This is a genomic window from Pseudomonas sp. PDM15, from assembly GCF_014851565.1.
Taxonomy (GTDB): domain Bacteria; phylum Pseudomonadota; class Gammaproteobacteria; order Pseudomonadales; family Pseudomonadaceae; genus Aquipseudomonas.
The window spans coordinates 617,418-674,622 of record NZ_JACVAA010000004.1 but is presented as its reverse complement, the minus strand read 5'-3'; the positions used below and the strand labels follow the sequence as shown (position 1 = coordinate 674,622).

52 protein-coding genes (2 of these 52 only partly in view) are annotated in these 57,205 nt (G+C 64.6%); 33 read left to right on the top strand and 19 right to left on the bottom strand.

Features of this window, described 5'->3' with window-relative positions:
* From IB232_RS14565 to IB232_RS14470, 20 genes are all read left to right on the top strand, one after another.
* Window positions 1–67, top strand: partial view of an acyl carrier protein gene (locus IB232_RS14565; protein ID WP_192399331.1) — the 3' portion only. The gene continues 197 nt to the left of window position 1, outside the view; only the last 67 of its 264 coding nucleotides appear in the window; the start codon falls outside the window, past its left edge; the stop codon is at window positions 65–67.
* A 3-nt stretch (window positions 68–70) separates the two neighbouring features.
* Window positions 71–616 (top strand): hypothetical protein, encoded by a 546-nt coding sequence (locus tag IB232_RS14560; RefSeq protein ID WP_192399330.1) that lies wholly within the window; start codon window positions 71–73, stop codon window positions 614–616.
* On the top strand, window positions 613–2,274 hold the full coding sequence (locus tag IB232_RS14555) for an acyl-CoA synthetase family protein (RefSeq protein WP_192399329.1): 1,662 nt from the start codon (window positions 613–615) through the stop codon (window positions 2,272–2,274). Before IB232_RS14560 ends, IB232_RS14555 begins: the two co-directional genes overlap by 4 nt.
* A gap of 111 nt (window positions 2,275–2,385) precedes the next feature.
* Window positions 2,386–3,120: a glycosyltransferase family 2 protein gene (locus IB232_RS14550; protein ID WP_192399328.1), complete on the top strand. Its 735-nt coding sequence runs from the start codon at window positions 2,386–2,388 to the stop codon at window positions 3,118–3,120.
* Window positions 3,117–4,061, top strand: a complete 945-nt coding sequence (locus IB232_RS14545) for a glycosyl transferase (RefSeq protein WP_192399327.1) — start codon at window positions 3,117–3,119, stop codon at window positions 4,059–4,061. The genes IB232_RS14550 and IB232_RS14545 overlap by 4 nt, the downstream gene beginning before the upstream one ends.
* Window positions 4,062–4,172: 111 nt before the next feature.
* A complete protein-coding gene (locus IB232_RS14540) occupies window positions 4,173–5,726 on the top strand; it encodes an HAL/PAL/TAL family ammonia-lyase (protein ID WP_192399326.1) in 1,554 nt (517 codons plus the stop codon).
* Window positions 5,719–6,144 carry an acyl-CoA thioesterase gene (locus IB232_RS14535; protein ID WP_192399325.1) on the top strand — a complete coding sequence of 142 codons (426 nt, stop codon included), beginning with the start codon at window positions 5,719–5,721 and terminating at the stop codon, window positions 6,142–6,144. The genes IB232_RS14540 and IB232_RS14535 overlap by 8 nt, the downstream gene beginning before the upstream one ends.
* Window positions 6,145–6,890: 746 nt before the next feature.
* Window positions 6,891–7,463 carry an outer membrane lipoprotein carrier protein LolA gene (locus IB232_RS14530; RefSeq protein WP_192399324.1) on the top strand — a complete coding sequence of 191 codons (573 nt, stop codon included), beginning with the start codon at window positions 6,891–6,893 and terminating at the stop codon, window positions 7,461–7,463.
* A complete protein-coding gene (locus IB232_RS14525) occupies window positions 7,453–9,780 on the top strand; it encodes an MMPL family transporter (protein WP_192399323.1) in 2,328 nt (775 codons plus the stop codon). Before IB232_RS14530 ends, IB232_RS14525 begins: the two co-directional genes overlap by 11 nt.
* On the top strand, window positions 9,777–10,925 hold the full coding sequence (locus tag IB232_RS14520; protein WP_192399322.1) for a sodium:proton antiporter: 1,149 nt from the start codon (window positions 9,777–9,779) through the stop codon (window positions 10,923–10,925). Before IB232_RS14525 ends, IB232_RS14520 begins: the two co-directional genes overlap by 4 nt.
* Entirely contained in the window at window positions 10,912–12,159 is a 1,248-nt protein-coding gene (locus IB232_RS14515) for an NAD(P)/FAD-dependent oxidoreductase (RefSeq protein WP_192399321.1), read from the top strand. The genes IB232_RS14520 and IB232_RS14515 overlap by 14 nt, the downstream gene beginning before the upstream one ends.
* A gap of 16 nt (window positions 12,160–12,175) precedes the next feature.
* The gene (locus IB232_RS14510) at window positions 12,176–12,889 is read left to right on the top strand and encodes a class I SAM-dependent methyltransferase (RefSeq protein ID WP_192399320.1); all 714 of its coding nucleotides are present in this window, start codon (window positions 12,176–12,178) and stop codon (window positions 12,887–12,889) included.
* Window positions 12,886–13,380 carry a hypothetical protein gene (locus IB232_RS14505; protein ID WP_192399363.1) on the top strand — a complete coding sequence of 165 codons (495 nt, stop codon included), beginning with the start codon at window positions 12,886–12,888 and terminating at the stop codon, window positions 13,378–13,380. The genes IB232_RS14510 and IB232_RS14505 overlap by 4 nt, the downstream gene beginning before the upstream one ends.
* Before the next feature lie 29 nt (window positions 13,381–13,409).
* Window positions 13,410–14,597, top strand: coding sequence for a beta-ketoacyl-[acyl-carrier-protein] synthase family protein (locus IB232_RS14500; protein WP_192399362.1), 1,188 nt, complete (start codon window positions 13,410–13,412; stop codon window positions 14,595–14,597).
* Window positions 14,594–15,046 (top strand): hotdog family protein, encoded by a 453-nt coding sequence (locus IB232_RS14495; RefSeq protein ID WP_192399319.1) that lies wholly within the window; start codon window positions 14,594–14,596, stop codon window positions 15,044–15,046. The genes IB232_RS14500 and IB232_RS14495 overlap by 4 nt, the downstream gene beginning before the upstream one ends.
* Entirely contained in the window at window positions 15,043–15,771 is a 729-nt protein-coding gene (gene fabG / locus IB232_RS14490; RefSeq protein WP_192399318.1) for a 3-oxoacyl-ACP reductase FabG, read from the top strand. The genes IB232_RS14495 and fabG overlap by 4 nt, the downstream gene beginning before the upstream one ends.
* Complete coding sequence (locus tag IB232_RS14485; protein ID WP_192399317.1) at window positions 15,771–16,997, top strand: beta-ketoacyl-ACP synthase; 1,227 nt, start codon at window positions 15,771–15,773, stop codon at window positions 16,995–16,997. The genes fabG and IB232_RS14485 overlap by 1 nt, the downstream gene beginning before the upstream one ends.
* Window positions 16,998–17,020: 23 nt before the next feature.
* Window positions 17,021–17,419 (top strand): hypothetical protein, encoded by a 399-nt coding sequence (locus IB232_RS14480; protein WP_192399316.1) that lies wholly within the window; start codon window positions 17,021–17,023, stop codon window positions 17,417–17,419.
* Window positions 17,420–17,440: 21 nt separating this feature from the next.
* Entirely contained in the window at window positions 17,441–17,878 is a 438-nt protein-coding gene (locus IB232_RS14475) for an excinuclease (protein ID WP_192399315.1), read from the top strand.
* 198 nt (window positions 17,879–18,076) lie between these two features.
* Entirely contained in the window at window positions 18,077–18,517 is a 441-nt protein-coding gene (locus IB232_RS14470; RefSeq protein WP_192399314.1) for an Sbal_3080 family lipoprotein, read from the top strand.
* Window positions 18,518–18,590: 73 nt separating this feature from the next.
* Here the strand turns inward: IB232_RS14470 and hemE are convergent, their stop codons facing one another.
* From hemE to IB232_RS14410, 12 genes are all read right to left on the bottom strand, one after another.
* The gene (hemE, locus tag IB232_RS14465) at window positions 18,591–19,661 is read right to left on the bottom strand and encodes a uroporphyrinogen decarboxylase (RefSeq protein ID WP_192399313.1); all 1,071 of its coding nucleotides are present in this window, start codon (window positions 19,659–19,661) and stop codon (window positions 18,591–18,593) included.
* 215 nt (window positions 19,662–19,876) lie between these two features.
* Window positions 19,877–20,317, bottom strand: a complete 441-nt coding sequence (gene cynS, locus IB232_RS14460) for a cyanase (protein WP_192399312.1) — start codon at window positions 20,315–20,317, stop codon at window positions 19,877–19,879.
* A gap of 225 nt (window positions 20,318–20,542) precedes the next feature.
* The gene (locus IB232_RS14455; protein ID WP_192399311.1) at window positions 20,543–21,961 is read right to left on the bottom strand and encodes an FAD-dependent oxidoreductase; all 1,419 of its coding nucleotides are present in this window, start codon (window positions 21,959–21,961) and stop codon (window positions 20,543–20,545) included.
* 32 nt (window positions 21,962–21,993) lie between these two features.
* A complete protein-coding gene (gene gltB, locus IB232_RS14450; RefSeq protein WP_192399310.1) occupies window positions 21,994–26,439 on the bottom strand; it encodes a glutamate synthase large subunit in 4,446 nt (1,481 codons plus the stop codon).
* A gap of 245 nt (window positions 26,440–26,684) precedes the next feature.
* A complete protein-coding gene (locus IB232_RS14445; protein WP_192399309.1) occupies window positions 26,685–28,352 on the bottom strand; it encodes an AAA family ATPase in 1,668 nt (555 codons plus the stop codon).
* A 9-nt stretch (window positions 28,353–28,361) separates the two neighbouring features.
* Window positions 28,362–29,465, bottom strand: coding sequence for a 3-dehydroquinate synthase (aroB, locus tag IB232_RS14440; protein ID WP_192399361.1), 1,104 nt, complete (start codon window positions 29,463–29,465; stop codon window positions 28,362–28,364).
* Between the two features lie 49 nt (window positions 29,466–29,514).
* Entirely contained in the window at window positions 29,515–30,033 is a 519-nt protein-coding gene (gene aroK / locus IB232_RS14435; RefSeq protein WP_192399308.1) for a shikimate kinase AroK, read from the bottom strand.
* 2 nt (window positions 30,034–30,035) lie between these two features.
* A complete protein-coding gene (gene pilQ / locus IB232_RS14430) occupies window positions 30,036–32,141 on the bottom strand; it encodes a type IV pilus secretin PilQ (RefSeq protein ID WP_192399360.1) in 2,106 nt (701 codons plus the stop codon).
* Window positions 32,142–32,194: 53 nt separating this feature from the next.
* On the bottom strand, window positions 32,195–32,722 hold the full coding sequence (gene pilP, locus IB232_RS14425; RefSeq protein ID WP_192399307.1) for a type 4a pilus biogenesis lipoprotein PilP: 528 nt from the start codon (window positions 32,720–32,722) through the stop codon (window positions 32,195–32,197).
* Complete coding sequence (gene pilO, locus IB232_RS14420) at window positions 32,719–33,342, bottom strand: type 4a pilus biogenesis protein PilO (protein ID WP_192399306.1); 624 nt, start codon at window positions 33,340–33,342, stop codon at window positions 32,719–32,721. Before pilO ends, pilP begins: the two co-directional genes overlap by 4 nt.
* Window positions 33,339–33,968: a PilN domain-containing protein gene (locus IB232_RS14415; protein ID WP_192399305.1), complete on the bottom strand. Its 630-nt coding sequence runs from the start codon at window positions 33,966–33,968 to the stop codon at window positions 33,339–33,341. The genes pilO and IB232_RS14415 overlap by 4 nt, the downstream gene beginning before the upstream one ends.
* Window positions 33,968–35,032, bottom strand: coding sequence for a pilus assembly protein PilM (locus tag IB232_RS14410; protein WP_192399304.1), 1,065 nt, complete (start codon window positions 35,030–35,032; stop codon window positions 33,968–33,970). The genes IB232_RS14415 and IB232_RS14410 overlap by 1 nt, the downstream gene beginning before the upstream one ends.
* Window positions 35,033–35,216: 184 nt before the next feature.
* Between IB232_RS14410 and IB232_RS14405 the strand changes: the two genes are divergently transcribed.
* Complete coding sequence (locus IB232_RS14405) at window positions 35,217–37,631, top strand: penicillin-binding protein 1A (RefSeq protein ID WP_412547734.1); 2,415 nt, start codon at window positions 35,217–35,219, stop codon at window positions 37,629–37,631.
* 60 nt (window positions 37,632–37,691) lie between these two features.
* Here the strand turns inward: IB232_RS14405 and IB232_RS14400 are convergent, their stop codons facing one another.
* The 4 genes from IB232_RS14400 to rpmE all read right to left on the bottom strand — a co-directional run bounded on the left by IB232_RS14400 (window position 37,692) and on the right by rpmE (window position 41,504).
* Window positions 37,692–38,960, bottom strand: a complete 1,269-nt coding sequence (locus tag IB232_RS14400; protein WP_137973478.1) for a malic enzyme-like NAD(P)-binding protein — start codon at window positions 38,958–38,960, stop codon at window positions 37,692–37,694.
* Between the two features lie 86 nt (window positions 38,961–39,046).
* Window positions 39,047–40,486: a M48 family metalloprotease gene (locus IB232_RS14395; RefSeq protein ID WP_192399302.1), complete on the bottom strand. Its 1,440-nt coding sequence runs from the start codon at window positions 40,484–40,486 to the stop codon at window positions 39,047–39,049.
* A complete protein-coding gene (locus IB232_RS14390) occupies window positions 40,483–41,247 on the bottom strand; it encodes a thermonuclease family protein (RefSeq protein ID WP_412547733.1) in 765 nt (254 codons plus the stop codon). Before IB232_RS14390 ends, IB232_RS14395 begins: the two co-directional genes overlap by 4 nt.
* Window positions 41,248–41,285: 38 nt before the next feature.
* Entirely contained in the window at window positions 41,286–41,504 is a 219-nt protein-coding gene (gene rpmE / locus IB232_RS14385) for a 50S ribosomal protein L31 (RefSeq protein ID WP_137973481.1), read from the bottom strand.
* 162 nt (window positions 41,505–41,666) lie between these two features.
* Here rpmE and IB232_RS14380 point away from each other — a divergent pair, with 162 nt between their 5' ends.
* The 10 genes from IB232_RS14380 (at window position 41,667) to IB232_RS14335 (ending at window position 54,357) form a co-directional block, all read left to right on the top strand.
* Window positions 41,667–43,886 (top strand): primosomal protein N', encoded by a 2,220-nt coding sequence (locus tag IB232_RS14380; protein ID WP_192399300.1) that lies wholly within the window; start codon window positions 41,667–41,669, stop codon window positions 43,884–43,886.
* A gap of 79 nt (window positions 43,887–43,965) precedes the next feature.
* Window positions 43,966–45,705 (top strand): arginine--tRNA ligase, encoded by a 1,740-nt coding sequence (gene argS, locus IB232_RS14375; protein WP_192399299.1) that lies wholly within the window; start codon window positions 43,966–43,968, stop codon window positions 45,703–45,705.
* A complete protein-coding gene (locus IB232_RS14370; RefSeq protein WP_192399298.1) occupies window positions 45,706–46,395 on the top strand; it encodes an SPOR domain-containing protein in 690 nt (229 codons plus the stop codon). It begins immediately after the preceding gene.
* Between the two features lie 95 nt (window positions 46,396–46,490).
* The gene (gene hslV / locus IB232_RS14365; RefSeq protein ID WP_192312344.1) at window positions 46,491–47,021 is read left to right on the top strand and encodes an ATP-dependent protease subunit HslV; all 531 of its coding nucleotides are present in this window, start codon (window positions 46,491–46,493) and stop codon (window positions 47,019–47,021) included.
* 27 nt (window positions 47,022–47,048) lie between these two features.
* Window positions 47,049–48,389: an ATP-dependent protease ATPase subunit HslU gene (hslU, locus tag IB232_RS14360; protein WP_192399297.1), complete on the top strand. Its 1,341-nt coding sequence runs from the start codon at window positions 47,049–47,051 to the stop codon at window positions 48,387–48,389.
* Between the two features lie 53 nt (window positions 48,390–48,442).
* The gene (locus tag IB232_RS14355) at window positions 48,443–48,814 is read left to right on the top strand and encodes a gamma-butyrobetaine hydroxylase-like domain-containing protein (protein ID WP_192399296.1); all 372 of its coding nucleotides are present in this window, start codon (window positions 48,443–48,445) and stop codon (window positions 48,812–48,814) included.
* Between the two features lie 313 nt (window positions 48,815–49,127).
* Window positions 49,128–50,807, top strand: a complete 1,680-nt coding sequence (gene phaC / locus IB232_RS14350) for a class II poly(R)-hydroxyalkanoic acid synthase (RefSeq protein ID WP_192399295.1) — start codon at window positions 49,128–49,130, stop codon at window positions 50,805–50,807.
* 160 nt (window positions 50,808–50,967) lie between these two features.
* A complete protein-coding gene (gene phaZ / locus IB232_RS14345; protein ID WP_192399294.1) occupies window positions 50,968–51,825 on the top strand; it encodes a poly(3-hydroxyalkanoate) depolymerase in 858 nt (285 codons plus the stop codon).
* Between the two features lie 157 nt (window positions 51,826–51,982).
* Window positions 51,983–53,665: a class II poly(R)-hydroxyalkanoic acid synthase gene (phaC, locus tag IB232_RS14340; protein ID WP_192399293.1), complete on the top strand. Its 1,683-nt coding sequence runs from the start codon at window positions 51,983–51,985 to the stop codon at window positions 53,663–53,665.
* Window positions 53,666–53,742: 77 nt separating this feature from the next.
* Window positions 53,743–54,357, top strand: coding sequence for a TetR/AcrR family transcriptional regulator (locus IB232_RS14335; protein ID WP_192399292.1), 615 nt, complete (start codon window positions 53,743–53,745; stop codon window positions 54,355–54,357).
* A 76-nt stretch (window positions 54,358–54,433) separates the two neighbouring features.
* Here the strand turns inward: IB232_RS14335 and IB232_RS14330 are convergent, their stop codons facing one another.
* The 3 genes from IB232_RS14330 to IB232_RS14320 all read right to left on the bottom strand — a co-directional run bounded on the left by IB232_RS14330 (window position 54,434) and on the right by IB232_RS14320 (window position 56,117).
* The gene (locus IB232_RS14330; RefSeq protein WP_192399291.1) at window positions 54,434–55,279 is read right to left on the bottom strand and encodes a phasin family protein; all 846 of its coding nucleotides are present in this window, start codon (window positions 55,277–55,279) and stop codon (window positions 54,434–54,436) included.
* A 10-nt stretch (window positions 55,280–55,289) separates the two neighbouring features.
* On the bottom strand, window positions 55,290–55,742 hold the full coding sequence (locus IB232_RS14325) for a phasin family protein (RefSeq protein WP_192399290.1): 453 nt from the start codon (window positions 55,740–55,742) through the stop codon (window positions 55,290–55,292).
* Window positions 55,743–55,838: 96 nt separating this feature from the next.
* Window positions 55,839–56,117: a polyhydroxyalkanoic acid system family protein gene (locus tag IB232_RS14320; RefSeq protein ID WP_192399289.1), complete on the bottom strand. Its 279-nt coding sequence runs from the start codon at window positions 56,115–56,117 to the stop codon at window positions 55,839–55,841.
* A gap of 115 nt (window positions 56,118–56,232) precedes the next feature.
* Between IB232_RS14320 and ubiE the strand changes: the two genes are divergently transcribed.
* Both ubiE and IB232_RS14310 read left to right on the top strand, forming a co-directional pair.
* Entirely contained in the window at window positions 56,233–57,003 is a 771-nt protein-coding gene (gene ubiE / locus IB232_RS14315) for a bifunctional demethylmenaquinone methyltransferase/2-methoxy-6-polyprenyl-1,4-benzoquinol methylase UbiE (protein WP_192399288.1), read from the top strand.
* Window positions 57,003–57,205, top strand: the 5' end (the start) of a protein-coding gene (locus IB232_RS14310) for an SCP2 domain-containing protein (RefSeq protein ID WP_192399287.1). It continues 412 nt past the right edge of the window; the window shows 203 of its 615 coding nt (coding positions 1–203); its start codon is at window positions 57,003–57,005; its stop codon lies beyond the right edge, outside the window. The genes ubiE and IB232_RS14310 overlap by 1 nt, the downstream gene beginning before the upstream one ends.

Here is a 57,205-nt window from a genome sequence, read left to right as displayed (position 1 = left end):
ACGCACCGTCGGTGACGTGGTCGAGGCCGTGTATCAGGTGGTCAACGCCGAAGCGGCCGCCGGCTAAGCCATGGGGCGTTTGTTCGGCCTACTGCTGGTGTTGGCCGGCCTGCTCTATCCCTTCGCCGTGTACTACGGCATGGAGCACCTGTCGCCACGCCTGTTCGCCGCTCTGCTCGGCGGCCTGTGGCTGGCGCGCGTCCTGACGCAGCGCAACAAGCCTGGTGGCCTGTGGATGGCCGGCGCCGCCCTGGCCTTCTGCGCCCTGCTCGGCCTGGCCGGCGAGCCGGCGCTGCTGCGCTGGTACCCGGTGCTGCTCAACCTGATGCTGCTGGTGCTGTTCGGCCTGTCGCTGAAGTTCGGCCCGCCCGTAGTGGAGCGCCTGGCGCGCCTGCGCGAACCGGAGCTGCCGGAACACGCGGTGCGCTACACGCGCAAGGTCACGCTGGTCTGGGCCGGCTTCTTCCTGGCCAACGCCCTGCTGATCAGCGCCCTGACCCTGTGGTCACCGCTGAACTGGTGGATGCTCTACACCGGGCTGATCGCCTATGCCCTGATGGGCCTGTTGTTTGCCGCTGAGTGGTTGATCCGCCAGCGGGTAAGGAGAGATGGATGAGCTGGCTGGGACTCGCCGAGCAGCTGCTGCAACCCCTGGCCGGCCGCGCCGTGGCGCTGGAACCGGCGCTCGACCATGCCCAGTTGCATGAGCGCTCTCTGCGCCTGGCCGGAGCACTGCAAGCGCGAGGCGTGCAGCGCGTGGCGCTGTACCTGGAAGATGCCGGCGAGCTGGCCATCGCCCTGCTCGGCGCCTGGCGTGCCGGTGTCGCCGTGCTGCTGCCGGCCGATGCCCAGGCACAGAGCCGCCAGCGCCTCGCCGAGCAGACCGATCTATGGCTAGATTCGCTCGGCGATCTGGATGGCGAGGCACTACCGGCCGCGGCGCTCGACCTCGATACCTGCCGCCTGACCCTGTGCACCTCCGGCTCCAGCGGCGAGCCCAAGCTGATCGACAAGTCCCTGCGCCAGTTGGCCAACGAGGTCGATGCCCTGGAACAGCTGTGGGGCCGCGATCTGGCCGGTGCGACCATCTTCGGCAGCGTCGCCGCCCAGCATATCTACGGCCTGCTGTTCCGCGTGCTGTGGCCGCTGTGTGCCGGCCGGCCTTTCTGGCGCCGCGCCCTGCCCTTCCCCGAAGACCTGCAGCGCGAGAGCCTGAGCCAACCGGCCTTTGCCTGGGTGGCCAGCCCGGCGCTGCTCAAACGCATGGGCGACAACCTAGACTGGAAAGCCCTGGGCGCAGTGCGCCGGGTGTTCTCTTCCGGCGGCGCGCTGCCGGCGGAAGTCTGCGCCGAGCTGGGCAAACAGCTGGGCCAGAAGCCCACCGAGATCTACGGCAGCTCCGAAACCGGTGGCATCGCCTGGCGCCAGGGCGGCGAACTGTGGCAGCCATTCCCCGGCGTGGAACTGGCCCTGAACGAAGAAGGTGCCCTGCGCATCGCCTCGCCCTATCTGCCGGCCGGGCATGTCGAGCAGAGCGCGGACGCCGCCGACCTGCAGGCCGATGGTCGCTTCGTCCTGCGCGGACGCCTGGACCGCATCGTCAAGCTGGAAGAAAAGCGCATCTCCCTGCCCATGCTGGAGCAGGCGCTACAGCATCATGAGTGGGTCGCCGATGCCCGCCTCGGCGTGATCCAGGAAGGCCGCGCCTTCCTCGGCGCCCTGCTGGCGCTGAGCCCGGCCGGCCTGCACGCCCTGCGCAACCAGGGCCGCAAGACCGTCACCGAAACCCTGCGCAAGCACCTGGCCGGCCACTGCGAGGCCATCGCCCTGCCGCGTCGCTGGCGTTTGCTGCTGGAGCTGCACTACAGCAGCCAGGGCAAGCTGGCGCAGAGCAAGGTCGACGAACTGGTCGCCGCGCCGCGCCCGACTTGCGTCGAGCCGCGCAAGGCCGAGCTGGTCGACGGCGAGTGGCAGCTGGAACTGGACGTGCCGCCCGACCTGGCCCATTTCACCGGCCACTTCCCGCAGACCCCGGTGCTGCCCGGCGTGGTGCAGATCGACTGGGCCCAGCGCCTGGCCCGCCAGCTGATCGCCGAGCTGCCGCCGCGTTTCTGCGGCATGGAAGTGCTCAAGTTCCAGCAGTTGGTCCGCCCCGGCGACCGCATCCAGCTGAGCCTGCGTTTCGACGCCGAGCGTGGCAAGCTGTACTTCGCCTACCGCAATGGCGAGGCGCCGTGCTCGTCCGGGCGGATTCTGCTGGGAGCAGTTCAATGAAAGTGGGGACATCAGGCATCCCCTGCGTAGGGTGGATGGCCGTAGCCATCCATCAGGGTGGGCAAGCCTCCGGCGTTGCCCACCCTACGCTGCGTTGCTGGGAATCCTCCTATGCATAAGCCCTGCGCCGTGATCCCGGTCTACAACCACGAGCACGCCCTGCCCGTGGTGGTCGCCGCGCTGCACGAAGCCGGCCTGCCCTGCGTGCTGGTCGACGATGCCTCCAGCGCAGCGTGCGCGGCAGTGATGAATCAGTTGGCTCAACAGGAAAACACCTACCTGGTTCGCCTGCCGGTGAACCAGGGCAAGGGCGGCGCGGTCATGGCCGGCCTGCGCGAGGCACAGCGCCTAGGCTTCTCCCACGCACTGCAGGTGGACGCCGACGGCCAGCACGATCTGGCCGATATCGCCACCTTTCTCGGCACCTCCCGCGCGCATCCGCAGGCGCTGGTCTGCGGCTACCCGCAGTATGACGCCAGCGTGCCGAAGGGCCGCCTATACGCACGCTACCTGACACACGTGTGGGTGTGGATCAACAGCCTGTCGCTGTCGATCCGCGATGCCATGTGCGGCTTCCGCGTCTACCCGCTACCGGCCACGGTAGCGCTGCTCGATAGCAGCAACCTGGGCAAGCGCATGGACTTCGACCCGGAGATCCTGGTGCGCCTGGCCTGGCGCAACCAGCCGATGCAGTGGCTGCCGACCAAGGTGCACTACCCCCTGGATGGCCTGTCGCACTTCCGCCTGCTGCACGACAACGCGCTGATCTCGAAGATGCACGCCAAGCTGTTCTTCGGCATGTTGCTGCGCGCGCCGCTGATCCTCTGGCGCAGGTGGCGCGGATGAACGGGCAGAAGGCCGAACACTGGGCCGGCCAGCGCGAGCGCGGCCACTTTCTGCTGATGAAATTCACCGCCGGCGCCGTGCGCCTGCTCGGCCGCCGCGCGCTGACGCCGCTGCTGTACGCCATCGTCCTGTACTTCTTCCTGTTCGGTCGCCAGGCGCGGCGCAGCATCCGCCAGTATCAGCGCAACCTGGCCAGCTGGAGCGGGCGCAGCGAGCTGGCGCCGCGTTTCGGCTCGGTATTCGCCCAATTCATGGCCTTCGCCGACGCCCTGCTGGACAAGCTCGACGTGTGGAATGGCCGCCTCGGCCTGGAGCAGATCACCCTGGTCGACCCCGACGGCATCCGCCAGAGCCTGCACAGCGAGCCGCGCGGACAGATGCTGGTCGGCGCCCACCTGGGCAACCTCGAGGTGTGCCGCGCCCTGGCCGAGCTGGGCGAGAAGGTGCAGATGAACGTGCTGGTACACACCAAGCACGCCGAGCAGTTCAACCGCCTGCTCGGCGAGGCGGGCGCCAGCCACCTGCGCCTGATCCAGGTCAGCGAACTGGACCCGGCGATCATGCTGCAATTGTCCGAGCGCCTGGAGCGCGGCGAGTGGCTGGCGATCGCCGGCGACCGCGTGCCGCTGCACGGCGGGCGCAACGTCAGCGTGAACTTCCTCGGCCACTCGGCCGCTTTCCCGCAAGGCCCCTGGCTGCTGGCGGGATTGCTGCAATGCCCGGTCAACCTGATGAGCTGCCTGAAGATCGATGGCCGCTACCAGGTGATCCTCGAACGCTTCGCCGAACGCGTGCAGTGGACGCGCAAGGAACGCGACGAGGTGATACGCGGCTGGGTACAACGCTATGCCGAGCGTCTTGGCGAACGCTGCCTGAACGCTCCGCTGCAATGGTTCAACTTCTACCCGTTCTGGAACGCCAATGACGACCTTCCCGCTTGACCAGCCGCGACACAAGCGTCGCGAGCGCAGTCAGATTGCCCTGCGCCGGAGCGCAGAAACCGCAGTTTGCATGTCGGCAAATGAGGATTTCGAGCACCGCCGGAGGGCGATATGACTAGCGCAGTAGCTTGTGCCGTGGCTGACCACGTGACCTTCGGCGAACAGCAGCTCACCATCGAGCAGGTGGTCGCCCTGTCCCAACGCGGCGCCCGTGCCCAGTTGCAGAACGATGCCGCCTACCGCGAGAAGATAGCCAAGGGCGCCCGCTTCCTCGACACCCTGCTGGACAAGGAAGGCGTGATCTACGGCGTGACCACCGGCTACGGCGACTCCTGCGTGGTGGCCGTGCCGCTGCACCAGGTCGAGGCGCTGCCCAAGCACCTATTCACCTTCCACGGCTGCGGCCTGGGCAAGCTGCTCGACGAGGCCAGCACCCGCGCCGTGCTGGCCGCGCGCTTGCAGTCGCTGTGCCACGGTGTGTCCGGCGTGCGCGTGGAGCTGCTGGAACGCCTGCAGGCCTTCCTCGAACACGATGTGCTGCCGCTGATCCCGGAAGAAGGCTCGGTCGGCGCCAGTGGCGACTTGACCCCGCTGTCCTACGTCGCCGCCACCCTCAGCGGTGAGCGCGAGATGATGTACAAGGGCGAACGCCGTAGCGCCGCCGACGTGCACAAGGAACTCGGCTGGACCCCGCTGACCCTGCGCCCGAAGGAAGCGCTGGCGCTGATGAACGGCACCGCAGTGATGACCGCCCTGGCCTGCCTGGCCTATTCGCGCGCCGACTACTTGCTGCAACTAGCCACGCGCATTACCGCGCTCAACGTGGTGGCGCTGGAGGGCAACCCGGAACACTTCGACGAGCGCCTGTTCGCCGCCAAGCCGCACCCGGGCCAGACCCAGGTCGCCGCCTGGCTGCGCCAGGACCTGGCCGTGGCCGAGCCGCTGCCGCCGCTGCACCGCCTGCAGGACCGCTACTCGCTGCGCTGCGCACCGCATGTGCTCGGCGTGCTGGCCGACAGCCTGGGCCTGCTCCGCCAGTTCATCGAGATCGAACTGAACAGCGCCAACGACAACCCGCTGTTCGACGCCGAGACCGAGCGCACCCTGCACGGCGGGCACTTCTACGGCGGGCACATTGCCTTCGCCATGGACAGCCTGAAGAATCTGGTCGGCAACGTCGCCGACCTGCTCGACCGCCAGCTCGCCCTGCTGGTCGACACCCGTTACAACCACGGTCTGCCGAGCAACCTGTCAGGCGCGCCGGCGGAAACCGCGATGATCAACCACGGCTTCAAGGCCGTGCAGATCGGCACCAGCGCCTGGACCGCCGAAGCGCTGAAAAACACCATGCCGGCCAGCGTGTTCTCGCGCTCCACCGAATGCCACAACCAGGACAAGGTGAGCATGGGCACCATCGCCGCGCGCGACGCCCTGCGCAGCCTGGAGCTGACCGAACAGGTCGCCGCCGCCACCCTGCTGGCCGCCAACCAGGGCGTATGGCTGCGCGAGCGCGCCGGCAAGACCGACATCCCCGCGCCGCTGGCGGCCATGCGTGAACAGCTGGCGGCGGACTTCCCGCCAGTGATCGAGGATCGCGCCCTGGAAGGCGAGCTGCGCCTGTGCCTGGCGCGCATCCGCAGCCGCCACTGGGGGCTGTATGCGTAAGGAAGGCGTGCTGCAGGCGGACGTTGAAATCCTCGTTCCGTTCTTCGACGTCGACATGATGGAAGTGGTCTGGCACGGCCACTACGTCAAATACTTCGAGGAAGCGCGCTGCGCCCTGCTCGACAAGCTCGGCCACAACTACCGGCAGATGCGCGATGCCGGCTATGCATGGCCGATCATCGACCTGCAGGTCCGCTACATCCGTGGCGCCCAGTTCGGCCAGCGCATCAAGGTGCGCGCCGATCTGGTGGAGTGGGAGAACCGACTGAAGATCAACTACCTGATCACCGATATAGCCACCGGCGAGCGCATGACCCGTGGCAGCAGCGTGCAGGTGGCGGTGGAGATTGCGACTCGCGAGATGCTGCTGGCATCGCCTCGTGTGTTTGTGGAAGCCGTGGAGAGGGTGCTGGCGTGAGCTTGTTGAGCCCGGCTGGTTTCCTGCGTTGTATGAACGCTCTGTTTCGCCCCGCCGGGCGAGTCACTTTCTCTTTGCGCGCGCAAAGAGAAAGTAACCAAAGAGAAAGCGCGCCCCACATCCGGGTCTCGCTGCGCTCGACTTCCCTCCTTCCATCCCTGCTCCAGGGGCACGTCGCGAAGGGCCATCCCTGGCCCATCGCGCCTCTCGCGGCATCCATGCCGCTCAACCCCTTCCGCAGGGATTCCACTCGGCCTTCTGAGGGGACCCCGTATCCCGGCCCAATCCCCTTTTCCCAATCAGCAGCGAATAGCTGGCATCAACCTCTAGTCCTGCGCGGACAACCCCCTCTCCCTCCGGGAGAGGGCGGGGGTGAGGGAATGCCCATGCGCGAGCAAAGCTCGCTCCTACAAACAGCGCACCAGCCGAGCCTGAACGACGAAGAATCAGGCGCGCCGACTCCCCGTCAGGAGGCCGAGCGTAGGCACTGCGTAGGGGGACGCGAGGCAGGACGCCGAGCGAGTCACGAAGGACGGGGCCGCCCAGGCGGGATGTCCCTTCGTGACGGCCCCCGGAGCAGTGCCGGAGCGAGGGAAGTCGAGCGCAGCGAGACCCGCATGCCGGGGGGCCCTTCTTCTTTGGTTACTTTCTTCTTGGGCAAGCAAGAAGAAAGTGACTCGCCCGGGGGGGCGAAACCCTCCAACCAGGCCAGCTCAGCAATCAGCCAATTAATCAAAGCTACGAGCATGTTGCTCCTGCTCAGCAGCCCATACGCCCACGCCTTCGACCTGGCCGAGCTCAGCGCCCAGCTGGCCAAGCCCACGGTGGTGCGCGGCCCGTTCGTGCAGGAGAAGCACCTGCGCGCCCTGCCCACGCCGCTGACCAGCCAGGGCCAGTTCACCCTGTCCCGCGAGCACGGCCTGCTCTGGCTGCTGCAGAAGCCGCTGAAGCAGGACTACCGCATCGACGACAGCGGCATCGCCCGGCGCACTGCCGATGGCTGGCAACAGCAGCCGGGCCAGGATGTAGCCGCCCAGCAGAGTCGGCTGTTTCTCGCCGTGCTCAAGGGCGACCGCTCGGGCCTGGAGCGCGACTTCGAGCTCAAGCTAAGTGGCGAACACAACGCCTGGCAGCTCCAACTCACCCCGCATTCGCTGCTGCTCAAACAGATCTTCAGCGCCATCCGCATCGACGGCGGCGCGCTGGTCGAGCGCATCGAACTGATCGAAACCCAGGGCGACCGCACCGTCCTGAAGATGCCGCAGAGCAAGGCTGGCGACGCGTTGAGCGAGCAGGAGCGCGCCGACCTTGTCCACTAGCGCCCAACGCCTGCTGCCGCGCCTGTTCGGCGCCCTGCTCCTGGCCCTGCTGGCGCTGGCCGCCTGGCAATGGCGCGACGGCCCGCCGGTGCAGGCCAGCATGCTTGCCCTGCTGCCCAAGGGCGCCGGCGACGCGCTGGTGCAGCAGGCCGAGCAGCGCATGCAGGAGCCGCTGTCGCGCGAGCTGCTGATCCTTATCGGCCACCCGCAGCGCGAGCGCGCCATCGAACTGGTGCAGCAGGCCGGCGAGCAGTGGCAGGCCAGCGGCCGCTTCGACAAGGTGCAGTGGAGCCTGCAGGCCGATCTCGACGCCATCCGCCAGCAGTTGCGCGGCGAACGTCTGGCCCTGCTGGCGCCGGCGGACCGCCAGCTGCTGATCGAGCAGCCGAATGCCTTCATCGAGCAGCGCGCCCAGCAGCTGTTCGACACCTTCGCCGGCTTCGGTCTGCTGCCCACCGAGCAGGACTGGCTCGGCCTGGGCCTGCGTGCCCAGCAGACGCTCAACCCCGGTAGCCGCATCCAGGCCGACCTCGGCAGCGGCGCCCTGCTGCTGCTGCATGACGGCACCACCTGGGCGCTGCTGCGCCTGCGCACCCGCGGCGACGCCTTCGACATGCAGGCGCCGCCGCAGATCGCCGCCGCCGTCGCCGAACTGCGCCAGCACGTGACTGCCAAAGGCGGCCAGCTGCTGGCGGCAGGTGGCGCCCTGCACGCGGCAGCCGGCCAGGCCAAGGCCACCCGCGAGATCGCCCTGATCGGCGGCGGCGCCACCCTCGGCACCCTGCTGCTGTTGCTGCTGGCCTTCCGCCGCCCACGCGTGCTGGTCAGCCTGTTGCCGATGGGCGTGGCGCTGCTGGCCGGCTGCACCGCCTGCGTGCTGGTATTCGGCCAGATCAACGCGCTGACCCTGGTGCTCGGCGCCAGCCTGGTCGGCGTCGCCGCCGACTACCCGCAGCACTACCTGAGCAAGAGCTGGGGCGACGGTCAGTGGTCGAGCTGGGCCGCCCTGCGTGAGACCCTGCCGGGCCTGAGCCTGAGCCTGGGCACCAACCTCGCCGGCTATGTGGCGCTCGCCTTCACGCCGTTCCCGGCGCTGACCCAGATCGCCCTGTTCTCCGCCGCCGGCCTGATCGGCGCCTACCTGTGCTCGGTGTGCCTGCTACCGGCCTGGCTGAACAACCTGCGCCTGGCGCCTCCATCCAGCCTGCGCCGCGCCGCCGAGCACCTGGTGCAGCACCGCGAGAGGTTGCTGGCGCGCACCGGCAGCTGGCCGTTGCTGCTCGCGCTGCTGGCCTTCTGCGCCGGCGGCCTGTGGCAGCTGACGCCGCAGAACGATCTGCGCCAGTGGCTGGGCCAGGAGCCGACGCTGATGAGCGAGGCCCGGCGCATCGCCGAGCTGACCGGCCAGCAGCCCACCAGCCAGTTCTTCCTGGTACGCGGCGCCGACGAACAACAGTTGCTGCAGCGCCAGGCCGAACTCAGTCAGCGCCTGGACGCCGCCATCGCTGCTGGCCATCTGCGCGGCTATCGCGCCCTTAGCCAACTGGTCGCCCCCGAAAGCGAGCTGGCACCACTGCGTACCGCACTGAACAAGCTGCCACAGCACTGGCAACCACTGCTCGACCTCGGCCTGCCCGAGGCCGCCCTGCGCGGCGAACTGAACGAGTTGCTGCACTCACCGCAACCGAGCCTGGAACAGGCCCTGGCCGGTCCGTTGGGCGAGGCCTGGCGCCCGCTGTGGCTGGGCGCCAATGACCATGGCGTGGCCGGCATCGTCAGCCTGCAAGGCCTGAATGACAGCGCCCTGCTGCAGCAAACGGCCGAGGGTCTGGAAGGTGTGCAGCTGATCGATCGCCTGGGCGAGCTGAACCAGCTGTTCGCCGCCACCCAGCTCAGCGCCGCCGAACTCAAGCTGATCTCCAGCGCCGCCATCCTGCTGCTGCTGTGCCTGCCCTTCGGCCTCGGCGGCGCGCTGCGGGTGATCTGCCTGCCGCTGCTCTCGGCCCTGGCAGCGCTGGCCTGCCTGGGCTGGCTGGGCCAGCCGCTGACCCTGTTCAGCCTGTTCGGCCTGCTGCTGATCACCGCCATCGGCGTCGACTACGCCATCCTCATGCGCGAGAACATCGGCGGGCCGGCGGTGAGCCTGCTCGGCACCCTGCTCTCGGCGCTCACCGCGTGGATGTCGTTCGGCCTGCTGCTGATCAGCCAGACTCCCGCCATCGCCAACTTCGGCCTGGCCATCAGCCTTGGCCTGCTGTTCTGTTTCCTGCTTTCACCCTGGGCCGCCACACGGCCGCACAAGGAGGTTGTTGCGTGACCGTGCTCGGATTCTGGCTGCTGGCCCTGGCGATCTATGCCCTGGTGGCGATCATCGGCGGGCGCCGGTTGATCCCCATCGTCGGCCAGTTGCTGGTGGCGGCCATTGCCATTCCCGCCCTGCTGCTGTTGTGGGTCGAGCCGCACTGGCAGCTGAGCGCACAGGATCTGCTGGCGCCGACCTGGCTGAGCCTGGCCTACGGCCTGTGCTTCGCCCTGCTGCTGGGCTACATCCTCAGCGACGTGATCGACCTGGACCTGAGCCCGGCCTGCGTGAAGATCGCCCTGCCCAGCTTCCTGGTGCCGATGCTCGCCGGCCTGGCCTGCTCGCTCTGGCTGCTGCCCGGCGAGCGCGGCTGGCTGAGTTCGGTGGGCATCGGCCTGCTGTTCTCGATCACCGCCATCCCGGTGCTCTACCTGTTCCTGCAGAGCATCGGCTACCCGGCGGCGGACACCAAGCGCCTGCTGCACGCGGCGATCCTCATGGACTTCCTGTGCTGGAGCCTGTTCGGCCTGGCCCAGGGCAGCAGCCACCCGGCTGCCTTACTGTGGCCGCTGCTGGCCGCCGCCCTGCCGTTGGTGTTGCGTCTGCTCAAGCTGCGCCATCCACTGTTCTACAGCCTGCCGTTCTTCGCCCTGATGCTGCTGTTCCAGCAACTGGGGCTCAACGCCTTGGTCTTCGGCATCGCCTATATGCTGTGCCTGGCCTGGCTCAAGCAGCCCTTCGTACTGCCGCTGCCGGAACGCCACTGGAAGCTGCTGATGAACGGCCTGGCCGTACCGCTGATCCTGACTTTCGGTGTGCTGCGCGTGGACTTCCATGGCATAGGTCAAGACTACTCATGGCTGGTCATCGCTATCCTGCTGGCGCTGCCGGTGCTGAGCAAAGTGCTCGGCAGCTGGCTCGGTCTGCACTGGGCCGACCCGAGCGCCGCGGCGCGGGTGAAGTGGCGCGAGAGCCTGCTGCTGAACATCCGCGGCCTCACCGAAATCGTCTTCCTCAATCTGCTCCTGCAGCTGCAGCTGATCGATTCGCTGATCTACTTCGGTCTGCTGCTGATGAGCCTGTTCTCCACCCTGCTGCCGGCCCTGCTCGGCAAGCATGCCAACAACAATCAAGCGAGAAGCCGTTATGAAGTCTCCTGAAGTCGAACAGCGTCAGATCGTCGTCATCGGCGCCGGCCCCTCCGGCGCCATCGCCGCCGCCATCCTCAAGCGTCACGGCCACGATGTGCTGGTACTGGAGCGTCAGCGTTTCCCGCGCTTCTCCATCGGCGAGAGCCTGCTGTCGCACTGCCTGGACTTCGTCGAGGAGGCCGGCATGCTCGAAGCGGTCCAGGCCGCCGGTTTCCAGACCAAGCATGGCGCGGCCTTCGCCTGGGGCGAGCGCTACACCGAGTTCGACTTCCGCGACAAATTCACCGAAGGCCAGGGCTCGACCTACCAGGTGATCCGCGCCGACTTCGACAAGCTGCTGGCCGACCAGGCCGAGCTGCAGGGCGTGGAGATCCGCTACGAGGAAGAGATCTTCGCCGCCGACTTCAACGGTGATTGCCCGCGCCTGTCGGTGCGCCGCCTGGCCGACGGCCACGAGTACGAAGTGGAGTGCGCCTTCGTCCTCGACGGCAGCGGCTACGGTCGCGTGCTGCCGCGCTTGCTCGACCTCGACACGCCGTCGTCCTTCCCGATCCGCCAGGCGGTGTTCACCCATATCGAGGACCGCATCGACCCGGCCTCCGGCTTCGACCGCGAGAAGATCCTGATCACCACGCATCCGACCCTGCGCGACGTGTGGTTCTGGACCATTCCGTTCAGCAACGGCCGCTGCTCGCTGGGTGTGGTCTCCGCCGCCGAGCACTACGAGGGCTACCCGAAGGACCTCGACGCCTGCCTCAAGCAGTTTGTCGCGGAAACCCCGAGCCTGGCCAAGGTCCTGGAGAACGCCGTGTGGGACACCCCGGCGCGCGCCATCGGCGGCTACTCGGCCAACGTCAAGAGCCTGCACGGCCCGGGCTTCGCCCTGCTGGGCAATGCCGCCGAATTCCTCGACCCGGTGTTCAGCTCCGGCGTGACCATCGCCATGCGTTCGGCGAGCATGGCCGCCGGCCTGCTGCATCGCCAACTCAGTGGCGAACAGATCGACTGGGAAAACCAGTTCGCCATCCCGCTCAAGCGCGGCGTGGATACGTTCCGCGTGTATGTGCAGGGTTGGTACGATGGCAGCTTCCAGGACGTGATCTTCTACGAGAAGGCCTCGCCGGAGATCCGCCGCATGATCTGCTCGATCCTCGCCGGCTACGCCTGGGACGAGAAGAACCCCTATGTCGCCGAGCCCAAGCGCCGTCTGGGTGTGCTCGCCGAACTCTGCGCGATGGGCTGATAAGGAGCATTTGTCGATGGAACGCGCCGCCGCCACCTACGTCGAGGAAACCCGCTTCGGCTTCTGGTTCCTGCAGAGCCACGTCTGGCAGCACCATGTGCTGCGCGTGGCGATCAACGACCTCAAGCGCCTGATCGATGCACCGCTGCCGCAAGCACCGGTGCTGCTCGACGCCGGCTGCGGCCAGGGCCGCTCGTTCGGCCTGCTCAACGAGGCCTTCGCCCCGGCGCGCATGATCGGCCTGGATGCCGACCCGCACAGCCTCGACTGCTCGCACGCCGAGGCCGAGCGCCTGGGCCTCGACGTACAGCTGATCGCCAGCGACTGTGCGGCCATCGACCTGCCCGACGCCTGCGTCGACATCTTGTTCTGCCACCAGACCTTCCACCACCTGGTCGAACAGGAGCAGGCCCTGGCCGAGTTCTGGCGGGTGCTGAAACCGGGCGGCCTGCTGCTGTTCGCCGAGTCGACCAAGTTCTATATCGACACCTGGGTGATCCGCTGGCTGTTCCGCCACCCGATGCACGTGCAGAAGAGCGCCGAGCAATACCTGGGCATGCTGCGCCAGCAGGGCTTTCAGTTCGAGGAACGCAACGTCTCATACCCCTACCTGTGGTGGAGCCGTTCCAAGGACTTCGGCCTGCTCGAGCGCTGGGGCATCATGAAGGCCAAGCCGTTCGGCCAGCGCGACGAGACCCTGGTCAACGCGGTGGCACGCAAGCCGTGCTGAGCCGTGTTCTGCTGCTTGCCCTGACCCTGCTGCTCGGCGCCTGCGCCGGGCACACGCCCGTGCCGGCGAGCAGCCCTGAATTGACCACCGGGCTGCCCATCAGCCTGCAGATCGAACGCACGCAGAACTCCGAGCGGCGCGACTGGCTGCTGGTGATCCAGGCCGAAGGCCGGGCCCTGCGCTGGTCGTTGTTCGACCCGCTCGGCGTTCCGCTGGCGCGCCAGCTGCTGGAGCATGGCGAGTGGCGCAACGACGGCCTGCTGCCACCGAATGCCGAGGCCCGCGAGCTGTTCGCCGCCCTGCTGTTCGCCCTCACCGCCGATAACGCGCTGACCGCCTATCCCGAGGGCAGCTGGCAGCGTGGCACCGATGGTCAGCGCCGGCTTAACCCGGACTGGCTAATCCGCTACCGTTCCGCACTGGACTTCACCCTCGCCGCACCGCAGCTGAGCTATCGGGTGCGCGCGCTGAACCAAGAAGAAGGCAACTGATGCCCCGCTCTACAATGCCCGGCGCGCCCATGCCCAGCTATTTGAATGCCCTCGGCCTGCTGTGCGCCCTGGGCGAAGGCAAGCAGGCGGTGGCCGACGCGCTGCTGGCCGGCGATGCCTCCGGCATGCGCGCCGAGGACGGCTGGGTCACCGGCCGCCGCCTCACCGTCGGCGCCGTACACAGTGCCCTGCCGGCCATGCCCGCCGGCTTCGAGGCCGCCCATAGCCGCAACAACCAGCTGCTGCTGGCCGCCGCTCAGCAGATCGAACCAGAGCTACGGGCCGCCATAGCCCGCTACGGCGCCGCTCGCGTCGGCCTGGTGCTGGGTACCAGCACCTCGGGCATCCGCGAGGCCAGCGACGGAATCGCCCGCTTCCTCCACGAGGGCGAGCTGCCCACCGAGTACGACTACGCCCAGCAGGAGATGGCCGCGCCGGCCACCTTCCTCGCCGACTGGCTGCAGTTGGCCGGCCCGGTGTACTGCCAGTCCACCGCCTGCACTTCCAGCGCGCGCGCCCTGCTCAGCGCCCATCGCCTGCTGCAACAAGGCCTGTGTGACGCGGTGATCTGCGGCGGCGTGGACAGCCTGTGCCGCCTGACCCTGAACGGCTTCTCGGCGCTGGAAGCGGTGTCCGCCGAGCGGTGCAATCCGTTCTCGGTGAACCGCCACGGCATCAATATCGGCGAGGGCGCCGCACTGTTCCTCATGACCCGCGAGAGCAGCCCGATCGCCTTCCTCGGCGGCGGCGCCACCTCCGACGCGCACCATATTTCCGCGCCGCACCCCGAGGGCCGCGGCGCCCGCGCGGCGATGGACAAGGCTCTGGCCAGCGCCGGCCTGCAGCCCAGCGATATCGACTACCTGAACCTGCACGGCACCGCCACGGCGCACAACGACGCCATGGAGAGCCAGGCCGTGCGCGGCCTGTTCCCCGCCGGCGTGCCCTGCTCGTCGAGCAAGCCGCTGACCGGCCATACTCTGGGCGCCGCCGGCGCACTGGAGGCGGCCTTCTGCTGGCTCGTCTTAAGCGAGCACAACCGCGACGGCCTGCTGCCGCCACACCTGTGGGATGGTCAGACTGATCCGGCGCTGGAGCCGCTGCAGCTGGTAAGCGCCGGTGATCAACTGGCGCGCAGCAGTGGCCGCCGACTGATGAGCAACTCCTTCGCCTTCGGCGGCAATAACGTCGCGCTGATCGTGGGGGATGCGCCATGAGCCTGTGGCCGATCGCCGAGCTGGTGCCGCACGCCGGCGACATGATCCTGATCGACGAAGTCGTCAGCTTCGGTGACGAAGACATCGAGACCCGTCTCACCGTGCGCCCCGGCGGCCTGTTCAACCAGGCCGACGGCAGCCTGCCGGCCTGGGTCGGCATCGAGCTGATGGCGCAGAGCGTGGCCGCCTACGCCGGCTGCCAGGCGCGCCAGGCCGGCCTGCCGGTGGAGCTTGGCTTCCTCCTCGGCACCCGCAAGTTCGAGTGCAACGTCGAGCGCTTCCCGGTCGGTGCCGAGCTGCGCATCAAGGCCCTGCGCTCGCTGCAGGACGACAATGGCATGGGCGTGTTCGAGTGCCATCTGGATGGCCCCGATATCCATGCCGAGGCGCGCCTCAATGTGTTCCGCCCGCCGGAAGTGGCGAGCTATCTACAAGAGCAATCGCAATGACTGAAACCATTCTGGTCACCGGCTCCAGCCGCGGCATCGGCAGGTCCATCGCCCTGCGCCTGGCCCGCTCCGGTTACGACATCGTCCTGCACTGCCGCTCGCGTCGCGATGAGGCCGAGGCTGTGCAGGCGCAGATCGCCGAGCTCGGCCAGCAGGCGCGCATCCTGCAGTTCGACGTGTCCGACCGCGCCGCCTGCCGCGCGGCGCTGGAGGCCGACGTCGAGCAGCACGGTGCTTACTACGGCGTGGTGTGCAACGCCGGCCTGACCCGCGACGGCGCCTTCCCGGCGCTGACCGACGAGGACTGGGACCAGGTGCTGCGCACCAACCTGGACGGTTTCTATAACGTGCTGCACCCGCTGACCATGCCGATGATTCGCCGCCGCAAGGCCGGGCGCATCGTCTGCATCACCTCGGTCTCCGGGCTGATCGGCAACCGCGGCCAGGTCAACTACAGCGCCTCCAAGGCCGGCGTGATCGGCGCCGCCAAAGCCCTGGCCATCGAGCTGGGCAAGCGCAAGATCACGGTCAATTGCGTGGCGCCGGGACTGATCGACACCGAGATCCTCGACGAGCAGGTGCCGGTGGACGAGATTCTCAAGATGATTCCGGCCGCGCGCATGGGCACGCCCGAAGAAGTGGCCGGGGCAGTGAATTTCCTGATGTCCGAGGAGGCAGCGTACATTACCCGCCAGGTCCTCGCGGTGAACGGTGGTTTGTGCTGATGAAACGTGTAGTCGTCACCGGCATGGCCGGTATCACCTCGCTGGGCAGCGACTGGCCGACCATCTCGGCCGCCTTCAAGGAAGGCCGCAGCGGCATCCGCCGCATGGACGAGTGGGATCGCTTCACCGAGTTGAACACCCGCCTGGGTGGTCCGGTGGACGATTTCGTCCAGCCCAAGCACTGGACGCGCAAGCAGACCCGCAGCATGGGCCGGGTTTCCAAACTGGCGGTATACGCCGCCGAGCGCGCCCTGGAGCACGCCGGCCTGCTCGGCGCCCCATGCATCGCCGATGGCCGTATGGGCGTGGCTTGCGGCTCGTCCACCGGCAGCACCGACGAGATCAAGGCATTCGGCAATATGCTGCTCAACTCGGTCGCCGATGGCCTTAACGCCAACTCCTATATCCGCATGATGCCGCACACCACGGCGGCCAATATCAGCATCTTCTTCGGCCTCAAGGGCCGCCTGATCCCCACCTCCAGCGCCTGCACCAGCGGCAGCCAGGGTATCGGCTATGCCTACGAGGCGATCAAGTTCGGCCGCCTGAAGATGATGCTGGCCGGCGGCGCCGAGGAGCTGTGCCCGACCGAGGCCATGGTGTTCGACGCGCTGTACGCCACCAGCCTGAAGAACGAAACCCCGCACCTGTCGCCACGTCCCTACGACGCCGGTCGCGACGGCCTGGTGATCGGCGAGGGTGCCGGCATCCTGGTGCTGGAGGAGCTGGAACACGCGCTGGCGCGCGGTGCGACCATCCACGCCGAGATCGTCGGCTTCGGCTGCAACTCCGACGGCATCCACGCCACCAAGCCGGAGCAGGCGACCATGCGCGGCGCCATGGAGCTGGCCCTGGAGGACGCGGGCCTTGCGCCCTCTGCCATCGGCTACGTCAACGGCCACGGCACCGCCACCGCCCAGGGCGACGTGGCCGAGAGCCTGGCCACCAGCAGCCTGTTCGGCCCGCAGATGCCGATCAGCTCGCAGAAGAGCTTCTTCGGCCACACCCTGGGCGCCTGCGGCGCGCTGGAGTCCTGGTTCAGCATCGAGATGATGAACAGCGACAGCTATGTCCACACGCTGAACCTGGACAACGTGGACCCGGAATGCGGCGAGCTGGACTACCTGCGCGGCGAGTTCCGCCAGATGAGCCACCAGTACGTGATGAACAACAACTTCGCCTTCGGCGGGGTGAATACCTCGCTGATCTTCAAGCGCTGGAACTGAGCGCAGACACAAGGAAGTCCCCCATGCCCGCACTACTGCGCACCCTCCTGCTCGGCCTGATCGTCTCCGGCCTGGCCGCCTGCAGCACGCTGCAGCCCGTCGACACGCCGACCATCGAGCTGCCGCCGGGCTCGGCCATCAGCGATCCGCAGATCGAGCAGGCCATTCTCAATGCCCTGAACACCTATCGCTGGCATGTCGGCCAGGTCCAGCCGGGCCGCGTGCAGGCCGATATCCTGGTGCGCGAGCGCCACCAGGCGGCCATCACCATCGACTACAACCCGCGCGATATCTTCATCCGCTATCGCGGCAGCCAGGGCCTGGAGTACAAGAACGGCAAGATTCACCGCACCTACAATCGCTGGGTGAAATACCTCAAGCTAGAGATCGAACACCAGCTCAACCTTCCCCCAACCCCGTGACCTTTCGTCAAGGAGACGACCATGAAACTGAAAAACTGGACCCTGGCCGCCCTGCTCTTCGCTGTTATCCCGGGCATCAGCCAGGCACGTGACACCACCCACTTTCTGCCGTTCGAGCAGGCCGTGCAGGAAGCCCTGAACGCCGGGCGCCTGGATGGCAGCGTGAAGTTCTACCTGGCCGGCAACCCGGTCAAGGCCAGCGTCGTGAAGTCCGGCGTGACCACCAGCCAGAAGACCAACGCCTTCAACAAGAGCGACGAAGGCGCCTGCTCCTGGGCCCTGCAGTCCGCGCTGATCCGCATGCAGAACGCCGCCAAGCAGGCCGGTGCCAACGCCGTGGTCAACATCGTCAGCAACTACAAGAACGTGGTCTACTCCGACACGCAGAAGTACGAGTGCCACGCTGGCGCGATCATGGCCGGTGTTGCCCTGAAGGCCGATCTGGCCAACGTCAAGTAACGATCTGCTGCGCGTCGGCCAGGCGTTGTTGAAGCCGGGCTCGGGTTGCTCATTTACACCTCGTAAACTGCGCGCCCTCGCCCGTCTTCGCCTAGCCTGGCGCTAGCTCGCGAGATCGTTGCTACTCAGCCGGCTTGGACCGGCTCCCCATTCCGGGCGCATCCGCAATTCAAATGCGGCCCTTTCGAGGATCACCGCATGTCGCTGCGCCTGTGCCTGCTGTTGCCGCTCATCGCCCTCACCGGTGCCTGCACCACGATCCGCGTGGAGCCGCTGAAGACACCGCTCGACTCGGTGTGCATCGAAGAGAACCCCGAGGTACAGGTGGACGACTTCCTCGGCACCCTGCAGCGTGGCTTCGCTCGCCACGGCATCGACACCCGCCTTTACAAGCAGATCCCCGCCAGCGGCTGCCCGCAGGTGCTCAGCTATACGGCGCGGCGCTCCTGGTCGGTGGTCACCTATCTGTCGCTGGCCGAACTGCGTATCCGCGATGCCGACGGGCGCCAGCTGGCCAGTGCCTACTACCGCTTCCGTGGCCGCGGCCTGCTGGCGGTCAAGAAGTATCAGAGTACGGAAACCAAGATGACTCCGGTGATCGACCAGTTGCTGGCCGATGCGGACAACCAGGGGCGCTGAGCGGGGGCCAGAGCCCTATCTTCCAGTGGGAGAAGGGTAGAAAGCACAAGGGCCGCATTTGCGGCCCTTGTCGTTACTGCTGGTGGTATTGCGCCGAGAGCTCGTGCACAGCCTCGAAGAAGGCCTTGGCATGCTGCGGATCGACTTCCGGGGTAATGCCGTGGCCGAGGTTGAACACCTGACCGCTGCCCTGGCCGAAGCTGGCCAGGATGCGCGCCACCTCGGCGCGAATGGCCTCGGGTTTCGCATAGAGCACCGCAGGGTCCATATTGCCCTGCAGGGCCACCTTGCTGCCGACGCGGGCGCGGGCGCTGCCGATATCGCAGGTCCAGTCCAGGCCCAGGGCCTCGGCGCCGGTCTCGGCCATGGACTCCAGCCACAGGCCGCCGCCCTTGGTGAACAGGATCACCGGTACGCGGCGACCATCGTGCTCGCGGATCAGGCCGTCGACGATCTGCTTCATGTAGCGCAGGGAGAACTCCTGATAGGCCGCGGCCGACAGCGCGCCCCCCCAGGAGTCGAAGATCTGCACGGCCTGGGCACCGGCGCGGATCTGGCCGTTGAGGTAGGCGGTGACCGACCGGGCCAGCTTGTCGAGGAGGGCGTGCATGGCCTGCGGATTGTCGTAGAGCATCGCCTTGGACTTGCGGAAGTCGCGGCTGGAGCCGCCCTCGACCATGTAGGTGGCCAGGGTCCAGGGGCTGCCGGAGAAGCCGATCAGCGGCACGCGGCCGTTCAGCTCGCGGCGGATATTGCGCACGCCGTCCATCACGTAGCCCAGGTCCTTCTCCGGATCGGGGATCGGCAGGGCCTCGATATCGGCCAGCGAGCTAATGACCTTCTTGAAGCGCGGACCTTCGCCAGTCTCGAAGTACAGGCCCTGGCCCATGGCGTCGGGGATGGTGAGGATGTCGGAGAACAGGATTGCCGCATCCAGCTGCGGGTAGCGGTCCAGCGGCTGGATGGTGACTTCGCAGGCCAGTTCGGGGTTCTTCATCAGGCTGACGAAGTCACCTGCCTTGGCGCGGGTGGCACGGTACTCCGGCAGGTAACGGCCGGCCTGGCGCATCATCCACACCGGGGTGACGTCGACGGGCTGCTTGAGCAGGGCGCGCAGGAAACGGTCGTTCTTCAGGGCGGACATCGGCAGGGTTCCTGGAAATACGGCAGGGAAACTTAACGGCGGGGGATTGTGCGGGAGTCGGCCAGTGGCGTCCCCCTCCTCCGGGCGGGCCCCGGATCACAGGGGCGCCGCGCACCGTGGCGCAGAAAAAGTGCGGGCATTTTCGCAGACCCAAAAACAAAAGGCACGGCGAGTGCCGTGCCTTTTGTCTATCGCGACCTTATGCCGCGCCGGCGTCACCAGGCCTTGTAAGGCAGAAACTTGCCGTTGAGCACTATCTGTACGCGGTCGCCCTTGGGGTCGGCGACCCGCGAGATATCCATGCTGAAGTCGATGGCGCTCATGATGCCGTCGCCGAACTCCTCCTGGATCAGCTCCTTGATGGTGTCACCGTAGACATTGATCATCTCGTAGAAGCGGTACACCAGCGGATCGGTCGGCACCGTCTTGTCCCAGTGCTTGTGCGGGAAGGCCTGCAGGGCCAGGGCGACCTCGCCGGGCAGGTCCAGCGCGCGGCACAGGGCTTCGGCCTTGTCGGCCGGCATGCTGTTCATGCCGAGGCAGGCCGAGGTGGTCCACACCGGTGACATCTCGATGGTGCGGGCCAGTTCGGCCCAGCTGATGCCGAGACGCTGGCGGGCCTGGATGATGGCCGTGCTCATTTGCTGCTTGTCCATGGGTAGTCCTCACGCGGGTCATGGGCCTCGCCAGATGGCGAGCCGGATGGATGCGAGAGGAAGCGAAGCAGGAGTCGTACCAGGCACACGACGGCCATGTACCGCGCGTGCAGGCAAGTGCACCGGGTACGAGCGGCGGGGCCTTGGGGAAGCTTAGGAAGAGAGAGTTGATCCGCGCGGCTAGCAGGCTAGCCGCGCAGACGCCCCGGGATGGGGCGCCGAGGATCAGACGCCGAGGTAGTCGAGGATGCCTTCGGCGGCGTTACGGCCTTCGAAGATCGCCGTCACCACCAGGTCGGAACCACGCACCATGTCGCCACCGGCGAAGATCTTCGGGTTGCTGGTCTGGTGCTTGAACTGGTTCTGCTCCGGCGCCACCACACGGCCCTGGCTGTCGGTGTCAATCTTGAAGTCGCTGAACCAGGCGGCCGGGCTCGGGCGGAAACCGAAGGCGATCAGCACGGCTTCGGCCGGGATGATTTCCTCGGAGCCCGGGATCGGCTCGGGGCTGCGGCGGCCACGGGCGTCCGGCTCGCCGAGACGGGTCTCGACCACCTTGACGCCTTCCACCTTGTCCTCGCCGACGATGGCGATGGGCTGGCGGTTGAAGAGGAACTTCACGCCCTCTTCCTTGGCGTTCTTCACTTCCTTGCGCGAGCCCGGCATGTTCTCTTCGTCACGACGGTAGGCGCAGGTCACGGCCTTGGCGCCCTGGCGGATGGAGGTGCGGTTGCAGTCCATCGCCGTGTCGCCGCCGCCGAGCACGACCACGCGCTTGCCCTTCATGTCGATGAAGTCCTCGGGGGACTTCTCGAAGCCGAGGTTGCGGTTGACGTTGGCGATCAGGAAGTCCAGCGCGTCGGTGACGCCCGGCAGGTCCTCACCCGGGAAGCCGCCCTTCATGTAGGTGTAGGTGCCCATGCCCATGAACACGGCATCGTACTCATCCAGCAGTTGCTGCATGGTCACGTCCTTGCCGATTTCAGTGTTCAGGCGGAACTCGATACCCATGCCGGTGAAGACTTCGCGACGACGGCTCATCACGGTCTTCTCCAGCTTGAACTCGGGGATGCCGAAGGTCAGCAGGCCGCCGATTTCCGGGTTCTTGTCGAACACCACCGGGGTCACGCCGTTGCGCACCAGTACGTCGGCACAGCCCAGGCCGGCCGGGCCGGCACCGATCACGGCGACACGCTTGCCGGTCGGCTTGACCTTGGACATGTCCGGACGCCAACCCATGGCGAAGGCGGTATCGGTGATGTACTTCTCCACCGAACCGATGGTCACCGCGCCGAAGCCGTCGTTGAGGGTACAGGCACCCTCGCACAGACGATCCTGCGGACACACGCGGCCGCAGACTTCCGGCAGGGTGTTGGTCTGGTGGCTCAGCTCGGCGGCGGCCAGGATGTTGCCTTCGGAAACCAGCTTCAACCAGTTGGGAATGAAGTTGTGCACCGGGCACTTCCACTCGCAATACGGGTTGCCGCAACCCAGGCAACGGTGTGCCTGGTCGGCGGCCTGGGCCGGCTTGAAGGGTTCGTAGATTTCCACGAACTCCTTCTTGCGCTGGCGCAGGAGCTTCTTCTTCGGATCCTTGCGCCCGACCTCGATGAACTGGAAGTCGTTGTTCAGACGTTCAGTCATTTTAAAACCTCATCAAACCACTTCAGGCGCTGTTATTGCGGATTGGCACGGGTGCTGGAGAGCAGCGAACCGAGGCTCGCGGCCTTCGGCTTGACCAGCCAGAATTTGCGCAGGTAATCCTCCAGATTCTCGAGCAGGTGAGTGCCCCAGGGACTGGAAGTTTCCGCCACGTATTCGCTCAGCACGCCGCGCAGGTGGCTACGGTAGGCCTCCATGGCCTCGTTGCTGATGCGCTGGATTTCCACCAGCTCGTGGTTGACGCGGTCGACGAAGCCGTTGTCCAGGTCGAGCACGTAGGCGAAGCCGCCGGTCATGCCCGAACCGAAGTTGACGCCGGTCTTGCCCAGTACGCAGACGAAACCGCCGGTCATGTACTCGCAGCAGTGGTCGCCAGTGCCTTCCACCACGGCGTGGGCGCCGGAGTTGCGCACGGCGAAACGCTCACCGGCGGTACCGGCGGCGAACAGCTTGCCGCCGGTGGCACCGTACAGGCAGGTGTTGCCGACGATGGCCGACTCCTGGGTCTTGAACGGGCTGCCGGCCGGCGGGGTGATCACCAGCTTGCCGCCGGTCATGCCCTTGCCGACGTAGTCGTTGGCGTCGCCCTCCAGGCGCAGGTGCAGGCCGCCGGCGTTCCACACGCCGAAGCTCTGGCCCGCGGTGCCCTTGAAGCGGAAGGTGATCGGCGCGTCCTTCATGCCCTGGTTGCCGTGCTGCTTGGCGATTTCGCCGGAGACACGGGCACCGATGGAGCGGTCGCAGTTGCAGATGTCCAGCTCGTACTCGCCACCGGTCTTGCCGGCGATGGCGGCCTTGGCCAACTCGACCATCTTCTCGGCCAGCAGGCCCTGGTCGAACGGCGGGTTCTTCTCGACTTCGCAGAACTGCGGCTTGTCGGCCGGGATATGGTCACTGCCGAGCAGCGGAGTCAGATCCAGGTTGCCCTGCTTGTCGGTCTCGCCCGGCAGTACGTTGAGCAGGTCGGTACGGCCGATCAGCTCACCCAGGCTGCGTACGCCCAGCTTGGCCAGCCACTGGCGGGTGTCTTCGGCGACATAGGTGAAGTAGTTCATCACCATTTCGACGGTGCCGATGAAGTGGTCCTTGCGCAGCTTGTCGTTCTGGGTGGCCACGCCGGTGGCGCAGTTGTTCAGGTGGCAGATGCGCAGGTACTTGCAGCCCAGGGCGACCATCGGGCCGGTGCCGAAGCCGAAGCTCTCGGCGCCGAGGATGGCGGCCTTGATCACGTCGAGGCCGGTTTTCAGGCCACCGTCGGTCTGCACCCGTACCTTGCCGCGCAGATCGTTGCCGCGCAGGGTCTGGTGGGTTTCGGCCAGGCCGAGCTCCCACGGCGAGCCGGCGTACTTGATGGAGGTGAGCGGCGAAGCGCCGGTACCGCCATCGTAGCCGGAGATGGTGATCAGGTCGGCGTAGGCCTTGGCCACGCCGGCGGCGATGGTGCCGACACCGGCTTCCGCCACCAGCTTGACCGAGACCAGTGCGGCCGGGTTGACCTGCTTGAGGTCGAAGATCAGCTGCGACAGGTCCTCGATCGAGTAGATGTCGTGGTGCGGCGGCGGCGAGATCAGGGTCACACCGGGCACGGCATAACGCAGACGCGCGATCAGGCCGTTGACCTTGCCGCCTGGCAGCTGGCCGCCCTCGCCGGGCTTGGCGCCCTGGGCCACCTTGATCTGCAGCACTTCGGCGTTGACCAGGTATTCCGGGGTCACACCGAAGCGGCCGGTGGCCACCTGCTTGATCTTGGAGCTGCGCACGGTGCCGTAGCGGGCCGGGTCTTCGCCGCCCTCACCGGAGTTGGAGCGTGCGCCCAGGCGGTTCATCGCCTCGGCGATGGCCTCGTGGGCTTCCGGCGACAGGGCGCCGAGAGAAATACCGGCGGAGTCGAAGCGCTTGAGCACGTCGCTCAGCGACTCGACCTGATCCAGCGGCAGCGGCTGGTCGGCCAGCTTGAGCTGCAGCAGGTCGCGGATCATCGACACCGGGCGGTTGTCCACCAGCGCGGCGTACTCCTGGTACTTCTCGTAGCTGCCCTGCTGCACGGCAGCCTGCAGGGTGTTGACCACATCCGGGTTGTAGGCGTGGTACTCGCCACCGTAGACGAACTTGAGCAGACCACCCTGCTGGATAGCCTTGCGGTTGTTCCAGGCCTCGTTGGCCAGCAGCTTCTGCTCGGCCTCGATGTCGACGAAGCGCGCACCCTGGATGCGGCTGGCGACACCACGGAAGCACAGCTCGGTGACTTCGTCGGACAGGCCGACTGCCTCGAACAGTTGAGCACCACGGTAGGAGGCGACGGTGGAGATACCCATCTTCGACAGGATCTTCAGCAGGCCTTTGGAGATGCCCTTGCGGTAGTACTTGAACACCTCGTAGAGGTCGCCCAGCACTTCACCGGTGCGGATCAGGTCGGCCAGCACTTCGTACGCCAGGAACGGGTACACGGCGGAGGCGCCGAAGCCCACCAGCACGGCGAAGTGGTGCGGGTCGCGGGCGGTGGCGGTCTCGACCAGGATGTTGCAGTCGCAACGCAGGCCCTTCTCGGTCAGACGATGGTGCACGGCGCCGGTGGCCAGCGCGGCATGCGCCGGCAGCTTGCCCGGGGCGATATGACGGTCGGTGAGGACCAGCAGCACCTTGCCGGCACGCACGGCTTCCTCGGCCTGGTCGGCGATGTTGCGCACCGCGGCTTCCAGACCGATGGCCGGATCGTAGTTGAGGTCGATGACGTGACGCTCGAAGCCCGGGGTGGTCAGGCTCATCAGCGCGCGCCACTTGGCCGGGGAGATCACCGGGCTGCTCAGCATGACGCGGCTGGCGTGGGCCGGGGACTCTTCGAAGATGTTGCGCTCAGCGCCCAGGCAGATTTCCAGGGACATGACGATCGACTCGCGCAGCGGGTCGATCGGCGGGTTGGTCACCTGGGCGAACTGCTGGCGGAAGTAGTCGTAGGGCGAACGGATGCGCTGCGACAGCACAGCCATCGGCGTGTCGTCGCCCATCGAACCCACGGCTTCCTGGCCCTGCTCACCGAGCGGGCGCAGCACCTGGTCACGCTCCTCGAAGGTGACCTGGAACATCTTCATGTACTGCTTGAGCTGGTCAGCGTCGTAGCTAGCCACGCCATGGTCGTCGTCCAGCTTGGCCTGGATGCGCACGGCGTTCTGGCGCAGCCACTGCTTGTAGGGATGGCGCGACTTCAGACGGTTGTCGATGGCATCGGTGTCCAGCACCTGGCCGGTCTCGGTGTCCACCGCGAGGATCTGGCCCGGGCCGACACGGCCCTTGGCGATCACGTCTTCCGGCTTGTAGTCCCACACGCCGATTTCCGACGCCAGGGTGATGTAGCCGTTCTTGGTGGTGACCCAGCGCGCCGGGCGCAGGCCGTTGCGGTCGAGCAGGCAGACGGCGTGACGACCGTCGGTCATCACCACGCCGGCAGGGCCGTCCCACGGCTCCATGTGCATGGAGTTGTACTCGTAGAACGCGCGCAGGTCGGCGTCCATGGTCTCCATGTTCTGCCAGGCCGGCGGAATGATCATGCGCACGCCGCGGAACAGGTCGATACCGCCGGTGACCATCAGCTCGAGCATGTTGTCCATGCTCGAGGAGTCGGAGCCGACGCGGTTGACCAGCGGGCCCAGCTCTTCCAGGTCCGGAATCAGCTCGTTGGCGAACTTCAGGCGACGGGCCACGGCCCAGTTGCGGTTGCCGGTGATGGTGTTGATCTCGCCGTTGTGGGCGAGGAAGCGGAACGGCTGCGCCAGCGGCCATTTCGGCAGGGTGTTGGTGGAGAAGCGCTGGTGGAACACGCAGATCGCGGTCTGCAGGCGCTCGTCACCGAGGTCCGGATAGAACTGCTGCAGGTCCGCCGGCATCATCAGGCCTTTATAGATGATGGTCTTCGGCGAGAAGCTGCAGATGTAATGGTCGGTGTCGGCGGCGTTGGCCACCGAGGAGCGACGACGGGCGCTGAACAGCTTGATGGCGAACTGCTGGTCGTCGAGGCCAGCGCCACCGATGAACACCTGCTCGATCTGCGGCAGGCGCTCCAGGGCCAGGCGGCCGAGCACGCTGGTATCCACCGGCACCTTGCGCCAGCCGATCAGCTGCAGGCCAGCGGCCTCGATCTCGCGGTTCATATTGGCGCGGGCGGCCTCGGCCTTGGCCGGGTTCTGGTTGAAGAACACCATGCCCACGGCGTACTGCTGCGGCAGTTCGCTGCCGAACTGTTCCTTGGCGATGGCGCGCAGGAACAGATCAGGCTTCTGAATCAACAGACCACAACCGTCACCGGTCTTGCCGTCGGCGTTGATGCCGCCGCGGTGGGTCATGCAGGTCAGGGCTTCAATGGCAGTATTCAGCAAGTGATGGCTCGCCTCGCCCTGCATGTGGGCGATCAAGCCGAAGCCGCAGTTATCCTTGAACTGATCAGGATGGTATAGACCTGCTTTCATAGACACTCTCACCAGGCTGCCTCGAGAGGCAAATTGCTTTCTAATTCATCGACCTAGCTGCCTTCCGCGCAGGGCTGTGCCCCAGCTTGGCGCAGGCAAAGGGGGGTCATTTTACATAGCGACCCCGGCCCTCACAAATTTTTGTGACGGCCAAATGAAAACTTCTGTCGCCTGGAAGAAAGGCGGCGACCAGAGGCCCGTGCTAGGACCAGCCGGTCACCAAATGAGAGGCAATCCACGGGCCACTAGCGGGCCCGCACCGCCTCTTGCTGGATGCTGGCGAAGCTGCGCGGCCAGGGTTTGCCGGCCTGCACGGCCGCTGGCAGCGACTTGACCGCTGCCTGGGCGGCAGCGCGACTGGAGAACTGCCCGTAGGTCACCACGTAGAGTGCCTGGCCCTGATGCAGCTTCTTGAAGTAACGGTATTCACCACCGTTCTTGCTGACGAACGCCTTGGCGCTGCTCTCGGAGCGAGTACCCAGGATCTGCAGAGCGTAATTGCCCGACGGACGGCTGGCGTACCACTCGCCACCCGGAGCTGGCGCAGCGCTGGCCACCACGGCCGGACTGGCCGAAGGCGCAGCAGCAGGCTTGGGCATTGGCGCAGGTTTCGCTGCAGTAGCCGGAGCGGGCGCGGGCACAGGCTTGACCACCGGAGCCACGGCAACAGGAGCCGGCGCAGGCTTGGCGGCAATCGGAGCGACTGGCGCCGCTGCCGGCACGCTCGCCACAGTCGGAACTACCGGGGCAGCTACGACCGGAACCGGCGTAGCGGCCGGAGTTGGCTGCACCGCAGACGGTACCGCCTCCTGGCCGGCAGCAGCTCCCGCCTCGTCATCCTCCATGCCGGAGGCCTGGGCCAGCGGCTCTCGGATCACCGGCTGCGCTTCGCCCACCAAGGGCAGCGGCAGCGGCTGGCTGGCGCCACTGAACTCCACGGCAGCAGGGGCCTGCGCCGGAGTCGCGGGCGCACTCGCCGACTGCTGCGCATCGGCAACCACGGGCGCGGCACTCTGCGGCAGCAAATCGATCGGAGCCTCGGCGACAACTGGCGGTGTACTTTCCGTCCGCCCCTGCATCAACCAGGCGGCGCCGAGCGCAACGGCAACAACGGCCAGCGCCAGCAGATGTTTCTTCGGCAAGCCGACACCGGACGAGCCAGCACTGGCACTCCGGCTCGCCAGCATGGCCTCGACCAGCACCTCGCGCGCCGCCTGATTGATCGCACCCGGCCAGCCGCCGGAGCTCAGGTGAATATCGCTGACCTGATCGTCGCTCAGCAGGTCGATACCTTGGCCCGCACCATCGAGGCGCTGCGCCAGGTATTCACGGGTCTCGTCCTCGCTGTACGGCATAAGCTCGACCGCGTGGAAGCGCTCCTCGCCATCGGCCATCAGCTCGAGCCGCGGCAAAATCTCGCTCTCGGCAAACAGGAATACATGCGGCCGACCATCGGCATTGCCCGCCGCCAAGGTGAACAAGGCGTCGAGGGCGGCATCGGCCAGCTGCTCGGCGTCATCCACCAGCAGGTAGACCTCCTGCCCGGTCAGCGCCAGCTGCGCCACCTGAGCCAGGACGCTGCGCACATCCATCTGCTGCATGCCCAGCCCCTGAGCGACCTGGCGCAGCACGCCGGCGACATCCCCGGCGCCGCGCGCGGAGACGACCACCGACTGCACGGCCTGCTTGTTGGTGCTGGCAACCAGCGCCTGGCGCAGCAATGTCTTGCCGCTGCCATGCGGGCCGGTCACCACTAGCAGCAGTTGGCTGTAGCGGGCCAGGTGGTGCAGTTGACCCAACACCGGCTTGCGCTGGGCCGGATAGAAGCGGAAGCCCGGCACCCGCGCAGCAAAGGGGTCATGACTGAACTGGTAGTGCGCGAGGAGCGCCTCGTCGGCATGCAAACTGGTCATGTAGCTCTCTTATTCTCCAAGCTGAGCCAGCAGCGCGCGATAGTCTGCGCGCAAGGTGGCATCCAGAACTTCCCGCGGGAAGTCATCGGTAATCACGGCCTCGCCGAGCTGACGCAGCAAGACTAGGCGCAGGCGGCCATCGAGCACTTTCTTGTCGACCGCCATGTGCTCAAGAAAATCTTCGGGCTTCATTTCGACGGGCGGAACCACGGGCAGACCGGCTCGCAGCAGAAGACGAATGCCGCGATCACGATCGGCAGTCGAGATCCAGCCCAGGCGAGTCGACATCTCCAGCGCCATGGCCGTACCGGCCGCCACCGCCTCACCGTGCAGCCATTCGCCATAGCCCATATGCGTCTCGACGGCATGACCGAAGGTATGCCCGAGGTTCAGGATGGCGCGCAGGCCAGACTCGCGCTCATCCAACCCAACCACCCGTGCCTTGGCCGCGCAGGAGCGCTCGATAGCCTCGACGAGGGCTTCAGGCTGCAGCGAACGCAATGCATCGATGTTCTCTTCCAGCCAGCCCAGAAACTCCAGATCGCAGATCAGTCCGTACTTGATCACTTCGGCGAGCCCGGCAGACAGCTCGCGCGCAGGCAGGGTACCAAGGACGGTCGTATCGATGATCACCGCATTGGGCTGGTAGAAGGCGCCCACCATGTTCTTGCCCAGTGGGTGGTTGATACCGGTCTTGCCGCCAACGGAAGAGTCCACCTGGGACAGCAAGGTAGTCGGCACCTGGATGAAGTCAACGCCACGCTGATAGCAGGCTGCCGCGAAACCAGCCATATCGCCGACAACTCCACCGCCCAGAGCGATGACCGTAGTCTTGCGATCATGCCGCGCCTCGAGCAGGCCATCGAAGATCAGCTGCAGGGTTTCCCAGGTCTTGAAACTTTCGCCATCGGGCAGCACCACTGACGCGATGTCCTGCCCCTTCAGGGATTGCTGAAGAGTATCGAGATAGAGAGGAGCAACGGTTTCGTTGGTGACGATCGCCACCTGACGCCCCGCCAAGTGAGGCTTGAACAGATCAGAACGAGCGAGCAGCCCCTCCCCGATATAGATGGGATAGCTGCGCTCACCAAGATCGACAGTAAGAGTCTGCATGAAGCCCCCGAACAGAAAGGGCATAGGATAACGCAGATAGACGCGCTCTTTAACGGGAAGGCAGTGCCTCGAGGCGATCGATGATTTCCTGCACCACTAGACGCGGCGGCCGCTCATCCGTCTCAATGATCACATCCGCGATCTCTCGGTAGAGCGGATCACGAATTTCCATCAGGTTGCGCAATACCTTGCCAGGCTCCGCATTGCGCAGCAGAGGCCGATTGCGATCTCGAGAAGTGCGCTCCAGTTGCTGCTCGACGGAGGCGTGCAGATATACGACCCGCCCCCCCTCGCGTAGCGCCTGGCGGTTCTCAGGCCGCAACACGACCCCACCACCTGTGGCAATCACTACACCACCAAGCTCGCAGAGCTCCGCGATCATCGCTTGCTCACGCTCGCGAAAACCCTGCTCGCCTTCCACATCGAAGATCCAAGGAATATCGGCACCGGTGCGCTGCTCGATTTCCTTGTCCGAATCCTTGAAGTGCAGCCTTAGCTCCTTCGCCAACAACCGCCCGATGGTGCTCTTACCAGCCCCCATCGGGCCAACCAGGATCACATTCTGCACTATTACTTGCTTATCGCAATGGCTTGGTTGTTCATGATGCGGGGCGTAATGAAGACGAGCAGCTCATTCTTAGTATCCTTCACAACGTCTCTACGGAACAAGCGCCCAACAAAAGGCATATCACCGAGCAATGGAACTTTGTCGACGGACTTGGACTGCTCATTAGAGAATACCCCACCGATGACGATAGTCTCTCCATCACTTACAAGCACCTTAGCATTCACTTCGTTTTTCTTGATAGGAGGAACGTTATTCAAAGCATTCTGATAGTCAGGCTCATCTTTATTAACTTTCACCTCCATGATTATTCGATTATCCGGAGTAATTTGAGGTGTAACCTCCAGAGACAATGCCGCCTCCTTAAAGGCAATGGTGGTTGCGCCACTAGAGCTGGACTCCTCGTACGGAACCTCCGTCCCCTTCAATATCTTAGCGGTTTCCTTGTCAGAGGTGACAACTTTCGGCTGAGAAATCACCTCGCCATTCCCCGTTTTTTCCATTGCCGACAACTCTAAGTCCAGCAAAACATTATCCGTAATAAAGCCTATACCAATACCTGATGTGCGGTTAGCTGAGCCGAGATCAACAAAGGGCACATTCGCCGTCACATCATCCCCTGTGTTGCCGCCCTCGTCACCCTTATCATCATTGCCATAGATGCTCCAGTTGCTATCGCCCTGAAGGTTAGTGGCCCCCCCCCAACGGACACCGAGCTCCTTATCATAATCAACATTAGCCTCGACAATTCGAGCCTCGATCATAACCTGCCGGACCGGAATGTCCAATTGGGCAACTATCCGACGCAGCTCATCCAGCCTCTCCTGAGTTTGATACGCAATAATACTATTAGTGCGATCATCAACCGTTACAGAGCCCCGCTCAACACTAGCCCCATTCGCTGAGTCTTCCTCGCCATCTATTCCAGCAACAGACTGAAACAGGGCAGCAATATCGGAGGCCTTGGCGTAATTGATTTGAATTAATTCACGACGCAACGGCGCCAGCTCAGCAATCTGATTCTTAGACTCCAACTCCTGGCGTTCACGCGCAGCAATTTCATCAGCAGGAGCAATCAGGAGAACGTTGCCCACTTTTCGCTTATCCAGCCCTCGAGTTTTCAACACCAGATCAAGCGCTTGATCCCATGGTACATTCTGCAAACGCAAAGTGATGTTACCTTGGACGGTGTCACTGGCCACGAGGTTGAGATCGGTAAAATCAGCAATTAGCTGCAGCACCGAGCGAACATCAATATCTTGGAAATTAAGAGATAACTTCTCGCCGGAGTACATGAAGCGTTCAGACTTTCTCTTCTCAACATCATCTTGGGTTAGCGGCTTAACACTGATGGTGAGCTTGTTATCAGTCTGAAAAGCGAGGTAATCGTAGAACCCTGTTGGCTCGATATTAATACTAACTTTGCCATCACCCTCCGACGCCGTAACAAATTGCACCGGAGTAGCAAAGTCCTTGACGTCCAGCTTCACTCGCAGACTGTCAGGCAGCTGAGCTTTGGCAAAATCCAAACGAATCTTTCCCCCTTGCTCCTGAATGTCAGCCGATACTGATGGATCCGAAAGTTCAATGACAACATTGCCCTCCCCCCCCTCGCCACGCTGAAAGTCAATGCCGCGCACCGAGCGCACACCAACATATTTAGTGCGGTCAACTGGAGCAGAAAGAGCAGGAGACGAAACCACAGCAGAACTAGCGACAGCAGGGCCGTTACTACCCTCACCGACGACAACATAAAGATTGTTGCCTTCAGCACGAGTACTATACGGAACCAAAGCAGAGAGATTAATAATCAGGCGCGTCCGATCCTTGGTTTCCACGACCGTAACGCTTCGAGCATTGCCCACACCAAGCTCCCGATTCTTGGCGCCAAGTTTGTTTGCCACCCCCGGTAAATCCAAAGCAATACGCGCTGGCTGCTCGATAGTATAACCACGCGGCGCAGTGACCGGCTCATCAAAGGCCAGCTTCAACTCAACCTTGTCGCCCGGAAGGGCAGCTACATCAAGCCCCTGCAGATTTGCAGCCAAAAGGGATGGAGCAAATAGCGCCATAATTAGCGAAACGCCTATACGCGTATATGCATTGTTCATTAGCTTGCTCCGATCGGCATGCACATAATTATTTTTCATTCTGACCCGCCCCATCAGGAGCGCTCCTTGAGAGTGAGGCTACGGGGGCGTTCTAACCAGCCGCCCTCACCATCGGGAACAATTTCAACAACATCAATCTTAGATTCGTCGATCACCATCACTTGACCGTGATTGCGCCCCAGGTAATCGCCAACTTTTACTCGATGAACCCCGCCAGCCCCCTTTACAAGGCCGAAAATAGCCTCATCGCCCCCCAGCGTCCCCACCATCTCAAAGGTTTCGATGTTGAAGCCTTCCAAGAACTGCCGAACCCTAGACTCATCTGGCTTAATATCTTTAGAGCCCTTTTGCCGACTGGTAACATCTACTTTTATTGGCGGTTGGAATGGTGCACGCAAAGCAGCGGCACTGTAGGTGAAAGCTTCATATGGCTGAAATTTCGGCAATGGCTCAATAGCGCCTTTGGGGCGAGCCCTGACTTCATCCATATAGGCCTGCAAGTCGGAAAAATCCGAACCGCCCGAGCACCCAGCTAAAACCATCAATACAACCAAACTGAGAACAGGCTGAATTAATTTCATTTCTTCAGCCCCTCATCGTTATATCGATATGTCTTAGCAAGAACACTCATGCGCAACTTGGATGTGCTTTCTTCCTCTGCAAGCTTTATTTCAAAATCATGCAAAGTGACGATTCGAGGCAAACTGGCAACACCACTGACAAAAGTCGCAAGATCGTGATAGCCACCAACTACCGCCATCTGGATTGGCAGCTCCACGTAAAATTGCTGAACCACCTCAGGTTGCAGTTTGATTTCCTCGAACTCCAAACCACTCCCCAATCCAGTCCTAGTTATATCCTCCAGCAAGCCGGGAACCTCTGTATCACTAGGCAGCTGACGAAGAAGCGTACCAAAAGACTCCTCCATTTCCTTCATTTGCACTTTGTAGGCGTCAAGATTGGCAGCTTGAAACGCTTTAGCTGAAAACTGATCTTTAAGAGTTTGCTCTTCCACCCGATGCTGATCGAGCTTACCCTGCAACTCCTTAAGATAGAAGTTATAGCCCAAGGCTAGCGCCACAATAAGCAGCAGGATACAGCTAATAACCTTAACCGCCGCCGGCCAAGAACCTAAATTATTCAGATCTAGATCCGATAGATCTACCTTTTTGAGGGACTCAATGGACTCCGCGAGACTCATGGTTTTTTACCGCCATTGTTATTAGCCTGAGACTTGACCGAAGAATCTTTGCCGGCAGACTTCGCAGCCCCCTCGTCCTCTCCTGGCTGTGTCTGCAGAACAGTCAATTGGAAGGTGTTAGCCTGATCCACTGCTCCTGCAGTCACCGCTTTAACCTCGGTCAGGTTCGGCGCAACCAACCATTCCGATGCATCCAAATTGCGCATCAAACTAGAAACGCGATTATTCGACTCTGCAGCACCAACGATGGCAATACTCTTATCGGTGCGCTTCAACTCCGTAAAATAAACCCCATCCGGAAGAGTCCGCACCAACTGATCAAAGATCCGCCCGATAATTGGCCGATTACCCTGCAAGTCCTGAATGATTTTCATTCGCTCAAGTAACTGCTGACGTCGCTCCTTCAGCTCGCTGATTTCTTTAATGCGCGCATCAAGGACAGCAATTTCTTTTTTAATAAACTCGTTGCGGGCATTCTGTTGATCGATCGCACCGCCAAGGTACTGACCGCCTAAAAATATCAACCCACCTGCAATAACCAGCGTGCCGCCCATTGCCACAAGGAAGCGCTGCTTGCGCTCTTCCCGGAGCTGCTCACGCCATGGCAGTAAGTTAATCCGCGCCATTAGTCGAAACTCCTCATCGCCAGACCACAGGCAATCATCAAGGACGGTGCGTCGCTAGCCAGCGCACCGGCATTGACCTTGCCGCCCAACGCCATATCGGCAAATGGGTTGGCAACCAAAGTGGGAGTACCGATCTTCTGCTGAATCAGCCGATCGAGATCGGGAATGGAAGCGGTGCCACCAGCTAGGAGGATGTAATCCACATCATTGAATTGGCCTGCTGCGAAGAAGAACTGCAGAGAACGCGAAACCTGCTGTACCACGGCCTCTTTGAAGGGTTGCAGTACTTCATTCTCGTAGTCATCAGGAAGACCGCCCTGCTTCTTGGCCAGACCAGCTTCTTCAACGGAAAGACCGTAGCGACGCTGAATCTCTTCCGTTAGCTGACGACCGCCGAAAAGCTGTTCGCGGGTATAGATGGTGCGACCATTGTGCAAAACACTAAGCGTGGTCATGGTGGCGCCGATATCGACAACGGCTACGGTCAGCTCATCGGTACGGCCGCCGAGCTGGGACTCGAGCAAACTGTACGCGCGCTCCAGAGCGTAAGCCTCGACGTCGACCACCTTGGCGGTCAGACCGGAAAGGCCAAGTGCCGCCTCGCGGACCTCGACGTTCTCTTTCCGGCACGCTGCCAACAGCACTTCGACCCGCTCGGGATTGCGCGCAGAGACGCCCTGGACTTCGAAGTCGATTGCCACTTCTTCGAGGGGATAGGGAATGTACTGATCGGCTTCGATTTTCAGCTGGTTTTCCAGCTCGTCGTCGTTGAGCCCAGCTTCCATCTCGATGGTCTTGGTGATCACCGCAGAACCGGCCACTGCGACGGCGACGGTACGCACGCCGGTCTTGGCCTTGCTGAGCACGCGAGAAAGGGCCTGACCGACCCCTTCCAGCTCAGCAATGTTCTTTTCGACCACCGCATTTGGCGGGAGCGGCTCGACTGCGTAGGCCTCTACTTTGTAGCGGCTTCCCGAGCGACTCAATTCAAGGAGCTTGACCGAGGTCGAGCTGATGTCGATCCCCAGAAGCGTATTCGCTTTCTTATTGAAGAGCCCTAGCACGACCGATTTCCTATTGGCATCCGCGACTTACGGACTATTTATGTTTTTCCACATTAAATAACAGTCTTGACAGAAGCGCAAATGGCTCCCCTGTAAAAAAACCGCTTATAATGTGAACAGTTTTCCCCTTTTCGCACCACGCACCGCTTAACCCATTCTTTTAACTGGAATTCCAAGAACCTTGATGCGTTTGCTGAAGTTTTTCTGGTGGTCCTGTGTCGCCGCTTTTTGCGGGTTAGCGCTCAGTTTCAGTGGAGCCTTTCTCTATCTTAGTCCTGGCTTACCTTCCGTCGAGTCGCTACGCAGCATCCAGCTGCAGATACCGCTAAGGGTCTATAGCTCCGACGGCAAGCTGATCGCCGAATTTGGCGAGATGCGCCGCTCGCCGATCCGCTTCGACGATATCCCCCCCGACTTCATAAACGCCCTGCTGGCCGCCGAAGACGACAATTTCGCGAACCATTATGGCGTCGACTTCACCAGCCTGATGCGCGCTGCTACGCAGTTATTGGCGAGCGGCCACATTCAAACCGGGGGCAGCACCATCACCATGCAGGTGGCGAAGAACTTCTTCCTCACCAATGAAAGAAGCTTCTCGCGCAAGATCAATGAAATCCTGCTCGCCCTGCAGATCGAGCGCGAACTGAGCAAGAACGAGATCCTCGAGCTCTACGTCAACAAGATCTACCTGGGCAACCGTGCCTACGGTATCGAGGCTGCGTCCCAGGTTTACTACGGCAAGTCGATCCGCGAGGCGACCCTGGGGCAGATGGCGATGATCGCCGGCCTGCCGAAGGCGCCCTCGCGCTACAACCCCCTGGTCAATCCGCAGCGCAGCAAGGAGCGCCGTGACTGGATCCTCGGCCGCATGTACAAGCTCGGCGCCATCAACCAGGCCCAGTACGAGGCCGCGCTGGCCGAGCCGGTCGGAGCTCGCCATCACGTACAGCCGATCGAGCTCAATGCACCTTATATAGCCGAGATGGCTCGCGCCGAGATGGTCGGCCGCTATGGTAGCGAGGCCTATACCGAGGGCTTTCGCGTCACCTCCACGGTACCGGCGGCGCTGCAGGAGTCGGCCAACCAGGCGCTGCACGACGGGCTGATTTCCTATGACCAGCGCCACGGCTTCCGCGGCCCGGAAACCCGCCTGCCTGGCTTGACTCGCGAGGCGTGGCTACAGGAACTGGCCAAGTACAAGAGCATAGGCGGCCTGCAGCCGGCGATCGTCACCCAGGTGGAAGCCAGCGGCATCATGGTCCTGCTGCGCAATGGCGAGGAACAGGCGGTCGCCTGGGACAGCATGAAATGGGCCCGGCCCTTCCTCAATACCAACAGCCTTGGCCCCCGCCCGCAGAAGCCGGCGGATGTGGCGCAGATCGGCGATCTGGTCCGCGTCGAGCACGACGCAGAGAACGACACGCTACTGTTCCGCCAGATCCCCGCAGCGCAGAGCGCGCTGGTCTCGCTGGATCCGCAGAACGGGGCCATCCGCGCCCTGGTTGGCGGCTTCTCCTTCGAGCAGAGCAACTACAACCGCGCCGCCCAGGCCAAGCGCCAGCCCGGCTCCAGCTTCAAGCCCTTCGTCTACAGCGCGGCGCTGGATGCCGGCTTCACCGCCTCCAGCCTGGTCAACGACTCGCCGATCGTGTTCCAGGAAGCCGGCATGGAAGAGGCCTGGCGCCCAAAGAACGACAACAACACCTTCCTCGGCCCGATCCGCCTACGCGAGGCGCTCTACAAGTCGCGCAACCTGGTCTCGATCCGCCTGCTGCAGACCATCGGCATCGACTACACCCTCGACTACATCAGCGCCTTCGGCTTCAACCGCCAGGAGCTGCCGCGCAATCTGTCCCTGGCACTCGGCACCGCCGGCCTCACGCCGCTGGAGATCGCCGGCGGCTGGAGCGCCTTCGCCAACGGCGGACGCAAGATCCAGCCCTACCTGATCGAACGCATCGACAGCCGCGACGGCAAGCCCCTGTTCATCGCCAACCCGCCACGCACCCCGGAGAGCGCGCAGCTGGTCGAAGAGCAGAACGCCGCCCTGCTGATCGAGGAGCCCAACGCCGAAGTGCAGCAACCGGTGCTCGCCGAGCAGATCATCGACGAGCGCACCGCCTACATCATGACCAGCATGCTGCAGGACGTGATCAAGCGTGGCACCGGCCGCCGCGCCCTGGCCATGGGCCGCGGCGACCTGGCGGGCAAGACCGGCACCACCAACGAGTCCAAGGACAGCTGGTTCTCCGGCTACAACGCCGACTTCATGACCACCGTCTGGGTCGGCTTCGATCAGCCGGAGAGCCTGGGTCGCCATGAATACGGTGGCACCGTGGCCCTGCCGATCTGGATGAGCTACATGAGCGCCGCGCTCAAGGACAAGCCGGAGCACTTGCCACCGGAGCCGGCCGGCCTGCTCAGCTTGCGCGTCGATCCGGTCAGCGGCCGCGCCGCCTCGCCGGGCGCACCCGACGCCTACTTCGAGCTGTTCAAGAGCGAAGATTCGCCGCCACCGATGAGCGAGCTGGATCCGGCCATGGGCATCCCCGGCAGCCCGCTGCCGGCGGATGAATCGGCACCGCTCGACCTGTTCTGAGCAATTTCAGACGGCCAATAAAAAGCCCCGCATCGGCGGGGCTATTTATTGGGCTGGTGATCAGCCGTTGAACACGTCATTCACCGACTGCAGCGGGTAGTGCTTCGGATACGGCAGGGTCGCCACACCGGTCTCGATCGCGGCCTTGGCTACGGCATCGGCTACCACAGTGATCAGACGGGCATCCATCGGCTTCGGAATGATGTACTCGCGACCGAAGCTCAGCTCGATGCCGCCGTAGGCCTCGCAGACTTCCTTCGGCACCGGCAGCTTGGCCAGATCACGCAGGGCGTTGGCGGCGGCGATCTTCATTTCCTCATTGATGCGGGTGGCGCGTACGTCCAAGGCACCGCGGAAGATGAAGGGGAAGCCGAGCACGTTGTTGACCTGGTTCGGGTAGTCCGAACGACCGGTCGCCATGATCACGTCCGGACGGGCTTCGCGCGCCAGCTCCGGCTTGATCTCCGGGTCCGGGTTGGAGCAGGCGAACACGATCGGGTTCGGCGCCATCAGCTTGAGGTCGTCCTGGCTCAGCAGGTTGGCACCGGACAGACCGACGAACACGTCGGCACCGTCCAGGGCGTCGGACAGGCTGCGCTTGTCGGTAGCGTGGGCGAATACCGCCTTGTACTGATTGAGGTCATCGCGATCGGCGTGGATCACGCCCTTGCGGTCGAGCATGAAGATGTTCTCGACCTTGGCACCCATGCTCACCAGCAGCTTCATGCAGGAGATGGCGGCGGCGCCGGCACCGAGGCAGACGATCTTGGCCTGCTCCAGGGTCTTGCCGGCGATTTCCAGGGCGTTGAGCATGCCGGCGGCGGTGACGATGGCAGTGCCGTGCTGGTCATCGTGGAATACCGGGATGTCGCACTGCTCGATCAGCGCGCGTTCGATCTCGAAGCACTCGGGCGCCTTGATGTCTTCCAGGTTGATGCCGCCGAAGGTGATGGAGATGCGCTTGACGGTGTCGATGAAGGCCTGCGGGCTCTCGGAGTCGACTTCGATGTCGAACACGTCGATGCCGGCGAAGCGCTTGAACAGCACGCCCTTGCCTTCCATCACCGGCTTGGAGGCCAGCGGGCCGAGGTTGCCCAGGCCGAGGATCGCGGTGCCATCGGAAATCACTGCCACCAGGTTGCCCTTGCCGGTGTAGCGATAGGCCAGTTCGGCATCGCGGGCAATCTCGCGGACCGGCTCGGCAACGCCCGGGCTGTAGGCCAGGGACAGGTCGCGGGCGGTCGCGGTGGGCTTGGTCAGTTCGACGCTCAATTTGCCCGGACGGGGCTGCGCGTGATACTCGAGAGCGGCAGTTTTCAGATCAGACATTTCGGCTATTTCCGCTTTGCAGTGAAGGCAGGCGAGCGAGCATACGCAAGAAGGCCAAGGCCCACAAGATCGGGCCTCTGAGCGGGTCAGCGAACTACCTTGAGCCAATCGCCGGGAAGTGGCTGACCGGTCGGATACAGACCGTTCAGCAGACGCAGACGCTTCAACTTGTCGCCCTCGCCGCCCATCTCCCGGCTCAGCGCCTCCAGACTCTGACCAGCCTTGAATTGCACCAGATGCAGACGCCAGGGTTGCCCCTGTTCGCGCTCCTTGGCCTGCAGTGGCCGGAAGCTGCGCACCACCTCCATGAACTGGTCGTCGGCGCTCTCCAGCGAAGCGCGTCCCTTGACCGCGCCGATGAACAGGAAGGCTTCGTTCTGCCGTGCGACCACCGCCACGCGCTTGGCGCCGTCGCCGGTGAGCACTCCAGTGGTCACGTCCAGGCCGTTCTGCTTGAAGCTCTGCTCGCCAGCCAGACCGCGCCCGCCAGTCTTCTCATGCACGAAGGTGCGCGAGTCGGTGCCCGGCTTCAGCGGTTGCATGCTCATGACCATGAAGGCCTGCTGATCGCCGCTGTGGACGATCACCGCGTCCGGGCGGTTGATCAGCTCCCAGCCCTGCGGCATGGCCAGGGTGAAGTCCAGGCCAACATGATAGAAGCGCTGCCCCCGACGCACGCCGGCTTCTGCCGAGTCGCCGAAGGGCATGCCCTCGATCCGTTTCAGGTAGGTATCGCGCCCCACCTCGCCCTGGCTGGTCGCCAGTGGGCTGGCCGAAGCCACCACCTGACGCAGGCGGGTGTCGTTGTCCGGGTGGGTATCGAACAGGCCGTGATAGCCGGCCGGCGGCACTTCCTGGCCCTTGGCCTGGGCCTCGTCGCGGGCGAAGTCTTCCTGGCTTTTCAAGACCTTGACCACTTCGATCATCGCCTGCGGGTCGTAGCCGCTGCGCGCCAAGTACTGGGCGCCGAAGCCGTCAGCCTCCAGCTCCATGTCGCGACCGTAGCCACTCACCAGGGCGCCGCCCAGCACATTGGTGATATCGCCGGCGGCGCCGACGCCGGTGCCGATCGCCACGGCCTGACCGAGGATGTTCCAGGCCGTCGACTGGCTCTGTTGGCGCACGCTGTGGCGAGCCGTGACGTGCCCGACTTCATGCCCGAGCACGGCCGCCAGCTCCGCCTCCGAACCGAGGTAAGCCACCAATCCGCGATGGATATAGATGTGACCGCCGGGAATGGCGAAGGCGTTGATGTCCGGCGAGTCGATGACGGTAAAGCTGTAGTCCAGGTTGCTGCGATGGCTGTTGCGCGCCACCCGCTCGCCCACCTGCTGCACGTAGGCCTGCAGCTTCTCGTCGGCATAGCGCGGGTACTGCTTGGCGATCTCCTGGGCGTAGTTGCGGCCCAAATCGATCTCCTGCTGCTCGCTCATCATCACGAAGTCGGTCTTGCCGGTGGCCGGATTGACCGCGCAACCGGCGAGCTGGACAAGCAGGGACAGCAACAGGAAAAGAGGCAACTTCATGGCAACACCTCGAGCATGGCCGCATGGGTCAGCGGCAGCATCCAGCGGGCTTGCTCCGGTTTTACGCCGCCCCGCCGGGAACGGTCAATCACCCAACCGCGCGCCTCGACCTGGCGACCGGCCAGGCCCTGCAACGCCGCCACATCGAAGTGGCGCAGCAGCTTCGGCTCGATGCGCAATACCAGCGGCCCATCCATTTCTATCCACAGGCCGCCACGATTGCGCTGCACCCGCGCGACCTCGCCGCGCAGCAGGGCGAAGCCACCGCTACGCAGATCGAAGGGCGTGACGATGCGAGCCTGCTGCCAGAGACCGACGCGCTGCTGGCGCGCCTTATCCTCGGCGCCGCGCTGGCAACTCTCCAGCCCCGTCGACGGCTCGAAGGCCACGCGGTAGCCCAGCCCTTCGGCCAGCAGCTGCGCCTCCAGATTATTGCCGGCGTGATCGTAGGCATGGGCCAGGGTGCGGCCGTAGTGATCACGGGCCTTGGCGCCGACGCGCAGACCGATTCGCCCGTCATTGGCGGCCACCAGGGCCTGCAGACGCTTGGTCGCCGCCTCGGCGAAGGGCTCGGCCGGGCGACCATCACGGGCGCGCTCCGGCGCGTTGATGCCGATCAGCCGCACGCTGAGGCCATCGACCAGGCGCAGCGTATCGCCGTCAACCACATTGGCCACGCGCTGCGGCGCCAGGTCGTCGACCCGCGGGCAGAAGGCCTGGGCCGGCAGCACCAGGCAGGCAGAAACGAAAAAGGCGCCCACCAGGGACGCCTTTTTCAGCAAAGTGGCTTGCACCACTCTTATTCGGTCTTGGCGCCGAACACACCGAAACGCTGCTTGAAGCGGTCGATACGGCCGCCGGTATCCAGCATCTTCTGCTTGCCGGTGTAGAACGGGTGGCACTCGGAGCACACGTCCAGGCTCATCGGCTTGCACAGGGTGGAACGGGTCTTGATCACGTTGCCACAGCTGCAGGTTGCAACCATTTCTTCGTACTGCGGATGGATATCGGCTTTCATCGTATTTTCCTCGGGTAGGTGTGCCGCCACTCAGCTCGCTGCCGAGTACCGCACGGAAATAGGCCGCGCACTATACCAGACCGCCACTACCAGGCAAGCCGCCGCCCCGACGGGGCGACGTGCGGCCGTGCTAGCATCGCCGCTTCGAATCCGGAGCTCGCCGTGCCTGACACCATCCTGCGCCTCGCCCTGCCCTCGCCGCTGCGCCGCCTGTTCGACTACCGCGCCCCCGAAGGTGTGCCTCGTTCGATGCTGCAGCCCGGCGTACGCTTGCGCGTGTCGTTCGGCCGGCGCGAGGTGATCGGCGTGCTGGTGGAACTGGCGGACGACAGCGACGTGCCGCAGGACAAGCTCAAGCCCGCCCTGCAACTGCTCGACCGCAACCCGCCACTGCCGGCGCCGCTGTTCAAGCTGTGCCTGTGGACCGCGCAGTACTACCAGCACAGCCTCGGCGACACCCTGAGCTGGGCCTTGCCGGTGCTGCTGCGCCAAGGCGAGCCGGCCGAAGTGCGCCAGGAGCGCTACTGGCACGCCACCGAGGGCGCCAGCCCGGACGACCCTCGCCTGGCCCGCGCGCCGCGCCAGCGCGAGGCGCTGCGCGCCCTGGCCCAGCACCACCACGGCGTGCCGCACGGCCTGCTAAGCAAGCTGCAGCTGAACAAGGACAGCCTCGACCTGCTGCTGGAAAAGGGCCTGGTCCGCGTCGAGGTACGCCGCAGCGCGCCGCTGCAGCGCCACGGTGGCTGGCTGGCGCAGCCGGAGCTGCCACTCAACGCCGAGCAGCGCGCCGCCTTCAACGCGGCGCAGGCCGGCATGGGTGGCTTCGGCGCCTACCTGCTGTACGGCGTCACCGGCAGCGGCAAGACCGAGGTCTACCTGCAGTTGATCCGCCACTGCCTGGAGGCCGGCAAGCAGGCACTGGTGTTGATCCCCGAGATCAACCTGGGGCCGCAGACGGTCGAGCGCTTCGCTCGCCGTTTCAACGCGCGCATCGCCCTGCTGCACTCCGGGGTCAACGACCGCGAGCGCCTGGACGCCTGGCTGGCAGCCCGCGACGGCGAGGCCGACATCATCATCGGCACCCGCTCGGCACTGTTCACCCCGATGAAGAGCCCGGGGCTGATCATCATCGATGAAGAACACGACGCCTCCTATAAACAGCAGGAAGGCCTGCGCTACCACGCCCGCGACCTGGCCCTGGTGCGCGCGCGCCAGGAGAACCTGCCGATCGTGCTCGGCTCGGCCACGCCCTCGCTGGAGAGCCTGCACAACGCCCACGCCGGTCGCTATGCCCTGCTCAAGCTCGGCCAGCGCGCCGGCAACGCCCAGCCGCCGCGCTTCCTGCGCCTGGACGTGAAGAGCCTGCCGCTGGACTCCGGCATCTCCGGCCCGCTGCAACTGGCCATACGCCAGACGCTCGAGGCCGGCCAGCAGGTGCTGGTGTTCCTCAACCGCCGCGGCTTCGCGCCCACCCTGCTGTGCCACGACTGCGGCTGGATCAGCCAGTGCCCGCGCTGCGACGCGCGCATGACCCTGCACCAGCGCCACAACGAACTGCGCTGCCATCACTGCGGCCACGTCGAGCGCACCCCGCGCAACTGCCCGGACTGCCAGAAGGTCGACCTGCGCCCGGTGGGCGCCGGCACCGAACGCGCCGAGGAGCGCCTGGCCATCCTCTTCCCGCAGTTCCCGGTGCTGCGCATCGACCGCGACACCACCTCACGCAAGGGCGCGATGGACAAGCTGTTCGCCACCATCAACAAGGGCGAGCCGTGCATCCTGGTCGGCACCCAGATGCTCGCCAAGGGCCACCACTTCCCGCGCGTCACCCTTGTGGCGATCCTTGACGCCGACGGCGGCCTGTTCTCCGCCGACTTCCGTGCCAGCGAGCGCATGGCCCAGCTGATCGTCCAGGTGGCCGGGCGTGCCGGCCGCGCCGAGGAGCCGGGCAAGGTGATCATCCAGAGCCATCTGGCCGACCATCCGCTGCTGGTCCAGCTCACCGAGCAGGGTTACCCGGCCTTCGCCGAGCAGGCCCTGAGCGAGCGCCGTGGCGCCGGCCTGCCGCCTTTCGCCCACCTCGCCCTGCTGCGTGGCGAAGCGCACAAGCCGGGCCAGGCCGAAGGCTTCCTCGACGAAGCCTGCACCTATGCCGAGCAGCTGCGCGACGAGTTGAAACTGGCCGGCATCGAGCTGCTCGGCCCCGTGCCGGCACCGATGGAACGCCGCGCCGGGCGCTTCCGCGCGCAACTGCTGCTGATGGCCAGCGCTCGCGTGCCGCTGCACAAGCTGCTGGCCCACTGGCTGCCGATACTGGAAGCGATGCCCAGCGGCCGCGCCGTTCGTTGGTCACTGGATGTCGACCCGATCGACCTGTTCTGACCGTCAAAGCTTGAAGCCGCGCCCCTCGGGCGCCGATAATGCACAGTTTTCGACCAGCCGCGGCCGACCCGAGCAGACCATGAAAGACACGATTCGCCACCTGATCCAGCAAGCCCTGACCCGCCTCACCGCCGAGGGCGTGCTGCCCGAGGGCCTGAGCCCGGCCATTCAGGTGGAGAACACCAAGGACCGCAGCAACGGCGACTTCGCCAGCAACATCGCCATGATGCTGGCCAAGCCGGCCGGCATGAAGCCGCGCGACCTGGCCGAGAAGCTGGTCGCCGCCCTGCCGGCCGACGCCGGCATCGCCAAGGTGGAGATCGCCGGCCCCGGCTTCCTCAACTTCTTCCAGAACAGCGACGCCCTGGCCCAGCGCCTGGAAGCCGCCCTGGCTGATGAGAAGCTCGGCGTACGCAAGGCTGGCGAGCCGCAGCGTGTGGTGGTCGACCTGTCCGCACCCAACCTGGCCAAGGAGATGCACGTCGGCCACCTGCGCTCAACCATCATCGGTGACGGCGTGGCCCGGGTGCTGGAGTTCCTTGGCGACGAAGTGATCCGCCAGAACCATGTGGGCGACTGGGGCACCCAGTTCGGCATGCTGCTGGCCTACATGCAGGAAAACCCGATTGCCGCCGAGAGCGAGCTGTCTGACCTGGAAGGCTTCTACCGCGCCGCCAAGAAGCGCTTCGACGAGTCCGCCGAGTTCGCCGATCGCGCCCGTGAACTGGTGGTCCAGCTGCAGGCCGGCGACGCCGAGTGCCTGCGCCTGTGGAACCGCTTCAACGACATTTCCCTGTCCCACTGCCAGGCCATCTACGACCGTCTGGGCGTGAAGCTGAGCATGGCCGACGTGAAAGGCGAGAGCGCCTACAACGACGACCTGGCCAACGTGGTCGCCGACCTGCAGGCCAAGGGCCTGTTGACCGAGGACAACGGCGCCCAGTGCGTGTTCATGGACGAGTTCAAGAACTCGGAAGGCAACCCGCTGCCGCTGATCGTGCAGAAGGCTGGCGGCGGCTACCTGTACGCCACCACCGACCTGGCCGCCACCCGTTATCGCGCCAATGTGCTCAAGGCCGACCGCGCCCTGTACTTCGTCGACCAGCGCCAGGCCCTGCACTTCCAGATGGTCTTCGCCGCCGCGCGTCTGGCCGGCTTCGTGCCGGCCAGCATGGAGCTGGAGCACATGGGCTTCGGCACCATGAACGGCCCGGATGGCAAGCCGTTCAAGACCCGCGACGGCGGCACCGTGAAGCTGGTCGAGCTACTCGACGAGGCCGAGCAGCGCGCCTACACCCTGGTCAAGGACAAGAACCCGGAACTGGCCGAGGACGAGCTGCGCAAGATTGGCCGTGTGGTCGGTATCGCCTCGGTGAAGTACGCCGACCTGTCCAAGCACCGCACCAGCGACTACCGCTTCAACTTCGAGCTGATGCTCAGCTTCGAGGGCAACACCGCACCCTACCTGCTGTACGCCTACACCCGCGTCGCCAGCATTTTCCGCAAGCTGGGCAAGGACGTCGCCGAGATCGGCGGACAGATCCGCATCGAGGCGCCGCAGGAGCAGGCCCTGGCCGGCAAGCTGGCGCAGTTCGCCGACACCCTCAACAACGTCGCCGGCAAGGGCGAGCCGCACCTGCTGTGCGCCTACCTGTACGACCTGGCCGGGCTGTTCTCCAGCTTCTACGAGAACTGCCCGATCCTCTCCGCTGAAGATGAGGCCACCCAGCAGAGCCGCCTGCGCCTGGCCGCCCTCACCGGCCGCACCCTCAAGCAGGGCCTGGAATTGCTGGGTCTGGAAACCCTGGAGCGCATGTAAGTGGCGGCAGCGAAGAAGAAGCCCGCGCCCAAGCGCGGCGCCAGCCGCTACCAGGCGCCAGCGAAGAAGCCGGTACCCGGCTGGGTGTGGATGGTCTGCGGCCTGGTGATCGGCGGCTTCTTCATGTTCCTGTTCAGCCTGGAGCCGGGTCGCGACGACGTGAAACGGTCCAAGCCCGAGGAGCAGAAGCGCCTCACCGAGCAGCAGAAGAAGCCGCAGGTGGCACCGGAGCCGGTCAAGCCGAAGTACGACTTCTACACCCTGCTGCCGGAATCCGAGGTCATAGTGCCGCCGGATGCCCTGCCGCCGGCCGATGCGGTGAAGCCGCCGGAAAGCAAACCGGTGAGTCCGGAGGAGGCGGCCAAGATCGACGCCGCCCGCGCCGAGGCCGCGCTCAATGGCGAGACGCCGCCTCCGCCGCCCGTCGTGGTGGCCAAGGCGCCGGTCACCACCCAGTTCTTCCTGCAGGCCGGCTCGTTCCGCAAGCGTGAGGACGCCGACAAGGTGCGCGCGCAGATCCTCATGCTCGGCCAGAACGTGCAGGTGGAGTCCGGCAAGGTACGCGAGGAGACCTGGCACCGCGTGCTGGTCGGCCCCTACGCCAACCGCGAGCAGCTGGCCACGGCGCAGAAACAGCTGGCCGGCAGCGGCTTCAGCAATCTCTTGCTACAACAGCGGCAGAGCCGCTGAGCCATCAAGTTGCCCGTTCCGGTTGAAAAGCCGGACGGGCCACCCCATCTGATCTCCATTCGGGCACATCGGCCCCGCTGCGTGGAGATTCACCCTTGACCACCATCGTTTCAGTCCGCCGCAACGGCAAAGTCGTCATGGGCGGCGACGGCCAGGTTTCCCTCGGCAACACCGTGATGAAGGGCAACGCCAAGAAGGTCCGGCGCCTGTACCACGGCCAGGTACTGGCCGGCTTCGCCGGCGCCACCGCCGACGCCTTCACCCTGTTCGAGCGCTTCGAGGGCCAGCTGGAAAAACACCAGGGCCACCTGGTGCGGGCCGCCGTAGAGCTGGCCAAGGACTGGCGCACCGACCGCTCGCTGAGCCGCCTGGAAGCCATGCTGGCGGTCGCCAACAAGGATGCCTCGCTGATCATCACCGGCAACGGTGACGTGGTCGAGCCCGAGCACGGCCTGATCGCCATGGGCTCCGGCGGCGGTTTCGCCCAGGCCGCGGCCATGGCCCTGCTGCAGAAGACCGAGCTGTCCGCCCGTGAAATCACCGAGGCGGCGTTGAACATTGCCGGTTCCATCTGTGTCTTCACTAACCAGAACCTGACTATCGAAGAGGAAGACTGCGCTGAGTAAGCGCGGTTTCTGCTGGAGCCAACCTGCATGTCCATGACGCCCCGCGAGATCGTTTCCGAGCTCAACCGCCACATCATTGGTCAGGACGACGCCAAGCGCGCCGTGGCCATCGCCCTGCGCAACCGCTGGCGGCGCATGCAGCTGCCGGCCGAGCTGCGCCAGGAAGTGACGCCGAAGAACATCCTGATGATCGGCCCCACCGGCGTCGGCAAGACCGAGATCGCCCGCCGCCTGGCCAAGCTGGCCAACGCGCCGTTCCTCAAGGTGGAAGCGACCAAGTTCACCGAGGTCGGCTACGTCGGCCGTGACGTCGAATCGATCATCCGCGACCTGGCCGATGCCGCGCTCAAGCTGCTGCGCGAACAGGAAGTGCAGAAGATGAGCCACCGCGCCGAGGACGCCGCCGAGGAACGCATTCTCGACGCCCTGCTGCCGCCTGCCCGCGTCGGCTTCAACGACGACCCGGCGCCGAGCCAGGACTCCAACACCCGCCAGCTGTTCCGCAAGCGCCTGCGCGAAGGCCAGCTGGACGACAAGGAGATCGACATCGAAGTGGCCGAGCAGCCCGCCGGCGTCGAGATCATGACACCGCCCGGCATGGAGGAGATGACCAGCCAGCTGCAGAACCTGTTCTCCGGCCTGACCAAGGGCAAGAAGAAGACCCGCAAGCTCAAGGTCAAGGAAGCCTTCAAGCTGGTGCGCGACGAGGAAGCCGCGCGCCTGGTCAACGAAGAGGACCTCAAGGCCCGCGCCCTGGAAGCAGTGGAGCAGCACGGCATCGTGTTCATCGACGAGATCGACAAGGTCGCCAAGCGCGCCAACATCGGTGGCGCCGATGTGTCCCGCGAGGGCGTGCAGCGCGACCTGCTGCCACTGATCGAGGGCTGCACGGTCAACACCAAGCTGGGCATGGTCAAGACCGACCACATCCTGTTCATCGCCTCCGGCGCCTTCCACCTGGCCAAGCCCAGCGACCTGGTGCCCGAGCTGCAGGGTCGCCTGCCGATCCGTGTCGAGCTCAAGGCTCTGTCGCCGCAGGACTTCGAGCGCATCCTCACCGAGCCGCACGCGGCGCTGACCGAGCAATACAGCGAGCTGCTGAAGACCGAGGGGCTGAACATCGAGTTCGCCGCCGACGGCATCAAGCGCATCGCCGAGATCGCCTGGCAGGTCAACGAGAAGACCGAGAACATCGGCGCCCGGCGCCTGCACACCCTACTCGAGCGCCTGCTGGAGGAAGTCTCCTTCAGCGCCGGCGACCTGGCCGGCCAGCAGAACGGCGAGCCGATCCGCATCGATGCCGACTACGTCAACGGCCACCTCGGCGAACTGGCGCAGGACGAAGACCTGTCGCGCTACATTCTCTGATGCGCGCGCGGGGTGGATAATGCGTTATCCACCCCGCTTCAGGACTCCCCGCGATGCGCATGCCCACCGCCATCAAACTGCACAAGGCCTCCCGCACCCTGGAGCTGGCCTATGGTGACGAGCGCTACAGCCTAGGTGCCGAGTTCCTGCGCGTGCACTCGCCCTCGGCGGAAGTGCAGGGCCACGGCAAGCCGATCCTCCAGCACGGCAAGCAGAACGTCGGCCTGAGCCGCATCGAACCGGCCGGCAACTATGCACTGAAACTGTGCTTCGACGACGGCCACGACAGCGGCCTGTACACCTGGGACTATCTCTACCAGCTCGCCACCCGCCAGGAGCAGCTGTGGGCCGACTACCTGGAGGAGCTGACCCGCTCCGGCAAATCCCGCGACCCGAGCGAATCGGTCATCAGACTGATGCTCTAGGGCTGATCGGCGATCGATCATCGCCAAGCTCTGTTTCGCCCCTTCCGCCATATTAGTTTCACGCCTAGAGCGCATTTTCTAATCGCGCTCGGCATACTCCCGCGCGCCGCGCAATCAGTGTTCGCGAACTTGCGCAAAAACGGAAACTCGGGTAACCAAGGAACTGGCAGGTTCCATGCATTTGCCCCGGCGAATGCGAAGAAAGCGCGGAGTTCGCTCCGCACCCGGTAAACCCGAGCAGTACCAGCCCTTCGCCCTGTGCCCTTCACACAGCTGCAGTTGGTATTCGTCTCAGGACAATGGAGCGTCGTAGATGACCCAAAAGAATAATGAAGACCTGCATCGCCAAGCCTCGGAGAACACCTTGGGGTTGAACCCGGTGATCGGCTTGCGCGGCAAGGATCTACTCACGTCTGCCCGAATGGTGCTGGCCCAGGCCATCAAGCAACCGTTCCACAGCGCCAAGCACGTTACCCACTTCGCCTTCGAACTGAAGAACGTACTGCTCGGCCAATCCGAGCTGCTCCCGGAAGATGGCGACCGCCGCTTCGCCGACCCGGCCTGGAGCCAGAATCCGCTGTACCGCCGCTACTTGCAGACCTACCTGGCGTGGCGCAAGGAACTGCATGACTGGATCGAGGACAGCAATCTCTCCGAGCAGGACACCAGCCGCGGCCACTTCGTGATCAACCTGATGACCGAAGCCATGGCGCCGACCAACAGCATGGCCAACCCGGCCGCGGTCAAACGCTTCTTCGAGACCGGCGGCAAGAGCCTGCTCGACGGCCTCTCCCACCTGGCCAAGGACATGGTCAACAACGGCGGCATGCCGAGCCAGGTGAACATGGCGGCCTTCGAGGTCGGCAAGAACCTGGCCACCAGCGAAGGCGCGGTGATCTTCCGCAACGACCTGCTGGAGCTGATCCAGTACAAGCCGACCACCGAGCAGGTGCACGAGCGCCCACTGCTGGTGGTGCCGCCGCAGATCAACAAGTTCTACGTATTCGACCTGTCGCCGGAGAAGAGCGTCGCCCGCTTCCTCCTGCGCAACCATGTACAGACCTTCGTGGTGAGCTGGCGCAACCCGACCAAGGCCCAGCGCGAGTGGGGCCTGTCGACCTACATCGAGGCGCTCAAGGAAGCGATCGACGTGGTCACCAGCATCACCGGCAGCAAGGACGTCAACATGCTCGGCGCCTGCTCCGGGGGCATCACCATCTCCTCGCTGCTCGGCCACTACGCCGCCACCGGCGAGCAGAAGGTCAACTCGATGACCCTGCTGGTCAGCGTGCTGGACACCAAGCTTGATACCCAGGTCGCCCTGTTCGCCGACGAAAAGACCCTGGAAGCCGCCAAGCGTCGCTCCTATCAATCCGGCGTGCTGGAAGGCAAGGACATGGCGAAGGTCTTCGCCTGGATGCGCCCCAACGACCTGATCTGGAACTACTGGGTCAACAACTACCTGCTGGGCAACGAGCCGCCGGTGTTCGACATCCTCTACTGGAACAACGACACCACCCGCCTGCCCGCCGCCCTGCACGGCGACCTGATCGAGCTGTTCAAGACCAACCCGCTGACCCGCCCCAATGCCCTGGAAGTCTGCGGTACGCCGATCGACCTCAAGCAGGTCACCAGCGACATCTACTGCGTGGCCGGCACCACCGATCACATCACCCCGTGGGAAGCCTGCTACAAGTCCTCGCTGCTGTTCGGCGGCAAGGTCGAATTCGTGCTGTCCAACAGCGGTCACATCCAGAGCATCCTCAACCCGCCGGGAAACCCCAAGGCGCGCTTCGTCACCAACAGCGAGCCGGCGGCCAATGCCCGCGAGTGGCAGGAGAAGGCCACCAAGCATGCCGACTCCTGGTGGCTGCACTGGCAACAGTGGCTGGCCGCGCGCTCGGGCAAGCTGAAGAAGGCGCCCGCCGGCCTGGGCAACAAGACCCATACGCCGGGCGAGGCCGCCCCGGGAACCTACGTACACGAACGCTGAAACAAGCAACGCTGCACCTTGCGCAGTACTGCCCGCGGCACCCGGAAGTGCCGCACGCCGCAACCGGCCAATGGCCCGAGCGGCGCCCGCCGCGAGGCGGGAGACTGGCGAGCGGCCTCGGAAGGTCGCTCTCCGCTGATCCATGTATAGGGCCTAGCGCATGCCGCAACCTTTTGTATTTCGTACCATCGAGCTGGATGGCCAGACCATCCGCACAGCGGTCCGCCCCGGCAGCAGCAGCCTGACGCCGTTGCTGATCTTCAACGGCATCGGCGCCAACCTGGAGCTGGTGATGCCGTTCGTGCGCGCCCTCGACCCGGACCTGGAAGTGATCGCCTTCGACGTTCCCGGCGTCGGCGGCTCGTCCACCCCGAGCACACCCTACCGTTTCCCCGGCCTGGCCAAGCTGGCCGCGCGCATGCTCGACTACCTGGACTACGGCCAGGTCAACGCCATCGGCGTGTCCTGGGGTGGCGCGCTGGCGCAGCAGTTCGCCCACGACTATCCCGAGCGCTGCAAGAAGCTGGTGCTGGCCGCCACCTCGGCTGGCGCAGTGATGGTACCGGGCAAGCCCAAGGTGCTCTGGCGCATGGCCAGTCCCAAGCGCTACATCCAGCCCTCCTACGGCGTACATATCGCCCCGGACATTTACGGCGGCGCCTTCCGCCGCGACCCCAAGCTGGCCCTGGCCCACGCCTCCAAGGTGCGCTCGGGCGGCAAGATGGGTTATTACTGGCAGCTGTTCGCCGGCCTCGGCTGGACCAGCATCCACTGGCTGCATCGCATTCGCCAACCTACGCTGGTACTGGCCGGCGACGATGACCCGCTCATCCCGCTGGTCAACATGCGCCTGCTGGCCTGGCGTATCCCCAACTCGGAACTTCACGTGATCGACGACGGTCACCTGTTCCTCGTGACGCGCGCCGAAGCGGTCGCGCCTATCATCATGAAGTTCCTCCAGGAGGAACGGCAGCGCGCGGTCATGCATCCGCAGCCGCAGCCGATTCGCAGTCACTGATCGCACAACTGTAGTGCTACTCCGGCAGGCTCGCCCCAGGGCGACGCCAGCCGGACAAGGAAGTTTTTTCGCGCGGCAGTCTGGAATGCCCTCCGGCGCGCCTTGGTACAAGCCTTGCTGTCACTGGACGTGACAGTTCGACGACGGAGCCTGCCCCATGCGAGACAAGACTGCACCGGGATCCATGCCGGTACCCGCACACTTCATGAACGCGCAAAGCGCGATGGTCGGTGTGCGCGGCCGCGATCTGTTTTCCACATTGCGTACCCTGGCCTTCCAGGGCCTGCGCCAGCCGATGCACAGCACGCGACACCTGCTGTCGTTCGGCAAACAGCTGGGCCGGGTGATGCTCGGTGACACACCGTACCAGCCCAACCCGCAGGACAGCCGCTTCGCCGACCCCACCTGGCATCTCAACCCCTTCTATCGCCGCAGCCTGCAGGCCTACCTGGCCTGGCAGAGGCAGCTCAAGGCGTGGATCGACGAGAGCGACCTGTCGCCGGACGACCGCACCCGCGCGCACTTCCTCTTCTCGCTGCTCAACGACGCCCTGGCGCCGTCCAACACCCTGCTCAACCCGCTGGCGATCAAGGAGCTGTTCAACAGCGGCGGCAGCAGCGTGCTGCGTGGCGCGCGCCAGATGTTCGACGACCTGCTGCACAACAATGGCATGCCGCAGCAGGTCAACAAGCGCGCCTTCGAGGTCGGCCGCAATCTGGCCATCACCCCCGGCTCGGTGGTGTTTCGCTGCGAAATGTTCGAGCTGATCCACTACAAGCCGATGAGCGAAAAGCAGTACGAGCGCCCGCTGCTGGTAGTGCCGCCTCAGATCAACAAGTTCTACATCTTCGACCTCAGCCCGGAGAAGAGCTTCGTCCAGTACTGCCTGAAGAACGGCCTGCAGGTGTTCATGATCAGCTGGCGCAACCCCGACGCGCGCTACCGCGAGTGGGGCCTGTCCAGTTATGTGCAGGCAGTGGACGACGCCACCGAGGTGTGTCGGCTCATCACCGGCAGCAAGGAGGTCAATCTGATGGGCGCCTGCGCCGGCGGCCTGACCATCGCCGCTCTGCAGGGCCACCTGCAGGCCAAGCGCCAGTTGCGCAAGATCGGCTGCGCCACCTACATGGTCAGCCTGCTGGACAGCCAGGTGGAGAGCCCGGCGATGCTGTTCGCCGACGAACAGACCCTGGAGTCGGCCAAGCGCCGCTCCTACCAGAGCGGAGTGCTCGATGGCCGCGATATGTCGCGGGTATTCGCCTGGATGCGCCCCAACGACCTGATCTGGAATTACTGGGTCAACAACTACCTGATGGGCAAGGAGCCGCCGGCCTTCGACATCCTCTACTGGAACAACGACAACACCCGCCTGCCGGCTGCGCTGCATGGCGACCTGCTCGACCTGTTCAAGCACAACCCACTGATCCGCGCCGGCGGCCTGGAGGTCTGCGGCACGCCGATCGATCTGTCCAAGGTCAACCTCGATAGCTTCAGCGTGGCCGGCATCAACGACCACATCACGCCCTGGGACACGGTGTACCGCTCCACTCTGCTGCTGGGTGGCGGCCGTCGCTTCATCCTGTCCAACAGCGGCCACATCCAGAGCATCCTCAACCCGCCGGGCAACCCCAAGGCCACTTACTTCGAGAACGGCAAGCTGACCAGCGATCCGCGCGCCTGGTATTACGATGCCGAGAAGAAGGACGGCAGCTGGTGGCCGCAGTGGTTGGAGTGGATCCAGCAACGCTCGGGCGAGCAGCGCGAGACGGTGTTCAGCGTCGGCAGCAACAAGTATCCGGCGATGGAAGCAGCCCCCGGAACCTACGTTCACATGCGCTGAGGCATGGCGAAAACACTGGCCGGGCACAAGCCCGGCCGGTTATCGTCGAGGCTCCGGCGGCCAGACAAGATCATGGAATGAAGACCCGCGACCGCATCCTCGAAACTGCTCTGCAGCTGTTCAACGACCAGGGCGAGCCCAACGTCTCCACCCTCGAAATCGCCACCGAGATGGGCATCAGCCCCGGCAATCTCTATTACCACTTCCACGGAAAGGAGCCGCTGGTGATGGAGTTGTTCGAGCGCTTCCAGGCCGAACTGGCCCCGCTGCTCGATCCACCCCACGAAGCCGAGCTGGGCGCCGAGGACTACTGGCTGTTCCTGCACCTGATCGTCGAGCGCCTGGCCTCATACCGCTTCCTGTTCCAGGACCTGTCCAACCTCTCCGGGCGCCTGCCCAAACTGGCGCGCGGCATTCGTCAGTGGCTGAATCAGCTCAAGCGCACCCTGGCCAGCCTGCTGGCTAGGCTCAAAGCACTGGGCCAGCTGCGTAGCGATACCGAGGCTCTCGGCCAGCTGGTGGAGCAGATCACCCTGACCCTGCTGTTCTCCCTCGACTACCAACGCATCCTCGGCGCCAGCGGCGAAGTGCGCCTGGTGGTGTTCCAGATCATGATGCTGGTTGCCCCGCATCTCGCCGAAGAGTCGCGCCACGCCGCCGAACGCATCGCCCATCGTTACCTCGAAGCCTGAATACTCACAGCGTTTTCCCGGCCCCTGAAATGCAAACGCCCGGCACTAGGCCGGGCGTTTGTACATCCTGAGGGAATCAGGACGGAGTTGCGGGCGTTGCCGGTGCCGCGGCCGGAGCCGGGGTAGCAGCCGGAGCCGGCGCCGGAGCGGCAGGCTTGGCAGCAACCGGTTTGGCGGCAGGCTTCGGCGCAGCGGCTTTCTTCACCACTGGCTTCTTCGCGGCAGCCGGCTTGGCGGCCGGTTTTGCAGCGGGCTTGGCTGCAGCCGGTTTCGCCGCAGGCTTGGCGGCTGGTTTGGCAGCAGCCTTGGCTGCAGGCTTCGCAGCGGGCTTGGCGGCAGCTTTGGCAGCGGGCTTGGCGACCGGTTTAGCGGCGGCCTTGGCAGCTGGCTTAGCAGCAGGTTTGGCTGCCGGCTTGGCAGCGGCCTTGGCGACCGGCTTGACCGACTTCACCGATACACCGGTGAGCTTCTCGATCTGCTTGGTCAGGCTGTCGACCTTGGTCTGCAGCGACTTCACTTCGTTGCGGCTCGGTACGCCCAGACGGGAGATGGCGCTGTTAAGACGCTTGTCGAAAGCCTCTTCCAGCTCGCTCCACTTGCCGATGGCCTTGCCTTTGACTTCGTCGACTTTCGACTTGGCCGAACCGACGGTGCTGCCGACGCTGGACTTGACCACACCCAGTTGCTTGTCGACTTCGGTCTTGGCTTTCTTCTCGGCCTTCTCGCCGTCCTTGACCAGGCCATCGAACAGCTTGTTGCCGTCGTTGCTGATCTTGGAATAGGCGCCGAGGCCGGCCAGCCAGATCTGGCGCGAGTACTTCTCGATCTCGCCGATCCAGGAGTTGCTTTCCTTCTTGGCAGCCGGTTTTTTCACTGCCGGTTTAGCCGCCGGTTTTGCAGCGGTAGGTTTCTTAACAGCCATCCTGCTCTCCTTATTGGGTACGCGCCACTCGCTCAAGCAAAGCATTCAACTCGTCCAGCTTAGCAGAGAGTGCCTCAACATCCTGCTTGGAGGGAATACCCAGACGGTTCAGAGCGCTGGCTACACGATTGTCGAAGGCCTTTTCGATCTTGTCGAATTGCACTTCGACCTTGCCTTTGACTTCGGAGACGCTGCTCTTGACGCTCTTGAGCTGGGACTCGATCTGGCTGTTAGCAGCATCGACCTGCTCGTTCACCAGTTTCTTGCCCTGCTTCTCGACGCCTTCGCCGGCCTTGACCAGTTCCTTGAAGTAGTCGGCGCCTTCGGCACCGGCCTTGGCGTAGGCACCCAGACCAGCCAGCCAGACCTTGCGGGCATAGGCTTTGACGTCGGTCAGAACGGTGAGTTTGTCTTCGACTTTCTCGACTGCGACTTTCTTCTTCGCGGCAACTTTAGTGGCCATGGTGCACCTCTCGCTCAAAGTGATGGACTGGTCGTCCTGTACCAGGACTTGAGCGCAAGGTAGTGAAGAAAATTAGAAATCACATACTAGGGGACGTCAGGCCTGCAGATGCTTGTCGAGGGTCTCCTCGATCTCGCGCTTGATGGTGCCGCCCAGCGCGGACAGCAGCAGACCGAGCTTGAGCTCCACGCGTACGCTGGAATCGCCCACCGCGATGGTGCCGTCGGCGCCGCTGCGCTTGAACTCCAGGGTGTCGCCGCTCCAGCGGTACTTCACGTCGTACTCGCTGGCCAGGCGCTGGGCCAGCGCCTCGGCCTTCTCGCGGGCAACGGCCAGGCCAAGGGAATGGGTGCGTTCGACGGTGATGCGGGACATGTGCGACTCCTGCTGCGACCTTGTGTCACGCGACTATATCAGCTCCGCCCGGCGCCAAGACAAAGGCCGGCTGCGGGTTTAGAATGGCCGCCACTTCGATTCAGGTGACGGCGACATGAACGACCCGCGCAAGGCCCCAGAGCAGGAACAGACCACCCACTTCGGCTTCCAGGATGTGCCGGAAAGCCAGAAGGCGGAAAAGGTGGCGGAAGTCTTCCACTCGGTGGCGGCCAAGTACGACCTGATGAACGACGTGCTCTCCGGCGGCCTGCACCGCTTGTGGAAGCGCTTCACCATCGAGCTGTCGGGCGTGCGCCCGGGCAATCGCGTGCTGGATATCGCCGGCGGCACCGGCGACCTCACCCGCAAGTTCTCCAGCCTGGTCGGACCGACCGGTGAAGTCGTCCTCGCCGATATCAATGACTCGATGCTCAAGGTCGGTCGTGATCGTCTGCTCGACAAGGGCGTGGCCGGCAACGTGGTGTTCGTCCAGGCCGATGCCGAGAAGCTGCCGTTCCCGGACAACCATTTCGACGTGGTCACCATCGCCTTCGGCCTGCGCAATGTCACCCACAAGGAAGACGCCCTGCGCTCGATGCTGCGCGTGCTCAAGCCCGGTGGCCGCCTGCTGGTGCTGGAGTTCTCCAAGCCCGGCAACCCGCTGCTGGCCAAGGTCTACGACACCTACTCGTTCAGCTTCATGCCGCTGGCCGGCAAGCTGATCACCAACGACTCCGACAGCTACCGCTACCTGGCCGAATCGATCCGCATGCACCCGGATCAGGAAACCCTCAAGGCCATGATGGTCGAGGCCGGCTTCGAACGCGTCACCTACCACAACATGACCGGCGGCATTGTCGCCCTGCACCGCGGTATCAAACCCTGATGCTGCTCACCGGTCTGCTGGCCGGCGTCGAGCTCGGCCTCAACCGCGTGCTGCAGATGGACAGCACCGCGCTGCCGCGCCTGGCCCGACTGGAAGGCGCAGTGATCGAAGTCGACTGCCAGAGTCCGGCACTCAAACTGTTCATCCTGCCCGGCGAGGACGGCCTACAACTGGCCAGCCAGTGGGGCAATGCCGACTGCAT

What these genes read in the sequence shown, in the direction of transcription:
- IB232_RS14545 (WP_192399327.1), top strand. Translation starts at nt 3,117, where the DNA reads ATGAACGGGCAGAAGGCCGAACACTGGGCCGGCCAGCGCGAGCGCGGC.
- phaC (WP_192399295.1), top strand. Translation starts at nt 49,128, where the DNA reads ATGACCCAAAAGAATAATGAAGACCTGCATCGCCAAGCCTCGGAGAAC.
- hslU (WP_192399297.1), top strand. Translation starts at nt 47,049, where the DNA reads ATGTCCATGACGCCCCGCGAGATCGTTTCCGAGCTCAACCGCCACATC.
- fabG (WP_192399318.1), top strand. Translation starts at nt 15,043, where the DNA reads ATGACTGAAACCATTCTGGTCACCGGCTCCAGCCGCGGCATCGGCAGG.
- gltB (WP_192399310.1), bottom strand. Translation starts at nt 26,439, where the DNA reads ATGAAAGCAGGTCTATACCATCCTGATCAGTTCAAGGATAACTGCGGC.
- IB232_RS14405 (WP_412547734.1), top strand. Translation starts at nt 35,217, where the DNA reads ATGCGTTTGCTGAAGTTTTTCTGGTGGTCCTGTGTCGCCGCTTTTTGC.
- IB232_RS14400 (WP_137973478.1), bottom strand. Translation starts at nt 38,960, where the DNA reads ATGTCTGATCTGAAAACTGCCGCTCTCGAGTATCACGCGCAGCCCCGT.
- aroB (WP_192399361.1), bottom strand. Translation starts at nt 29,465, where the DNA reads ATGCAGACTCTTACTGTCGATCTTGGTGAGCGCAGCTATCCCATCTAT.
- cynS (WP_192399312.1), bottom strand. Translation starts at nt 20,317, where the DNA reads ATGGACAAGCAGCAAATGAGCACGGCCATCATCCAGGCCCGCCAGCGT.
- pilP (WP_192399307.1), bottom strand. Translation starts at nt 32,722, where the DNA reads ATGAAATTAATTCAGCCTGTTCTCAGTTTGGTTGTATTGATGGTTTTA.
- IB232_RS14515 (WP_192399321.1), top strand. Translation starts at nt 10,912, where the DNA reads ATGAAGTCTCCTGAAGTCGAACAGCGTCAGATCGTCGTCATCGGCGCC.
- IB232_RS14455 (WP_192399311.1), bottom strand. Translation starts at nt 21,961, where the DNA reads ATGACTGAACGTCTGAACAACGACTTCCAGTTCATCGAGGTCGGGCGC.
- IB232_RS14330 (WP_192399291.1), bottom strand. Translation starts at nt 55,279, where the DNA reads ATGGCTGTTAAGAAACCTACCGCTGCAAAACCGGCGGCTAAACCGGCA.
- IB232_RS14535 (WP_192399325.1), top strand. Translation starts at nt 5,719, where the DNA reads ATGCGTAAGGAAGGCGTGCTGCAGGCGGACGTTGAAATCCTCGTTCCG.
- IB232_RS14500 (WP_192399362.1), top strand. Translation starts at nt 13,410, where the DNA reads ATGCCCAGCTATTTGAATGCCCTCGGCCTGCTGTGCGCCCTGGGCGAA.
- phaZ (WP_192399294.1), top strand. Translation starts at nt 50,968, where the DNA reads ATGCCGCAACCTTTTGTATTTCGTACCATCGAGCTGGATGGCCAGACC.
- IB232_RS14395 (WP_192399302.1), bottom strand. Translation starts at nt 40,486, where the DNA reads ATGAAGTTGCCTCTTTTCCTGTTGCTGTCCCTGCTTGTCCAGCTCGCC.
- IB232_RS14485 (WP_192399317.1), top strand. Translation starts at nt 15,771, where the DNA reads ATGAAACGTGTAGTCGTCACCGGCATGGCCGGTATCACCTCGCTGGGC.
- IB232_RS14540 (WP_192399326.1), top strand. Translation starts at nt 4,173, where the DNA reads ATGACTAGCGCAGTAGCTTGTGCCGTGGCTGACCACGTGACCTTCGGC.
- IB232_RS14320 (WP_192399289.1), bottom strand. Translation starts at nt 56,117, where the DNA reads ATGTCCCGCATCACCGTCGAACGCACCCATTCCCTTGGCCTGGCCGTT.
- IB232_RS14495 (WP_192399319.1), top strand. Translation starts at nt 14,594, where the DNA reads ATGAGCCTGTGGCCGATCGCCGAGCTGGTGCCGCACGCCGGCGACATG.
- ubiE (WP_192399288.1), top strand. Translation starts at nt 56,233, where the DNA reads ATGAACGACCCGCGCAAGGCCCCAGAGCAGGAACAGACCACCCACTTC.
- argS (WP_192399299.1), top strand. Translation starts at nt 43,966, where the DNA reads ATGAAAGACACGATTCGCCACCTGATCCAGCAAGCCCTGACCCGCCTC.
- IB232_RS14475 (WP_192399315.1), top strand. Translation starts at nt 17,441, where the DNA reads ATGAAACTGAAAAACTGGACCCTGGCCGCCCTGCTCTTCGCTGTTATC.
- pilQ (WP_192399360.1), bottom strand. Translation starts at nt 32,141, where the DNA reads ATGAACAATGCATATACGCGTATAGGCGTTTCGCTAATTATGGCGCTA.
- IB232_RS14550 (WP_192399328.1), top strand. Translation starts at nt 2,386, where the DNA reads ATGCATAAGCCCTGCGCCGTGATCCCGGTCTACAACCACGAGCACGCC.
- IB232_RS14415 (WP_192399305.1), bottom strand. Translation starts at nt 33,968, where the DNA reads ATGGCGCGGATTAACTTACTGCCATGGCGTGAGCAGCTCCGGGAAGAG.
- IB232_RS14555 (WP_192399329.1), top strand. Translation starts at nt 613, where the DNA reads ATGAGCTGGCTGGGACTCGCCGAGCAGCTGCTGCAACCCCTGGCCGGC.
- pilO (WP_192399306.1), bottom strand. Translation starts at nt 33,342, where the DNA reads ATGAGTCTCGCGGAGTCCATTGAGTCCCTCAAAAAGGTAGATCTATCG.
- IB232_RS14530 (WP_192399324.1), top strand. Translation starts at nt 6,891, where the DNA reads ATGTTGCTCCTGCTCAGCAGCCCATACGCCCACGCCTTCGACCTGGCC.
- hemE (WP_192399313.1), bottom strand. Translation starts at nt 19,661, where the DNA reads ATGTCCGCCCTGAAGAACGACCGTTTCCTGCGCGCCCTGCTCAAGCAG.
- IB232_RS14510 (WP_192399320.1), top strand. Translation starts at nt 12,176, where the DNA reads ATGGAACGCGCCGCCGCCACCTACGTCGAGGAAACCCGCTTCGGCTTC.
- phaC (WP_192399293.1), top strand. Translation starts at nt 51,983, where the DNA reads ATGCGAGACAAGACTGCACCGGGATCCATGCCGGTACCCGCACACTTC.
- IB232_RS14355 (WP_192399296.1), top strand. Translation starts at nt 48,443, where the DNA reads ATGCGCATGCCCACCGCCATCAAACTGCACAAGGCCTCCCGCACCCTG.
- IB232_RS14480 (WP_192399316.1), top strand. Translation starts at nt 17,021, where the DNA reads ATGCCCGCACTACTGCGCACCCTCCTGCTCGGCCTGATCGTCTCCGGC.
- IB232_RS14560 (WP_192399330.1), top strand. Translation starts at nt 71, where the DNA reads ATGGGGCGTTTGTTCGGCCTACTGCTGGTGTTGGCCGGCCTGCTCTAT.
- IB232_RS14325 (WP_192399290.1), bottom strand. Translation starts at nt 55,742, where the DNA reads ATGGCCACTAAAGTTGCCGCGAAGAAGAAAGTCGCAGTCGAGAAAGTC.
- IB232_RS14445 (WP_192399309.1), bottom strand. Translation starts at nt 28,352, where the DNA reads ATGACCAGTTTGCATGCCGACGAGGCGCTCCTCGCGCACTACCAGTTC.
- IB232_RS14335 (WP_192399292.1), top strand. Translation starts at nt 53,743, where the DNA reads ATGAAGACCCGCGACCGCATCCTCGAAACTGCTCTGCAGCTGTTCAAC.
- IB232_RS14470 (WP_192399314.1), top strand. Translation starts at nt 18,077, where the DNA reads ATGTCGCTGCGCCTGTGCCTGCTGTTGCCGCTCATCGCCCTCACCGGT.
- rpmE (WP_137973481.1), bottom strand. Translation starts at nt 41,504, where the DNA reads ATGAAAGCCGATATCCATCCGCAGTACGAAGAAATGGTTGCAACCTGC.